The organism is Rhodococcus sp. ARP2, from assembly GCF_001029585.1.
Lineage (GTDB): Bacteria > Actinomycetota > Actinomycetes > Mycobacteriales > Mycobacteriaceae > Rhodococcus_F > Rhodococcus_F erythropolis.
In genome coordinates, this window is record NZ_LEKE01000003.1 from 1 (window position 1) to 57671 (window position 57671).

Annotated in this window: 52 protein-coding genes, 1 tRNA gene and 1 other RNA gene (1 of these 54 running past the window's edge); 35 read left to right on the forward strand and 19 right to left on the reverse strand. The window is 61.7% G+C overall.

What is annotated here, in order from left to right; all coding sequences use genetic code 11:
• Window positions 1-182 precede the first annotated feature (182 nt).
• Window positions 183-905, reverse strand: coding sequence for an RDD family protein (locus tag ABX74_RS30810; RefSeq protein WP_020968189.1), 723 nt, complete (start codon window positions 903-905; stop codon window positions 183-185).
• 130 nt (window positions 906-1035) lie between these two features.
• Between ABX74_RS30810 and ABX74_RS01285 the strand changes: the two genes are divergently transcribed.
• Complete coding sequence (locus ABX74_RS01285) at window positions 1036-1689, forward strand: DUF4190 domain-containing protein (protein ID WP_047888056.1); 654 nt, start codon at window positions 1036-1038, stop codon at window positions 1687-1689.
• Window positions 1690-1719: 30 nt separating this feature from the next.
• Here the strand turns inward: ABX74_RS01285 and ABX74_RS01290 are convergent, their stop codons facing one another.
• The 5 genes from ABX74_RS01290 to ABX74_RS01310 all read right to left on the reverse strand — a co-directional run bounded on the left by ABX74_RS01290 (window position 1720) and on the right by ABX74_RS01310 (window position 5953).
• Window positions 1720-2460, reverse strand: a complete 741-nt coding sequence (locus tag ABX74_RS01290; protein WP_019746513.1) for an EAL domain-containing protein — start codon at window positions 2458-2460, stop codon at window positions 1720-1722.
• A gap of 255 nt (window positions 2461-2715) precedes the next feature.
• Entirely contained in the window at window positions 2716-3612 is an 897-nt protein-coding gene (gene gluQRS, locus ABX74_RS01295; RefSeq protein WP_019746514.1) for a tRNA glutamyl-Q(34) synthetase GluQRS, read from the reverse strand.
• A gap of 1 nt (window position 3613) precedes the next feature.
• Window positions 3614-4222 (reverse strand): TetR/AcrR family transcriptional regulator, encoded by a 609-nt coding sequence (locus ABX74_RS01300; RefSeq protein WP_019746515.1) that lies wholly within the window; start codon window positions 4220-4222, stop codon window positions 3614-3616.
• A 51-nt stretch (window positions 4223-4273) separates the two neighbouring features.
• On the reverse strand, window positions 4274-4834 hold the full coding sequence (locus tag ABX74_RS01305; RefSeq protein ID WP_041815511.1) for a TIGR03086 family metal-binding protein: 561 nt from the start codon (window positions 4832-4834) through the stop codon (window positions 4274-4276).
• Between the two features lie 51 nt (window positions 4835-4885).
• Window positions 4886-5953 (reverse strand): Lrp/AsnC family transcriptional regulator, encoded by a 1068-nt coding sequence (locus ABX74_RS01310; protein ID WP_047888106.1) that lies wholly within the window; start codon window positions 5951-5953, stop codon window positions 4886-4888.
• A 111-nt stretch (window positions 5954-6064) separates the two neighbouring features.
• On the opposite strand from ABX74_RS01310, the gene argE reads away from it, so the two are divergent.
• Together argE and ABX74_RS01320 are read left to right on the forward strand one after the other, a co-directional pair.
• A complete protein-coding gene (gene argE, locus ABX74_RS01315) occupies window positions 6065-7252 on the forward strand; it encodes an acetylornithine deacetylase (protein WP_047888057.1) in 1188 nt (395 codons plus the stop codon).
• Between the two features lie 26 nt (window positions 7253-7278).
• On the forward strand, window positions 7279-8568 hold the full coding sequence (locus ABX74_RS01320) for an MFS transporter (protein WP_020905883.1): 1290 nt from the start codon (window positions 7279-7281) through the stop codon (window positions 8566-8568).
• Between the two features lie 22 nt (window positions 8569-8590).
• Here ABX74_RS01320 and ABX74_RS01325 read toward each other — a convergent pair whose 3' ends face one another.
• Window positions 8591-9370 (reverse strand): helix-turn-helix domain-containing protein, encoded by a 780-nt coding sequence (locus ABX74_RS01325; RefSeq protein WP_047888058.1) that lies wholly within the window; start codon window positions 9368-9370, stop codon window positions 8591-8593.
• A 39-nt stretch (window positions 9371-9409) separates the two neighbouring features.
• On the reverse strand, window positions 9410-10081 hold the full coding sequence (locus ABX74_RS01330) for a response regulator transcription factor (protein ID WP_019746521.1): 672 nt from the start codon (window positions 10079-10081) through the stop codon (window positions 9410-9412).
• A 133-nt stretch (window positions 10082-10214) separates the two neighbouring features.
• On the opposite strand from ABX74_RS01330, the gene ABX74_RS30275 reads away from it, so the two are divergent.
• Window positions 10215-10523: a DUF6191 domain-containing protein gene (locus ABX74_RS30275; RefSeq protein WP_007731580.1), complete on the forward strand. Its 309-nt coding sequence runs from the start codon at window positions 10215-10217 to the stop codon at window positions 10521-10523.
• 51 nt (window positions 10524-10574) lie between these two features.
• Here the strand turns inward: ABX74_RS30275 and ABX74_RS01340 are convergent, their stop codons facing one another.
• The gene (locus tag ABX74_RS01340; RefSeq protein WP_047888059.1) at window positions 10575-11393 is read right to left on the reverse strand and encodes a pentapeptide repeat-containing protein; all 819 of its coding nucleotides are present in this window, start codon (window positions 11391-11393) and stop codon (window positions 10575-10577) included.
• 101 nt (window positions 11394-11494) lie between these two features.
• Here ABX74_RS01340 and ABX74_RS30865 point away from each other — a divergent pair, with 101 nt between their 5' ends.
• From ABX74_RS30865 to ABX74_RS01355, 4 genes are read left to right on the forward strand one after another with little or no spacing between them, the layout of a single operon-like run.
• On the forward strand, window positions 11495-11752 hold the full coding sequence (locus ABX74_RS30865; protein WP_223257799.1) for an alpha/beta hydrolase: 258 nt from the start codon (window positions 11495-11497) through the stop codon (window positions 11750-11752).
• A 36-nt stretch (window positions 11753-11788) separates the two neighbouring features.
• Window positions 11789-12142 (forward strand): hypothetical protein, encoded by a 354-nt coding sequence (locus ABX74_RS01345; protein ID WP_047888060.1) that lies wholly within the window; start codon window positions 11789-11791, stop codon window positions 12140-12142.
• Window positions 12139-12729, forward strand: coding sequence for a hypothetical protein (locus ABX74_RS30280; RefSeq protein ID WP_020905887.1), 591 nt, complete (start codon window positions 12139-12141; stop codon window positions 12727-12729). Before ABX74_RS01345 ends, ABX74_RS30280 begins: the two co-directional genes overlap by 4 nt.
• On the forward strand, window positions 12726-13157 hold the full coding sequence (locus tag ABX74_RS01355; RefSeq protein ID WP_047888061.1) for a YbaB/EbfC family nucleoid-associated protein: 432 nt from the start codon (window positions 12726-12728) through the stop codon (window positions 13155-13157). Before ABX74_RS30280 ends, ABX74_RS01355 begins: the two co-directional genes overlap by 4 nt.
• A gap of 56 nt (window positions 13158-13213) precedes the next feature.
• On the opposite strand, the gene ABX74_RS01360 is transcribed toward ABX74_RS01355, so the two are convergent.
• A tRNA-Ser gene (locus ABX74_RS01360) sits at window positions 13214-13301 on the reverse strand.
• 136 nt (window positions 13302-13437) lie between these two features.
• Between ABX74_RS01360 and ffs the strand changes: the two genes are divergently transcribed.
• The 4 genes from ffs (at window position 13438) to ABX74_RS01375 (ending at window position 16925) form a co-directional block, all read left to right on the forward strand.
• Window positions 13438-13537, forward strand: an RNA gene (gene ffs / locus ABX74_RS29765) — signal recognition particle sRNA small type.
• 41 nt (window positions 13538-13578) lie between these two features.
• Window positions 13579-14871, forward strand: a complete 1293-nt coding sequence (locus ABX74_RS01365; protein WP_019746524.1) for an aminotransferase class I/II-fold pyridoxal phosphate-dependent enzyme — start codon at window positions 13579-13581, stop codon at window positions 14869-14871.
• Window positions 14872-14969: 98 nt separating this feature from the next.
• Window positions 14970-16325 carry a glycosyltransferase 87 family protein gene (locus tag ABX74_RS01370; protein ID WP_020968199.1) on the forward strand — a complete coding sequence of 452 codons (1356 nt, stop codon included), beginning with the start codon at window positions 14970-14972 and terminating at the stop codon, window positions 16323-16325.
• A gap of 18 nt (window positions 16326-16343) precedes the next feature.
• On the forward strand, window positions 16344-16925 hold the full coding sequence (locus tag ABX74_RS01375) for an HhH-GPD-type base excision DNA repair protein (RefSeq protein WP_019746526.1): 582 nt from the start codon (window positions 16344-16346) through the stop codon (window positions 16923-16925).
• 6 nt (window positions 16926-16931) lie between these two features.
• Here the strand turns inward: ABX74_RS01375 and ABX74_RS01380 are convergent, their stop codons facing one another.
• Complete coding sequence (locus ABX74_RS01380) at window positions 16932-17840, reverse strand: LysR family transcriptional regulator (RefSeq protein WP_020905889.1); 909 nt, start codon at window positions 17838-17840, stop codon at window positions 16932-16934.
• Window positions 17841-17941: 101 nt separating this feature from the next.
• On the opposite strand from ABX74_RS01380, the gene ABX74_RS01385 reads away from it, so the two are divergent.
• Window positions 17942-18988 (forward strand): YeiH family protein, encoded by a 1047-nt coding sequence (locus ABX74_RS01385; protein WP_024487913.1) that lies wholly within the window; start codon window positions 17942-17944, stop codon window positions 18986-18988.
• On the opposite strand, the gene ABX74_RS01390 is transcribed toward ABX74_RS01385, so the two are convergent.
• Complete coding sequence (locus tag ABX74_RS01390; protein WP_021342611.1) at window positions 18981-19985, reverse strand: AraC family transcriptional regulator; 1005 nt, start codon at window positions 19983-19985, stop codon at window positions 18981-18983. The two genes, ABX74_RS01385 and ABX74_RS01390, sit on opposite strands and share 8 nt — an antisense overlap.
• Before the next feature lie 200 nt (window positions 19986-20185).
• Here ABX74_RS01390 and ABX74_RS01395 point away from each other — a divergent pair, with 200 nt between their 5' ends.
• The 7 genes from ABX74_RS01395 (at window position 20186) to ABX74_RS01425 (ending at window position 27237) form a co-directional block, all read left to right on the forward strand.
• Window positions 20186-21160: a quinone oxidoreductase family protein gene (locus ABX74_RS01395; protein WP_003943928.1), complete on the forward strand. Its 975-nt coding sequence runs from the start codon at window positions 20186-20188 to the stop codon at window positions 21158-21160.
• 30 nt (window positions 21161-21190) lie between these two features.
• Window positions 21191-22090 carry a TauD/TfdA dioxygenase family protein gene (locus ABX74_RS01400; protein WP_021342614.1) on the forward strand — a complete coding sequence of 300 codons (900 nt, stop codon included), beginning with the start codon at window positions 21191-21193 and terminating at the stop codon, window positions 22088-22090.
• Window positions 22091-22141: 51 nt separating this feature from the next.
• A complete protein-coding gene (locus ABX74_RS01405) occupies window positions 22142-23194 on the forward strand; it encodes a 3-keto-5-aminohexanoate cleavage protein (protein WP_003943988.1) in 1053 nt (350 codons plus the stop codon).
• A 96-nt stretch (window positions 23195-23290) separates the two neighbouring features.
• A complete protein-coding gene (locus ABX74_RS01410) occupies window positions 23291-24652 on the forward strand; it encodes an MFS transporter (RefSeq protein WP_047888062.1) in 1362 nt (453 codons plus the stop codon).
• Window positions 24652-25275 (forward strand): RBBP9/YdeN family alpha/beta hydrolase, encoded by a 624-nt coding sequence (locus ABX74_RS01415; protein ID WP_047888063.1) that lies wholly within the window; start codon window positions 24652-24654, stop codon window positions 25273-25275. The genes ABX74_RS01410 and ABX74_RS01415 overlap by 1 nt, the downstream gene beginning before the upstream one ends.
• Window positions 25268-26857, forward strand: coding sequence for a long-chain-fatty-acid--CoA ligase (locus ABX74_RS01420; RefSeq protein WP_047888064.1), 1590 nt, complete (start codon window positions 25268-25270; stop codon window positions 26855-26857). Before ABX74_RS01415 ends, ABX74_RS01420 begins: the two co-directional genes overlap by 8 nt.
• An 8-nt stretch (window positions 26858-26865) precedes the next feature.
• Entirely contained in the window at window positions 26866-27237 is a 372-nt protein-coding gene (locus ABX74_RS01425) for a carboxymuconolactone decarboxylase family protein (protein WP_020905896.1), read from the forward strand.
• A 6-nt stretch (window positions 27238-27243) separates the two neighbouring features.
• Here ABX74_RS01425 and ABX74_RS01430 read toward each other — a convergent pair whose 3' ends face one another.
• On the reverse strand, window positions 27244-28557 hold the full coding sequence (locus ABX74_RS01430; protein ID WP_003943791.1) for an ammonium transporter: 1314 nt from the start codon (window positions 28555-28557) through the stop codon (window positions 27244-27246).
• A 162-nt stretch (window positions 28558-28719) separates the two neighbouring features.
• Here ABX74_RS01430 and ABX74_RS01435 point away from each other — a divergent pair, with 162 nt between their 5' ends.
• The 7 genes from ABX74_RS01435 to ABX74_RS01465 all read left to right on the forward strand — a co-directional run bounded on the left by ABX74_RS01435 (window position 28720) and on the right by ABX74_RS01465 (window position 46083).
• Window positions 28720-30981: a DNA polymerase III subunit gamma and tau gene (locus ABX74_RS01435; protein WP_029254288.1), complete on the forward strand. Its 2262-nt coding sequence runs from the start codon at window positions 28720-28722 to the stop codon at window positions 30979-30981.
• Between the two features lie 678 nt (window positions 30982-31659).
• Entirely contained in the window at window positions 31660-37779 is a 6120-nt protein-coding gene (locus ABX74_RS01440; RefSeq protein WP_047888065.1) for a type I polyketide synthase, read from the forward strand.
• Complete coding sequence (locus ABX74_RS01445; RefSeq protein WP_047888066.1) at window positions 37776-39362, forward strand: hypothetical protein; 1587 nt, start codon at window positions 37776-37778, stop codon at window positions 39360-39362. The genes ABX74_RS01440 and ABX74_RS01445 overlap by 4 nt, the downstream gene beginning before the upstream one ends.
• Window positions 39363-39450: 88 nt before the next feature.
• Window positions 39451-41298, forward strand: coding sequence for a multicopper oxidase domain-containing protein (locus tag ABX74_RS01450; protein ID WP_047888067.1), 1848 nt, complete (start codon window positions 39451-39453; stop codon window positions 41296-41298).
• 222 nt (window positions 41299-41520) lie between these two features.
• Window positions 41521-42735, forward strand: coding sequence for an acetyl-CoA C-acetyltransferase (locus tag ABX74_RS01455; protein WP_003943886.1), 1215 nt, complete (start codon window positions 41521-41523; stop codon window positions 42733-42735).
• A gap of 45 nt (window positions 42736-42780) precedes the next feature.
• A complete protein-coding gene (locus ABX74_RS01460; RefSeq protein ID WP_003943799.1) occupies window positions 42781-44922 on the forward strand; it encodes a 3-hydroxyacyl-CoA dehydrogenase NAD-binding domain-containing protein in 2142 nt (713 codons plus the stop codon).
• A 108-nt stretch (window positions 44923-45030) separates the two neighbouring features.
• Window positions 45031-46083: a hypothetical protein gene (locus tag ABX74_RS01465; protein WP_047888068.1), complete on the forward strand. Its 1053-nt coding sequence runs from the start codon at window positions 45031-45033 to the stop codon at window positions 46081-46083.
• Window positions 46084-46106: 23 nt separating this feature from the next.
• Here ABX74_RS01465 and ABX74_RS01470 read toward each other — a convergent pair whose 3' ends face one another.
• Window positions 46107-47408 (reverse strand): class I SAM-dependent methyltransferase, encoded by a 1302-nt coding sequence (locus tag ABX74_RS01470; protein WP_003943932.1) that lies wholly within the window; start codon window positions 47406-47408, stop codon window positions 46107-46109.
• Window positions 47405-48808, reverse strand: coding sequence for an FAD-binding oxidoreductase (locus ABX74_RS01475; protein ID WP_047888069.1), 1404 nt, complete (start codon window positions 48806-48808; stop codon window positions 47405-47407). The genes ABX74_RS01470 and ABX74_RS01475 overlap by 4 nt, the downstream gene beginning before the upstream one ends.
• Before the next feature lie 338 nt (window positions 48809-49146).
• Here ABX74_RS01475 and ABX74_RS01480 point away from each other — a divergent pair, with 338 nt between their 5' ends.
• On the forward strand, window positions 49147-49581 hold the full coding sequence (locus tag ABX74_RS01480) for an SRPBCC family protein (protein WP_047888070.1): 435 nt from the start codon (window positions 49147-49149) through the stop codon (window positions 49579-49581).
• A 54-nt stretch (window positions 49582-49635) separates the two neighbouring features.
• Here ABX74_RS01480 and ABX74_RS01485 read toward each other — a convergent pair whose 3' ends face one another.
• From ABX74_RS01485 to ABX74_RS01495, 3 genes are all read right to left on the reverse strand, one after another.
• The gene (locus tag ABX74_RS01485; RefSeq protein WP_047888071.1) at window positions 49636-51147 is read right to left on the reverse strand and encodes an alpha/beta hydrolase; all 1512 of its coding nucleotides are present in this window, start codon (window positions 51145-51147) and stop codon (window positions 49636-49638) included.
• Window positions 51147-51443 (reverse strand): hypothetical protein, encoded by a 297-nt coding sequence (locus ABX74_RS01490; RefSeq protein WP_047888072.1) that lies wholly within the window; start codon window positions 51441-51443, stop codon window positions 51147-51149. The genes ABX74_RS01485 and ABX74_RS01490 overlap by 1 nt, the downstream gene beginning before the upstream one ends.
• A gap of 84 nt (window positions 51444-51527) precedes the next feature.
• Window positions 51528-52328, reverse strand: a complete 801-nt coding sequence (locus ABX74_RS01495) for an Rv3717 family N-acetylmuramoyl-L-alanine amidase (RefSeq protein WP_047888073.1) — start codon at window positions 52326-52328, stop codon at window positions 51528-51530.
• Between the two features lie 109 nt (window positions 52329-52437).
• Between ABX74_RS01495 and ABX74_RS01500 the strand changes: the two genes are divergently transcribed.
• The 4 genes from ABX74_RS01500 (at window position 52438) to ABX74_RS01515 (ending at window position 55537) form a co-directional block, all read left to right on the forward strand.
• Window positions 52438-52776, forward strand: a complete 339-nt coding sequence (locus ABX74_RS01500; RefSeq protein ID WP_003943929.1) for a YbaB/EbfC family nucleoid-associated protein — start codon at window positions 52438-52440, stop codon at window positions 52774-52776.
• 12 nt (window positions 52777-52788) lie between these two features.
• Window positions 52789-53409: a recombination mediator RecR gene (gene recR / locus ABX74_RS01505; protein ID WP_003943917.1), complete on the forward strand. Its 621-nt coding sequence runs from the start codon at window positions 52789-52791 to the stop codon at window positions 53407-53409.
• A complete protein-coding gene (locus ABX74_RS01510) occupies window positions 53409-53978 on the forward strand; it encodes a TetR/AcrR family transcriptional regulator (protein WP_007731538.1) in 570 nt (189 codons plus the stop codon). The genes recR and ABX74_RS01510 overlap by 1 nt, the downstream gene beginning before the upstream one ends.
• A gap of 86 nt (window positions 53979-54064) precedes the next feature.
• Window positions 54065-55537, forward strand: coding sequence for an MFS transporter (locus ABX74_RS01515; protein WP_047888074.1), 1473 nt, complete (start codon window positions 54065-54067; stop codon window positions 55535-55537).
• On the opposite strand, the gene ABX74_RS01520 is transcribed toward ABX74_RS01515, so the two are convergent.
• Window positions 55524-56237 carry a TetR/AcrR family transcriptional regulator gene (locus tag ABX74_RS01520; protein WP_020968216.1) on the reverse strand — a complete coding sequence of 238 codons (714 nt, stop codon included), beginning with the start codon at window positions 56235-56237 and terminating at the stop codon, window positions 55524-55526. The genes ABX74_RS01515 and ABX74_RS01520 overlap by 14 nt on opposite strands.
• A 65-nt stretch (window positions 56238-56302) precedes the next feature.
• Here ABX74_RS01520 and ABX74_RS01525 point away from each other — a divergent pair, with 65 nt between their 5' ends.
• The 3 genes in view from ABX74_RS01525 to ABX74_RS01535 are tightly spaced (each overlapping or abutting the next) and all read left to right on the forward strand, a layout consistent with a single transcriptional unit that may run on beyond the window.
• Window positions 56303-56881: a MaoC family dehydratase N-terminal domain-containing protein gene (locus tag ABX74_RS01525; RefSeq protein WP_041814552.1), complete on the forward strand. Its 579-nt coding sequence runs from the start codon at window positions 56303-56305 to the stop codon at window positions 56879-56881.
• Window positions 56878-57306, forward strand: coding sequence for a Zn-ribbon domain-containing OB-fold protein (locus ABX74_RS01530; protein WP_047888075.1), 429 nt, complete (start codon window positions 56878-56880; stop codon window positions 57304-57306). Before ABX74_RS01525 ends, ABX74_RS01530 begins: the two co-directional genes overlap by 4 nt.
• Window positions 57303-57671: the 5' portion of a hypothetical protein gene (locus ABX74_RS01535; RefSeq protein WP_020968218.1), read on the forward strand. 45 nt of this gene lie beyond the right edge of the window; only the first 369 of its 414 coding nucleotides appear in the window; it begins with the start codon at window positions 57303-57305; its stop codon lies off the right edge, out of view. Before ABX74_RS01530 ends, ABX74_RS01535 begins: the two co-directional genes overlap by 4 nt.

Consider the following 57671-nt stretch of genomic DNA (forward strand, 5'->3'; position numbering starts at 1 on the left):
GTGGGGGCGGCGGGTAGCCGCCGGGCGGGGGATAACTTCCACCCTGCGGAGGACCGGCCGGTGGAGGATAACTCCCCGGAGGGGGTGTTCCCTGCTGGCCGTACGGATCCTGGGGTGGGAATTGCTTCCCGTCTTCTGGGTTCTGGTTGGGGTCTTGCCCACCGGTTGTCATATATGTCTACCTAACCCTTGACTACCTGAGTCCCACCAGCGAGCTCGTCATGCTTGCCCTGCTTGGTGGGGCTGTTGTTGATGGTGACCGCGATGACGATGTAGGCGACCAGCGCGAGGATTCCGCCGATGATCGGAATGATCGAGAGCAACGTGAAGGCGTTGCGAATCGCAGACTGCTGGACGGAGGGGCGAGGTGCGCCGCCCGGACCGTGCACTGAAAGGCCCAGAATCATCTTTCCCAAAGTCCGACCCTGCGTTACTTCCATTGCGATGAAGTAAGCGAAGGTCAGAATTCCCGAGAACAGTCCCGAGATCAGAATCAAGCTGTCGGAGTCACTGACCAAGAGAGCCAGAATCGCGGCGATGATGCCGACGATGATTCCGTCGATGATGCGGGCGCCGAGTCGAATCCACAGATCACCCGGCTGAGCACCCGAGGGCAGTCGATTTCCTCCGCCGTACGCACCTTGGTCGTTGAACTGCGGAGGCGGCGGGAAGTTGCCGCCCTGCGGAGGCGGCGGGTATCCACCGGGCGGCGGGTAGTTGCCACCCTGAGGGGGCGGGAAGTTCCCGCCCTGTGGAGGAGGCGGGTAGCTACCGCCCTGCGGGGGGCCTGCGGGAGGTGGGTAACTTCCGGGAGGAGGTGTTCCCTGCTGGCCATATGGATCCTGGGGTGGGAATTGCTTCCCTCCTTCTGGATTCTGGTTGGGGTCGTACCCGCCGGTTGTCATGTGTTCCCCTCAGTCGTAAATATCGCGCTCGAGTGTGACAGTGGATATGACCCTACTGGGATCAAAGAGCGATGTGGATGACATCTGCTCACTTGGATTCGGAGGTCACCTGTGGTTTAGGCTGCGTTGTATGACGAGTTCTGGGGGCAACAACGACGATTCTTCGAGCGATTACCAGGCAAAACCTGGATACGGAGAATTTCCGAGCCTGCCGCCCGAGGGGTACGGCGTGTCCCCGTCCGAAACGCAGTCTTCACCTGAAGTTCCCGGATATACCACTCCCAACGAGCAGTACCCGGGTTATCCGCCGCCGTCGTACAACCCAACCGGTAATACGCCTCAGCCGGGTGGAATTGGTGAACCCAATCCATACCTGCCGCCGCAGAATTTCGGACCGCCGAATCAATATCATCCGAATCAATATCAGCAACCCGGACAATACGGACAAGCTCAATACGGACAGCCCCAATACGGTCAACCGCCGAATGCGTACGGTCAACCGAACCAATTCGCTGGTGGATACATCCCGCCGATGCAGCCAGTCGGCACCAATGGTCTCGCAATTGCGTCGTTGGTGGTATCGCTTGCAGGCGGTTGCTTCTACAGTCTCGGCGGAATCATCGGAATCATTTTGGGAATTGTCGCGCTCAATCAGATCAAGCAGACAGGTCAAGAGGGACGCGGGCTTGCGATAGCCGGAATTGCGGTCGGAGCAACTTTCCTGGCCATTTTTGCCGTGATTCTCGTGGTCGCACTCATCGCGAGCGCATCGTCGTCGTACTGAAGTTTGGCGTCGTACTGAAGTGGCTGGCGCTCACACGGGAGTGACTATGGACGACGCAGGAAGCGGCTTCCCGAAGTAATAGCCCTGGCCCATATCGCAGCCGGCCTGCAAGACGTTGGCTGCGTGTTCCGCGGTTTCGACGCCCTCGGCGATCGAATCAAGCCCGAGTTTCCGAGCGATGTCGGCGATTGACTCCATGACCATGAAGGCGCGGTCTCCAGCACGACCCGCTGCGCTGACGGCCCAGGTCAAGGATTGGTCGATCTTGAGAATGTCGAGCGGCAATTCCGACAACGCGGAGAAAGACGCGAAGCCCGCCCCGAAATCATCCAGCGCGATTCGAATTCCCTCGTTATGCAAGACGTGAAGAGTCTCGGCGGCATGCCGACCCACGACGCCGAGTTCGGTGACTTCCACGATGATTCTGCTCAGTGGGGTTTCTGAACTGTCCAGCGCTCCGAGGATCTCGTGAGCGGCGTGCGGGGTAGCGAGTTGGCGAGGTGAAAAGTTGACCGCGACCATCATGTGCTCAGGCCACGACGCTGTTTGGGCACAGATCATGTCCAGAGCCTGCAGCCCGATGGGAATGATGAGCCCAGAGGATTCGGCGGAGCGCATGAAATCTTGGGGTTCGATCAACCCTCGAAGCGGATGGCGCCACCGCAGAAGTGCTTCATAGCTGATAATTGCTGACGAGTTCAGATTGACCTGGGGTTGATACAACACCTCGAATTGATGGTCGTCGAGTGCCTCGCGAAGCTCGCGGACCATGCGTATTCCTTTTCGTCCTGAGTCGCCCGTGCCGCACGTGCGTGTCAGCGTGGATGCTGCAAGTGGGTACTGCGGTCGGATCCCAGGTTCAGATCCCGGGCGTAGTTTTGCAGGGACTACTCGCCCTGAATTTCCTTCGCCAGTCTTGACCGTACTTCACTAATCGAGAATTGCCAACGAATAGCTATTGCGGACGGCTTTGTCATATCGGACAATCGAGCTTTTGTCCCGACGAGGTGTCGATTGAAACTTCACTTACTTCGCCGGGAAAATCCACGGGGTTCGGGGGATCTTGCGAGAGTCGAATCGATCCGCCAATTGGGGTGGTGTGACAACTTCGCCGGGTTCAGCGAGACCGATGCTCGACGCGATCATTGTCAGGACCTGTTCGGCACTGCGTCCGGCCTCGAGTTGATCGGCCAGAGTCACTGCGCCGTCGCGCTTCGCGAGTCGTTTGCCTTCACTGTTCAACGCGAGAGGAACGTGGGCGTACGACGGCGGTTCGATGTCGAGCAGTTGAGCAAGGTGCGCCTGACGCGGCGCCGAGGTCAGGAGGTCGTCGCCGCGGACCACCTGATCGATGTTCTGCGCACCGTCGTCGACGACAACGGCGAGGTTGTAGGCGGGTACGCCGTCTCCGCGGAGCAGGACGACGTCGTCGACTTGCCCCGTCACCTCGCCGAACAGTTCGTCGTGCACGGTGAACGAATCGATGTCGGCCCGTAGCCTCAGCGCGGGGGATCGGCCGCTTGCCGATTTCTCGGCGCGTTCGGCCGCCGACAGGTTCCGGCAAGTGCCGGGATAGGCGCCATCGGGAGCATGGGGAGCGGACGGTGCCTGCAGGATCTCCTTGCGTGTGCAGAAGCAGGGATAGGTCAGGTGGCGCTCGCGTAGTAGCTCGATAGCGTTGTGGTACAAGGGAAGACGGTGCGATTGTAAGACGACTGGGCCGTCCCATGTGAGGCCGAGCCTGCGCAGATCGTCGAGTTGTCGTTCCATCGAGCCGGGTCGGACACGGTCGAGATCCTCGACGCGAATGAGGAAGTCGCGCCCGCTGGTGCGGGCGAACAGCCAGGCCAAGAGGGCGGTACGGAGGTTTCCCAGATGGAGATCGCCGGACGGGCTCGGCGCGAAGCGTCCTGCTCCGGCCACGTCAGCTGGCGAGCCCGACGGAGGCGAGCGGGTTCTCGGCGTCGTGCAGGGTGAGGCGGATCTGGGTTTCCAAAGCGTGATCGAGGTACTGCGGCGGATACATGGCGGGGCTTCCGAGTGCGTCGAGGGCCAATCCATTGACGGTTGAAAGTAGAAGTGCCGCTCTGGTTTCCGCTTCCGGAGTTCCGATCCCGATCAGAACTGTCGAGATGCCGGTGCGGATTGTGAACAGGGTTGTCCGGCGGATTTCGGAGAGTGACTCACTGGTTGCGGCGCGCACGGCAAACGCGGCGAGCACATGCGCCTCACGCGTGCGTTGCTCGTCGAGGGGCAGGAGTTGCGAGAGCGCCTGGAACAGGGCGGTATGCGGGTCCGCGTCGGCGGACGATTCGGCCAGTCTGGTCAACAATCGATCGACGAGTGTTCGCAGTGCGAATGCGAACATCTCGTCCTTGGTCGAGAAATGATGTTGCACTGCGCCGATCGAGACACCCGCCCGTTTTGCGACCTCGCGAACGCTGGCATTTTCCAGTCCGGATTCCGCGGCGACATCGAACAATGCCGCCGCAAGCAGGTCTGGACTCGTGGAGGATTTTCGGCGTTCCGGCATACCGTGACATTACATGTGTATGGAAGTAATGCCCACGTCAGGGGTACTTTTTCACGCCTTCCGGCCGAGGAAGGCAAGGAGTTTCGTCGCTTTGTCAGCGTTGTCCGGAACCTGTATTTCCGGGCCGCACACACCGCTCATGCGGATCGACTCGCCGAGGCCCGCGGCGATCTCCGACACCCACTCCACGTCCGTGTTACGCATCGTCGTATCGGTGCCGGTCGCGGCTGCGAGATCCCAACCGTGGATGACCAGATCGAAACACAAGAACCCCTCGACCGTGGCCCCGAGGTTGGTCCGGCCGAAGTGCCCGTCGTATTCGAGGGTGGACTTTGCCGGATCGTCCAGAATGGCCTGCATCGAATCTCGGACGGCCGCCCAGGCTGCCGACGGGTCGTCGTCGACCGACGGACCGGGTGCCAATTCCAGGCCGACTACCTTGACCATGTCTCGTTCGCTGTCGAGCACGTGTCTCACCACGTCGCGGGCGGTCCAGCCCTCGCAGGGGGAATCGTTGTCCCAGCGGTCGGCGGGTACGGCGTCGATCCGCGCCGTGAATCCGGCGGCCAGATCCCGATAACGGTGGGCGGGGGAGATCTCTGTTGAAGTCATGACAGCAATCCTTCTCCACCGCGGCGCGTCATGATTGATTATTTCGGACATTCACTCGATCTCCGGGGCTTCCGCCCAGATGTCCATCGGTACGACCCCGGCGCTCTTGCCTTCGTCATCGAGAAGTCGGCCCACCCTCTTCATCGATCGCAGCACCACTGACCTGTTCAGCACCACCAGGCCCGGTGCCTCTTGTGCGAGTTGTACTTCGGTAATGGGAGTTTCGCGAAGGGAGTGTGCGGCGATCGCGAGCAGTGTGTTGGCGCGTCCACCGGATATCCGCATGCACACTCGTGTTCCAGGCACTCGCTCCACCAGAGCACGAATCGTCGACCGGTCCGTGGGATCGACATATCCCCACACCCAGGTCACGAGGGGCCAGCCGGACAGCGGTAGAGACACGTCGCAGCGGAACACGATTTGGTTGCGCGACGTCAGTTCGGCAAGTCGCCGCCTGACCGTACTTTCGCTCAGGCCGGTACCGACCGTGAGCTCGGCAATCGAGGATCGACCGTCCTCGCCCAGCTTCAATATCAATTGGCGGTCGACCGCGTCGAAAGTCTTCCCGTGATGGCGCTGATCCGTCGGAGCATATTTGTAGCGCACAGGCCGGTCTGTCATCACCGCCCGCTGCGTGGCATCGAGTACCTGCAATTTCCAGTCGTCTCCGATCGCAAAGACCTCGGTGACGAGGTGCGCACGCGAACTGACGATCCCGGGCACCGACGCGAGTGAGCGAAGCAGGAAACGCGACAGGAAAGCCATGTCTCTGACCTCGACGAGAAGAGTCAAGTCGCCTGGGCCGCTTGTGTGTTCGACGCTCAGAACCTGCGGCCAGCGGGCAAGACGTTCCGCAATCGCCAAGGCGTTCGAAGTCGTACAGTCGACTTCCACGAAAGCCAGACACGATTCCGGGCGGCCGTGGCCGGTTGCCCTCGCGGAGACCCAGGCGGTGCCGGAGTCCTGTAGCCGCTGCCAGCGGCGCGCGACGGTAACCGGATCGACTTTGAGCGCGTCACCAATCGTGCGCCACGACGCTCGCGGGTCGAGTTGCAGGCAATTGATCAGGGCGAGGTCGACGTCGTCGAGCACGGCGGAATCCTGCGTTTCTTCGATCATGATGCAAGTATCGTGCATCTTCTTTGTGTCTGGGATCACTTCATTCATGCTCGAAGGGCAGAACGCGGTGGCAAGTGCCCACTGTGTTCGTGCTGTGAAAGGAGAACCCAGATGTCGTCCACCACGTTGTCCGCTGTTCCAACCGAGAGAAGTCTCGACTGGGTGCAGCGCCTCATCGGAATCGATACGACGAGTGCCGTGAGCAATCGACCGTTGATCGATCTCATCGCCGCGGAACTACGTCGCCACGGGGTCGAGCCGATACTCGTTTCCGACGACGAGGGTTCCAAGCTGAACCTGTTGGCAACATTCACGCCTCCTGACGGAAGCACTGCCGGTGGAGTGATGTTTTCCGGCCATACAGATGTAGTGCCGGTCGACGATCAAGACTGGAGCAGCCACCCTTTCACTCCCGAAATTCGCGACGGAAGTCTGTACGGACGCGGCACGTGCGACATGAAGTCGTTCATCGGGATCGTTGTCGCGGCGATCCCCGACATCGTTGCTCGGCCGCTGGCGAAGCCGATTCACTTTGCATTCTCCTACGACGAGGAAGTCGGCTGCATCGGTGCGGCCGGGTTGGTCGAGGAGGTTGTTTCCCGGAACCTGCGCCCTGATGTGTGCGTCGTCGGAGAGCCGTCGGAGATGCGGGTCATTCGCGCACACAAGTCGATGAATGTCATACGTGTTGATCTGCATGGTGTTTCGGCGCACTCGTCGCTTACTCCGCAAGGAGTCAACGCGATCGAATACGGCGCGGAGTTGATTCGATTCGTCAGAAGCGCGGCCGACGAGCTCCGTGCGTCCGGCCCGTACGACGACGCATTCGACGTGGCCTGGACGACGTGTTCGGTCAATCTCGTATCCGGCGGGATCGCAGTGAACACTGTCCCCGAGGATTGCTCCATCACTTTCGAATTCAGGAGCATCAGCTCAGCTGGCGCCGCAGATTTGCTCGAACGCTTTGCCGCCGAGGCGAATCGGATCGAAAACCTGATGCAGGAAGAAGACCCGTCAGCCTCCGTGACGATGCACGTGTCGGCCTCGGTTCCTCCCCTGGAGACGGATGCGAATGCTTCGGCGGCCGCACTGGTCGAACAATGGGGTGGTCGGTCCTCGGACGAAAAGGTCGCGTACGCCACCGAGGCCGGGATGTTCGCGAGTATCGGTGTCCCCACTGTTGTGTGTGGGCCGGGAAGCATCACTCAGGCGCATGCACCTGACGAGTACGTGACACTTGACCAATTGGCACAGTGCGAGCAGTTCGTTCGGAACGTCATCGCTCACGCCCGCGCCTGACCCACCCTCACCCCCTAAGGAAAACCATGTCCACGGCAACTACGCCAACCTCCGGAGCAGTCACCCCGGAACGCCTGGCCGCTGCTCGCAAGGCGGTGATCAGCAGTTCGCTCGGTGCTGCGCTCGAATGGTTCGACGTCATCGTCTACGCATCATTTGCAGTGGTCATCGCCCATAACTTCTTTCCCGGCGGCGACAACACTCTCGGCTTGATACTGACGTTCGCGACGTTCGCGATCTCATACGTCATCCGGCCGCTTGGCGGGATGGTTCTCGGAAGCTATGCCGACCGTCGCGGGCGCAAGAACGCCTTGACGTTGACGATGATGCTGATGATGATCGGCACGCTCATCATGGCCGTGGCGCCGACGACCTCGATGATCGGGCCGTGGGCCGGCGTCGTCATCCTGGTTTCGCGACTCATTCAAGGATTCTCCGCAGGCGGTGAATTCGGTACTGCTACAACCTTCCTCGTGGAAACTGCACCGCACAAGAAGGCGTTCTACTCTTCCTGGCAGGTTGCCAGCCAGGGTGCTTCGGTTTTCCTGGCATCGTTGTTCGGATACGTGCTCAATACCCATCTCTCGCATGAAGCGCTCTACTCGTGGGGCTGGCGCGTTCCGTTCTTCTTCGGCATCATCGTCGGGCCGGTCGGTCTCTACATCCGCGCCAAGCTCGATGAAACGGACGATTTCAAGACGAGCGTTCCGGAAAAAGCCCCACTGAAGACGACGCTGACCAGGCATCTCGGCCGGGTGCTTACCGGCGCCGCAGTAGTCGGCGTCGCGACGATCTCGATCTACCTCATCTTGTACATGCCGACGTTTGCCGTGAAGAACCTCGGAGTATCCGCCTCTGCCGGCTACCTCGGCGGAATCGTCGCCGGACTGGTCACCTTGATCACCGTGCCGTTGATCGGTCATCTTGCCGATCGGGTCGGACCTGCGAGAGTTATGACCTGGGCCGCCGTTGCGGCAATCGTCCTGGCCTGGCCGCTCTTCAAACTGATGGTCGATCACCCCTCGACTCTGACGCTCGTCCTGGTTGTTTCGGCCCTGGGCGTCATCATGGCGTTTGCCTTCGGCCCCTTGCCTGCCTTGATGAGTTCGCTGTTCCCGGCGGAGATCCGGGCTACCGGGATGTCTTTGTCGTACAACCTCGGCGTGACTTTGCTCGGCGGAATCGCGCCGTTGGTCTTGACCTGGTTGATCAGTACAACAGGCTCGCTCGACGCTCCGAGCTACTACTACATGACGGTCGCAGTGCTCTCCCTCGGCGGGCTGTGGTCTGCCAGGACGCTTTTCAGTCAGAAGTGACGGCGGGGGAGCGCGGTAGCGATCATGCGACCGCGTCTCCCTCTGCCAGCGCGACAACGGTATCCGACCCGTGCCAGTCAGGGGCTTGGGATCGCAGCAGAGCTGCCGGGGTCAGCGAAGAGATTCGGCGGCATTCACGCGTCAAGTGGGCCTGATCGCTGAATCCGCAGTGGGCTGCGGATTCAGCGAGGCCCAGCGCGGGTCGACTGCGAGCGAGCGCCATGAAGCGCTGGAGGCGCAGGATCGAGCGCAGCGTTGCAGGGCCGTATCCGAAGGCGTCGTTGCATCGACGCTGGAGTTGGCGCGAAGTCAGTGCCGCCGCGTCGGCGAGAGTGCTGACATTCCACGAATGTTCGGACAGTGCGGTGCGGACGTGGTTGATCACCGGATCGTGACGGAAACTCGAACTTGCCCAACTCCGGACAGCGCTTTCGAGGATCGAGACTTGTTCGTGGTCTTCGGAATTTTCTAAGCGGTTCAACAGTATTCGTTCCGTGCGTGCGTCGGTTACAGCGCTGAGGTCAGCGCGAGAATCTCGAAGCTCGGACGCCGAGGTTCGCAACATCGGCGATGCCGATCCAGGGCGGAATCGAACACCCACGGAGCGTGTTCCGGGCGGAAGAGTGAATGACCATGCAGCGGTTTCGGGGCCACAGACGCGTATGCCGACGCCACGTATCCACAGCACGTCCATGCAAGCATCGGGCACGAGCAGGTGTTCACCTTCTGCGCACGCCGTCCAGCCACACACCAGGATGTCGGAGAGATCCGGGGCGACCGATTGTGGTGTGTACCAACCCATGACAAGAGCCTATCGAGCGCCCCCGACACGAAGGCGAGTTCATTCGACCGGGCCGAAGCGATATCCGAACCCCCGGATGGTTTTGATGTACTTCGGTTTCGCGGGATTGGATTCGAGTTTGGACCGCAAGCTGAGAATGGTCGCGTCGACCACACGTGTCTTTTCGTGGTCGGAACCCCAGACGTTTCGGATCAGATGATCACGCGAGTACACGCGCCCAGGCTCGGTCGACAGTTCCAGGAGTACCCGCCATTCGGTCCGGCTGAGGACGAGCAGCTTTCCGCCCATCGTCGCCGTCATCGCACGTCGATCGAGGAGCAGGTCACCGTGACGTTGGTGTTTTCCGGCGGCGGGATGCGCGGTTTCACGAAGGATCGCGGTGACCCGAAGATCGAGCGCGTGAGAATCGATCGGGTTCAGTACGAAGTCCGAGACAGCGCCATGTGGTGCTTCGTCGATGTCCTCGTGGGTATCCACCAACATCATGATCGGCATCGAACTGCGCAAGCGGATCTGTCGTGCAATCTCGTAGCCGTCGATGTCCGGCAACAAGAGATCGATCACGGCGATATCGAAACTGTCGGTGTCCAGGTCGTCGAGTAGGCGGCGCCCGGTGCGGACGAGCTGTGTTTGATGACCAAAATGTACTAATTCGGCCCCGAGTGTCTGGGCAAGCTCCGAACGGTCGGTAGCTGCAAGTATCAAGCTCACGTGAAATCCTCCCCCCGAAGGTGTTACTAGTCGTAACAGCTTGCATTCTGGCAGATCATCCACCGCATGGCCACAACAAGGTGGCTGATCAAAAGTTGAGGGAACCTGGGGCGTTCGTCGCTAGACTTCTTTCATGGGCACTCTGTTCGCGTTGACGCTGCCAGGCTTGCTCGTGCTGCTGGTCCTGTTCGCGTTCGCCGAGACTCTCTGGAACCGGCTCACCGGTGGCCGGGCCCTGCCGTGGACCAGGGGGCGCACGACTCGTCCGGTCTCGGCTGCGGGCTTCGAAGAGGTTGCTGCCCTGTTTCAGGGGTCCAAGCATCATGAATTCGAACAGCGGCAGAGTGCGTTGATGCATCGTGAGGACGGAACCGACGGTGACCCGCCGTGGGTGTCCGTCGATCCGGAAGCTAACAAGGTCGTTCTCCGTCGACGGAGTTGACAGTCGCCGACAGTCGACGGAGTTGACAGTCGACGGAGTTGACAGTCGGGCTCAGGCCCAGTGGCTGGGGCGGGTCAGTGAATCGGGGAGTGTGGTAGCCGAATCGCCAACCGCCGCGTTGATCTGGAACTGAGTGAGAAAGATACTGCCGCGGAGTTTTGCGCCGCGAATGTCGGTGCCGCGCAAGTCTGCACCGATCAGATCGGCGCGATCGAGTTCGCAGCCGCGGAGGTCTGCACCGATCAGATAACTCCCGCGAAAGTTGGCCCCACGTAGGTCGGAACCACGAAGTTTGGCGCCGATGAGGTCTGCGCCGCGGTGGTCGAGTTTGCGACCCTTCTTGCCCGAGACAGGTGAGCGCACAAGGTCACTCGTCTGCAAGAGCAGTGTGTTGACAGTCGCTCGGTGTGCTGAGACGTCGACGGCTTGAATCTGCGAAGGCGTGCCGTTGGTCAGGCTTTCCGTCTCTGCGAGTGCAGCGTCGAGTTCCTTTCGTATCGAGTGGGTTTGCTTCAGCGAGCGGGCTTCGGCGAGATACCAGAGCAGTTCGTGCAACTGGCGTACGACAGGGAACGTTTCGAACATGTCTGACGCGGTCTCCGGGGCATCATGCCAGCTGATGCCGTCGTAGGTCTGCTGTGAAACCTTCTGTCCCGCACCGAAACAGTCGTACACGGTGCAACCGGTGAAGCCCTTCTTTCGCAATCCGGTGTGAATGCCGCAACGGAAATCCTGCTGCAGGTTCTCGCAGGGGTCGCCGGCATTCTTGTTGGTCGCGAAGTCGGAGGACTTGGAAAAGGGGAGTGCGACGCAGCACAGGCCGAAGCAACTGCTGCAATCCGCGAGCAGATTGGTCTGGCCGGCAAGCACGCGTACTCCCGATTGTTGGGTTGGACGGAAAGTCTGGCTTCGAGTTCGTGAGTCTGTCAAACGAATTTTCGTGGTTCTGAAGCAGTCGATGCGCTGCTACGCTGCTTTTCGCATGTCGATTCGAAGCCGGGGGGCTTGGGTGGGGAACGAAATACTGCAAGCGGGCGGCGGTTGGATTCGAGGCAAAAGGCGTTGGAAAGGCCGGAACTTTCGGGTCGACTTCGATGATGGCCTGGTGTGGATATGAAGCGCCGCAAACGATTCCACAAGCAGGGCTCGACGGGTACGCCGACGGCGGCGCGGGATCGCTGGATCGATTCCAAGACGGACTGCGTGCATCCCACGACGGCACGCATTAATGCAACACGGTCATCGGACACATTTACGGATCGACCGTGATCGGCGCTGCGGCGCCTCGGACGGACGATCAATGGACGCGAATGATCTGTTCTTCGTGGGAAGCCCCGGAACATGTCGGTGGCCACGTGTACGCCGCCGCCGCGGCAAATGATCCGGTTCCGATGATCGGGGACGTGTTCGGCGGTCTCTCGCACGGAGCGATCCCCGCGAATGATCTTCCGCTGATCGGATTCGGTGCCACCGTCGTCGAGTCAGCACCCGGAACCGGGATCGACGCGGGTCTGTTGGGCGAGCTCCCCAGCCCAGTCGCACACAGCGAGTATTGGGAACGCACCAACCCGGCTCTTGCCGGGATGGGCCACGTGATCGCCGGACTAGGAGCGCCATGACCAACGCAACGCGACGCCGTAAAGCACTCGGCATGAGCAGTATCGCGGTGGCAATCCTGCTGTCGGCGTGTACGACCCTGCTGTCGGCGTGTACGACGACGGAGAACGGGAAAGTGATGGAAGCCAACTTGAATCTGACCCTCATGCAGGCACAGGCCAAGGTGATCGAATACATGACGGACACGATCACGGTACTGCCGCCGGGCGCCTACTTGACGCGGTATTCCGAACTGAACCAGAAGGTCACCCTCGATCCGGGTGGCACCGTCCCGTGCAATGACAGCAATCTGTCGAAGGACACATCCGTGGACTACGGCGTGACGTACTTCCTCACCTCAACTGAAACCGCCGACATCCCAGGTTTCGGTGATCCGATTCGCAATCTGTGGACTGAGCGCGGCTGGAAGTTTCGAACGTACGACTCCGCTGGGGACTCGACGAGCACCGAGACAATCTTGCCGGATGGATATCGAATGGTTCTGGAGGAGTACGCGCGGGGAGCAAGTTTGACCGGGTCGTCGCCGTGTTTCCCCCGACCCGATGCATCGGATCGTCCGAACGCGCCCGTGCAGATCGATCAACCTTGACCGGGCCCGCGTCCTCGTTTCCCGAGTTGACTGTCCTCGCTCGCCAAGTCGACGCCGAGGTCGGGAACGTTCGCGCCCGCGCAGATGCTGGAGGTGGTGCAGTCAGCGTCGAGGTTGACGCGTACGGCGCGATCACTGACTTGCAACTCACCGAGAGCGGTCTCCGGGCCGGCGCGGCTGCGCTCTCCGCCTCGATCGCAGCGGCCCACCGAACCGCTTCTGCGTCAGCAGCGTCTGCCGCGCAAGAACTACGCGCCCCACTCCTCCGTGACCCTCGCGTCGCCAGGGCAATGAATGCTTTCAATGCAGTGGACGCGTTCGATCAGGCGCCGGCCGCACCTGAACCTCACGTGGTGAAACGAGCCGACCGCGCGTCGGTCGACGACGACCCACCCTTCGACGGCGGTTCGTTCATGCGACGTGCCTGAGCCCGGGCAAAAAGAACCCCTGCGAACCGCTTCTCAGCAGTTCACAGGGGTTCCTTTGGCGGAGGATAGGGGATTTGAACCCCTGAGGGCGTTAACCCAACCCGCGTTCCAGGCGAGCGCCATAGGCCACTAGGCGAATCCTCCGTGGAGCAGCATACCCAATTGCGAGCGTGAAGCGTTAAACGGGTACCTGACCTGCGAAGAACCGGTGGATCTCAGGGTTTGGATGTCCGCCCCGGTAGGTGGTGTGCAGCGGCCGACGAAAGCCGTCTACACTGTTCATTGGATCCCGCGCGGCGCGCATCCTGTGAACTCCCCCAGGGCCGGAAGGCAGCAAGGGTCAACGGGCTCTGCCGGGTGCGCGGGGTCCTCTATTTTTTCACATACCCGACCCCGCCTCGTCGGTGAAAGGCCGCTCCGGATGCCTATCCAAACCCAGATCGGGTTGATGAGCCATGAAGAACTCACCTCCGAGCATGAGAGCCAGAGCGCGAAGTACACGCAGCTCCAGGCGCAGAAGCTCGCACTCGATCTGACCCGCGGTAAGCCTTCCCCGGAACAACTCGACCTTTCCGCAGAGCTGCTGACGCTGCCCGGCGACGGTGACTTCCGAGACGGCAGCGGCACCGACTGCCGTAACTACGGCGGACTCACCGGTCTGCCGGAACTGCGCGCCATCTTCGGTGAGCTGCTGGGTATCCCCGTTGCGAACCTTCTCGCCGGCAACAACGCGAGCCTCGAGATCATGCACGACAACGTCGTGTTCTCACTGCTGCACGGCACTCCGGATTCGGCCCGGCCATGGGCACAGGAAGAGAAGATCAAGTTTCTCTGCCCCGCACCGGGCTACGACCGCCACTTCGCGATCACCGAGTCCCTCGGCATCGAGATGATTGCGGTGCCGATGAACCACGACGGCCCGGATGTCGTCAAGATCGCCGAACTTGTTGCGTCAGATCCGCAGATCAAGGGCATGTGGGCGGTTCCGGTTTACGCGAACCCCACCGGTGCCGTGTACTCCGAAGAAATTGTCCGGACGCTCGCGTCGATGCCGACGGCCGCGCCGGACTTCCGCCTGTACTGGGACAACGCGTATGCCGTGCATCCACTTGTCGGCGAGACCGCACCTTCCTACGACATTCTCTCGATGGCAGCGGAGGCCGGACACCCCAACCGTCCGCTCGTGTTCGCGTCGACGTCCAAGATCACTTTCGCCGGCGCTGGTGTGAGCTTCTTCGGTAGCTCGGCGGAAAACCTTGCCTGGTACCAGAAGTTCCTGGGTAAGAAGAGCATCGGACCTGACAAGGTCAATCAGCTTCGCCACCTGCGTTTCTTCGGCAATGCCGACGGCGTTCGTGCGCACATGGAGAAGCATCGCGCGTTCCTCGCACCCAAGTTCGAGCTCGTACTGCGGATCCTCGAGGATCGTCTAGGTGCCTCGAAGGTCGCGTCCTGGACGGAGCCGAAGGGCGGATACTTCATCAGCCTCGACGTGGTCGACGGCACGGCCAAGCGGGTCATCGAACTGGCGAAGAACGCGGGTATCGCGCTCACCGCTGCCGGATCGGCTTTCCCGTACAGCACGGATCCGGACGACCGGAACATCCGGTTGGCCCCGAGCTTCCCGTCCACGGCTGAACTCGAAGTTGCCATGGACGGCGTGGCGACGTGTGTCCTGCTCGCAGCCACCGAATCGCGTCTCTCCGAGATCTGAGTTCTCTAAGCGGCGTGCCCGGTCGGTACTTTTCGGTCTCGTCTTGTACCGTTCGGAGCATCAATTCCCGACATAGGGTGTAAATCCCGGAGGTTGTAGTGACGGGCGCGATCAACGCTTCGGATGGACCCTCTTTCGAGGCGCACACCGCGAAATCAGAGTCGGTCATCGAAGCTGACATACCGCGACGCAGTCTCCGTGTCGGTGTTCTCGGATTCTCTGTGCTCGGTGTTCTGGCAGTCGCGTCCGTGCTGATGGTTCTTTTCGCCGTGCCGATGAATACGCGGTACTGGGGGATCTTCGAAAATTTCCTCGATCTCGACGTCTACCGCCACGGCGGCAGCGTTGTGGTTCAGGGCCTTCCGTTGTACGACGGGCCAGTCCTGGAAGGGATGATGTTCACGTACACCCCGTTTGCGGCTTTGCTGTTCACGGTGTGGGCGGTGCTCTCGTTCAAACAGGCGATTGTCGTGTGGACGGGTTTGAACATCGCTGCGTTGTTCGCAGTGATCGTGTTGTGCTGGAAGTACCTCGGTTATCGGCTCGACGTGAAGGCGTACGCCGTCAGTGCGTTGGCCACCACGATCTTTCTGTTCATGGAACCGATACGTACGACGCTCTGGCTCGGGCAGATCAACATCTTCCTGCTGCTCTTGATCGTGTGGGACCTCGGTCGGGACGAGAAGAGTCGGCTCCGAGGAATCGGGGCAGGCATCGCCGCCGGCGTGAAGCTCACCCCGGCCTTCTTCTGGGCGTACCTCTTCATCACTCGTCAATGGCGTGCGTTGGTGACGGCCGTCGTGACGTTCGCGGCGACCGTCGCGATTGGTTTCGTCGTGATCTACAACGATGCGTACAAGTACTGGACCGGCACTCTTGTCGACAGCGAACGCGTCGGACCGACGGATGCTCCGAGCAACCAGTCCGTGTCCGGTCTGATCGCTCAGCTCACTCACACTCCGACGCCGTCGCGGGTCCTGGTCCTCGTCTTCAGTGCGCTGGCGGTATGCCTCGGACTCGGTGCCGCGTGGATTGCTCACCGGCACGGCCAGAAATTGCTCGGCCTCACCATGACGGGGTTGACTGCGACCACTGTCTCGCCGTTCTCGTGGGGTCATCACTGGGTGTGGTTCGTCCCGCTGGTCGTCCTCGCCGCGCACTACGCGATGGTGTCGAAGAAGCGCTGGGCGTGGGTGGCGCCGTTCGTTTTCCTGCTCCCAGTCTTGAACTGGTCTCACACTTGGTGGGACCCGTCGGTCATTCCGGGTACGGATCGCTTTGTCGGAATGGGCCTGTTCATGTTCGTGCCGCCCGAGTATCTGCGGATTCCGACCGTCGGCGTCTACCTCTGGGTCTTCACGCTTGCCGCGGTCTCGACGTTGGTTCTGTTCGGCTGGAAGAAGTGGAAGATTCCGGCTCCGGATGCGTCGGCGCCGGTCACAACTGCCGCCTGACGTGGCAGTATCGGACTCATGGCACTTCAACTGAACCTTGTCGGTGACCCCGAAGCTGATGCCCTCCTCGCCGAGGACCCGTTGGCGTTGTTGATCGGAATGCTTCTCGATCAACAGGTTCCGATGGAAACGGCCTTCCTCGGTCCGAAGAAGCTGGCGGATCGGCTCAGCGGTATCGACGTCAGGCGTATCGCCGACATGGACACCGACGAGTTCATCGCCATCTGTGCCGAGCCTCCGGCTGTGCACCGATTCCCCAAGTCGATGGGCGAGCGTATCCAGCTCATGTGCCAGTTCATCGTCGAGAACTACGACGGCGACACCGCGGCGATCTGGACTTCGGGAAATCCCGACGGCAAGGAAGTGCTGAAGCGGCTCAAAGCCCTACCCGGTTACGGGGATCAGAAAGCCCGGATCTTCCTGGCGTTGCTCGGAAAACAGATCGGCGTCGAGCCGAAAGGTTGGCGCCAAGCGGCCGGCGACTACGGGCTCGAGGGGTCGAGGCGCTCGATTGCAGACGTGGTCGACGAACAGTCTTTGCTCGAGGTCCGCGAGTTCAAGAAGGCCGCAAAGGCGGCAGCGAAGGCCGACAAGAAGTAGCCGCTTTCAGGATTTCCGGGACCCGCTGGCACGCACTACTTTCATCAGGTCGCCTGCGGGGCCCTCGAGCTGACGCGGCGGGCGCCACACTGCACGCAGGGATCGGTCGAGTTCCAAGCCTTCGACGGCTACGACCCGAAGTTCTCCCTGCTTCACCTGGTCCTCGACGGCCAGCGTGCTCAGTACCGCCGGGCCGACGCCACCGAGCACGCTGGTTCGAATCGCGGCCGAACTACCCAGTTCCAACAACGGTGCACCGCGCTCGTATTCGTGTAACGCCAGGTCGAGAGTCGTTCTGGTTCCCGATCCGGGCTCACGCACCAGCAGAGGTGTCGCTGCCAGTTCGGCGACGGTCAGCGGCTTTCGTCGACGCGCCCATGGATGATCCGGATGAACGACCACGACCAGCGAGTCACGCGCGACGGTGACGCTGGGCAGGCTCTTCGGAACGGTCGGTGACTCGACGAATCCGAGGTCACACATTCCTACTTCGACGGCTTCGAGTACGCGTGTCGAGTTGTAGACCTGAAGGTGGACGGTGACACCAGGATGCAGTGATCGAAAGACGCCGAGCCAGGCCGGGATCAGATGTTCGGCGACGGTCATGCTGGCACACACGGTCAATTCCGCGGATCGTTCGGTCCGCATCCCTTCGGCGACGTCGAGAAGCTGCCTCGAGTTGGCGAGGACGCGGCGCGCCCAGTGGACGATGACGGTCCCCTGCGGAGTCAAAGTCGCCCCCGTCGACCTTCGGTGTATGAGTGGCATCCCGAGCTGCCGCTCGAGGGCTTTGACGGCGCGGCTGGCATTCGGTTGTGCGATGTGAGCCAGACGGCTTGCAGCACTGAGGCTTCCGTGATCATCGATGCCGACGAGTAGCTCGAGTGTGGTGAGGTCGGGCCACCTTCTGGTCATGCAGACAGGCTATACCCAGCATCTATTCCATATCGATCTGATATGTCGTGATGGTAGAAATCGCCCTACCGGAGCGATGGTGGCTCAAGGACGCTGGATGAGTGAACCGTGATGTGAAGTCCGTGGCCGAGAAACCCGCAGTCGCCCCTTCGTCAGAAGTACGACGGTGGTCGAGCGTCGCTGCATTGATGCCCGGAGTTGCGTTGTGCGCCTTGGGGGCCACGGTCGCGCTGGTTGCCGGTCAGTTCACCTCCGCCGTGAGTCCGTTGCTGATTGCGATAGTGGCGGGTGCGGTGTTGGCGAATACCGTCTCTTTGCCGGCGAAATTCCAACCTGGCCTGGCATTCTCGGCGAAACGGCTACTTCGGGTGGGTATCGCTCTGCTCGGGCTGCAATTGATGTTCTCCGACATCGTCGGTTTGGGTTGGGGAGTGATCGCCGTTGTGGTGGCGATAGTGTTCCTCGGTATCGCCGGGACCATGTATGCCGGAAAGCTTCTGGGATTGAGTTGGTCGCAGAGGATTCTGATTGCCTGCGGCTTCTCGATCTGTGGCGCCGCCGCTGTGGCTGCTGCGGACGGTGTGGTGAATGCGCGAGAGGAAGAGTTGCTGACCGCTGTTGCGCTGGTGGTGATCTTCGGAACTCTGATGATTCCGACGATCCCCTTGCTGGCCGATGCTTTCGGTATGAACGAGATCGAGGCGGGCATGTGGGCCGGTGGGTCGATCCACGAAGTGGCACAAGTAGTGGCTGCCGGCAGCGCTCTCGGCGCCACCGCGTTGGGTGTCGCGACCGTGGTGAAACTTGCGCGCGTATTGATGTTGGCGCCGGTCATGGCGTTTCTGAGCATTCGGCAACGCACGATGGTCGACAACACCGCAACGAAGCGGCCCCCGCTGATTCCGTTGTTCGTCGTGGCATTCATCGGCTGCATGGGTTTGCGCTCCACCGGAATGTTGCCAAATGAGCTTCTCGGATTGGCGAAGACTGTGCAGACGGCGCTGTTGGCTGCTGCGATGTTCGCTCTCGGGCTGGGGGTGCGGCTGAGCGTCATTCGTGGAGTGGGCGCACGACCATTCGTTCTGGCCGCGATTTCCACCGTGTGGGTGGCGACGATCGCCTACGTCGGAGTCGTGCTGGTCAGCTGATCGAGCGTTGAGTCCGCCATGCGCTCGGGCTCGTCGAGAACTGAGTGCGAAACCAGCGCGAGAAACTACCCTGCGTCGAAAACCCCAGGTGGACCGCCACTTCGGTCAATGAATAGCGAGGGTTGGCGACAAATCGTTCCGCGAGGGTGCTTCGGACCGAATTGAGAACGGCCGTGAACGTATCTCCGGATTCGGCGAGATGACGGTGCAGTGTCCGCCGGTCGAACCCGAGGCTTCGTGCCACCTGCTCGACAGAGCAGCGGCCGGTCGGAAGCAGAACTTCGATCAATTCCTTGGTGCGGCTGAGGGTGTCGGAGGTTTCCGATGCGGGAAGTGAGTCGAGGAACTGGCGAGCGTACGGCCGGAGCAACTCGTCGGAGAGTTGGTTTGCCGCATCCAGGTCGGCGGCGAAGAAAACGATTCCGGTGAATTCGTGATCGAATTCCACGGTGTCGCCGAGGATTCGTCGATGCGTGCTCGTATCTTTCGGGGCATTGTGCGTGAATCCCACGCTGACCGGATGCCATCGAGAACCCAGGAAACTTCGCAGGATCTGCAGCGTCGCGCCGACTGCGAGTTCGACGCTCTGTCTGGTGTCGACCGGTTCGCCGACCTCGAGCGAGATTCGCAGGGTGGCGAGTCCGTTGACCTCGTTCAATCGGATGCGCAATGACTCGTTGTACGTGTGCTCGTATCGCATCAATACGTCGAGCGCGCTCCTGACGTCTGGTTCTTCCCTGATGACCAAGCTGAGGGGACCGAGATTGGACAGTCGACGCAGGCCGGCGAGTAGAAGCCCGAAGTCTTCGTGTCCGGACTCCGCTGCCGATCGCTCCAGGAGCGATGCGATGGAGGCGGCCGGTACCCATTGGTCGGGGTTCGCCAGGCTTGCCGGGCTCAGGCCGACACTTCTCATGAGGGCCACAGCGTCCACGTCCACTGTTCGGCACAGGTCGACGTATCGGTTCAGTGACGCGTAGCGGGCGAGTGGCTTCATAGGGCCCCCTTTACTCGATGTCCCGAAATGTTGTGTTGTGTGTCTCGTCAAGTTAAGCATGTGAGCCGGATCTCACATAGTTTTGTTCACATCAGTTCGGTACGACCGCGAAGTCGAGCACCGACTTCTGGAAGTTGTTGCGTACGAATACAGCTCGACCGTAATCGAGTCGAGCCCGCCCACAGAATTGGAGAGCATTGATGGCAAACGCCATTCGGTTCCATGAGATCGGCACACCGTCCGTCATGCGTTGGGAAGAGATCGAGGTAGGACGACCGGGTGCCGGAGAGGTTCGGGTTCGTCATGAAGCGGTGGGGTTGAACTTCGCCGACACCTACTTTCGAAGTGGCCTCTATCCTGCGCAATTGCCTGCCGGGATGGGCGTTGAGGGCGCCGGTGTGGTCGAAGAGATCGGCGAGGGAGTAGTCGATTTTGCAGTGGGGGACCGTGTGACCTACACCGGCAGTCCGCTGGGTGCGTACGCCACCGAGCGGATCATGGCGTCGTCCGACCTGATCGCGCTACCCGACGGCATCGCCTTCGACACCGCGGCCGCCATGACCATGCGAGGACTGACTGCCGCCTACCTTCTGCGTCGCATCTACCCGTTGAAAGCGGGAGACACCGTGTTGCTGCATGCTGCGGCGGGCGGGGTTGGACTGATCTTCACCCAGTGGGCAAAACTGTTGGGAATCAAAGTGATCGGAACGGTGTCGAGCGACGAGAAGGCGAGCGTTGCCCGAGCTCACGGGTGCGATGAAGTCGTCATCTACACCCGCGAGGACGTCGTAGCGCGTGTCAAGGAGATCACCGGGGGCGTCGGCGTGCCGGTTGTCTACGACAGTATCGGGCAATCCACGTTCGACATCTCTCTCGATTGCCTTGCCAGGCGCGGGCTGCTGGTGTGCTTCGGAACGGCGTCCGGGCCGACTCCGCCGATTCAGGCAATGCAGTTGGCCGTCAAGGGATCTCTCTTCCTCACACGTCCGGCACTTGCCGATTACATCGCGGATCCCGAGGAACGTGCCGAATTGGCGGGCGAACTGTTCTCACACGTCGAATCCGGGCGAATCAAGATCGAGATCAACCAGCGATACCCCCTCGAAGATGCGGTGCGTGCGCACCACGACATGGAGTCCGGTCGCAGTATCGGTTCCTCCGTCTTCTCCGTCTGAACCGAAACAGCACTTCCCAGAGGAATTGTCATGACCAACACCGCAACGTTGACAGAAAACCTTCCCTCGTCGACCAGCACGATCCACGTCGAGAAATTGACCTGTTCGATCGGGGCAGAGTTGTCCGGGGTGGATCTCGGCGAGGTCGCGCGAGATGCTGCACTCTTTGCCCAGATCAAGGGATTGCTGCTCGAACACAAGGTTCTGTTCTTTCGCGACCAGAACTTCTCCAAAGCCGAGCACGTAGAGCTTGCCCAGCGATTCGGTGAGCTCGAGGATCATCCGGCCCTGGGCAGCGACCCCGACCACCCGGGCCTGGTCCGCATCTACAAAGACCTGGACAGCCCGCCGGAGCATTTCGAGAATGCGTATCACTGCGACGCCACCTGGCGCGTGAACCCGCCCATGGGATGTGTATTGCGTTGTGTGGAAACACCTCCGGTCGGCGGCGACACGATTTGGGTGAACATGGCACTCGCCTACGAGAATCTGCCGGCGCGGGTCAAGGAGCAGATCAAGGATCTGCGTGCCAGGCACAGTATCGAGTCGACCTTCGGCGCTCGGATGCCGATCGATCAGCGGCACCAGCTGAAGGAACGCTTTCCCGACGCCGAACATCCCGTGGTACGAACACATCCGGAGACCGGCGAGAAGATTCTCTTCGTCAATTCGTTCGCCACACACCTCGTGAACTATCACACGCCCGAGAACGTCCGCTACGGAATCGATTACGCCCCCGGTGCCGGAAACCTGCTCACCTACCTGGCCAGTCAGGCCCAGATTCCCGAGTACCAGGTTCGGTGGCGCTGGACCGAGAACAGCGTCGCGATCTGGGACAACCGGTCGACACAGCATTACGCGGTGCAGGACTACTGGCCCGCGGTTCGAAAGATGGAGCGCGCCGGAATCATCGGCGACGCACCGTTCTGATCTCTCTTCCCAGCCCCGAAGATAATTCATTCACTCGATCGGAGTCACGCTATGCATTTCCACGACGATTCACTGTTCCCCGAAACCCAGGACAAGCTTGTCATCACCGTTGCTCCCTACGGACCGGAGTGGGAGCCGGACGATTTTGCAGAAGACCTCCCGTTGTCGATGGACGAGCATGTCCAGCAAGCCGTCGACTGCTTCAACGCCGGTGCCACCGTTCTTCACATCCACGTGCGTGAACTCGACGGCAAGGGCTCGAAGCGACTGTCGAAGTTCAACGAGCTTCTCGGCCGCTTGCGTGAGGCCGTTCCCGAGATGATTCTGCAGGTCGGCGGCTCGATTTCGTTTGCCCCGGAGGGCGAAGGCGCCGATGCGAAGTGGTTGTCCGACGACGTGCGTCACATGCTGGCGGAATTGGAGCCGGCTCCCGATCAGGTGACGATCGCGATCAACACCAGCCAGATGAACATCATGGAACTGATGACCGACGACGACATCGCGGGTACGTCGATGCAGCGTCCGGAATTGGCGGACACGTATCGGGAAATGACCGTGCCCGCCGGTCCGGAGTGGGTGGCAGAGCACCTGCGCCGGTTGCAGGCCGCCGGAATCCAGCCGCATTTCCAGTTGTCCAGTATCCCGCAGCTCGAAACGGTGGAGCGGTTGATCCGACGCGGCATCTACACCGGCCCGGTCAACCTCACATGGGTGGCAATCGGCGGCGGCTTCGACGGCCCCAACCCGTACAACATGATGAACTTCGTCCAGCGTGTTCCCGACGGTGCGTGCCTGACGCTGGAAACGCTGATGCGTAGCGTCCTGCCGGTGAACACGATGGCCATCGCGATGGGCTTGCACGCTCGTTGCGGCAACGAGGACACCATCTGGGGCCGCAAGGGCGAGAAGATGACGTCGGTGCAGCAGATCGAGCAGTTGGTGCGCATTGCAGGCGAATTGGGCCGCGAGGTGGCTACCGCGAAGGAAGCTCGGGACATCTACCGGATCGGTGAGACGTATGCCGACACCGACGAGACGTTGGCGAAGCTGGGTTACGCGCCCAACCGCCGGATCGGCCAGCTGGGATTCACGCAGCACGCCTGAGTTCGCACCCTCTCGTACAACAGTTCCGGGGGTACGAACCGCGACGGTTCGTACCCCCGAATCCCCCCGTCTACCTCGAGTACTTCTAGGAGAGTCATGGGACTGCAAGCTCCCGCCACGCCACGTGTGGACACCGCGCTCGGAATCGGCGGACGACGAAAGTTATACCCGTGGATCGTTTTCGCCCTGGCTTTCGGTCTTCTGCTCTCGGACTACATGTCGAGGCAGGTGCTCAGTGCAGTCTTCCCGATCCTGAAAGCGGACTGGGATCTCTCCGATTCGCACCTCGCCTCCCTGAGCAGCGTGGTGGCATTGATGGTCGGGCTGTTGACGTTCCCGTTGTCGCTGCTCGCGGACCGCTGGGGCCGCGTCAAGAGCTTGATCTTGATGGCGGTGTTGTGGAGTGTCGCGACGTTGCTGTGCGCAATCGCTCAGACCTACGAACAGATGTTGGGCGCCCGATTCTTGGTAGGTGTCGGTGAAGCGGCGTACGGCAGCGTGGGTATCGCCGTGGTCCTAAGTGTGTTTGCGCCCCGCGTGCACGCAGCTCTTGCCGGTGCCTTCATGGCCGGTGGATCGTTCGGTTCGGTCATCGGTGTGGCAATCGGTGGGTTCATCGCAGTCCAGTTCAGTTGGCGGTGGTCTTTTGCCGCCATGGCGATCTTCGGTCTGATTCTGGTTGCGCTGTTCCGTGCCCTCGTCACCGAGAAGAAGCTCACCGCTTACGCCGTCGAGGCCGCGCCGGATGCCGCCGGGGAAGCGTTGAGACACGACGGTTTTCGTGCGCCGGTGTCCTCGCTGTTCACCAATCCCGCCGTGTTGTTCGCCTACATCGGTGGTGGTCTCCAGATGTTCACCGCCGCTGTACTTCTGGCGTGGTTGCCGAGCTTCTTCAATCGCTACTACGATTTGGCCCCGGACAAGGCCGGCGTCACAGCTTCCGTATTCGTCCTCTTGGTCGGAAGTGGGATGGTGGTGTGCGGGTTCATCACAGATCGATTCAGCCGCGACGATTCGGCGCGGAAATGGACCACCGCAATCGTCTACTGCGCCATCTCGTTGGTGACGCTGAGTATCGGGCTCCGGTTGGATACGGGGACAGCGCAACTCGTATTGCTCGGTATCGGTGCATTCTTCTCTGCCGGTTCGTCGGGGCCGACGGCAGCTATGGTCGCGAACCTTACCCATCACTCGATTCGAGCGTCGGCCATGGGAACGCTCACCGTTGCCAACAACCTTCTTGGGCTGGCGCTCGGTCCCTTCGTGGTCGGCATCCTCGCCGATCACCTGGGTCTTCTCGGTGCTCTACAGCTTTCGCCCTTCGTCTATGTCGTCGCGGCCCTCGCGTTGGTAGCCGGCAAGCGTGCCTATCCCGCCGGGATGAGGCGGTTGGCTACGTTGCAGAATCGGCCCGAGATCCCCGGCGCCACTGAAGTAGCAGAAGTTCGGAGTTCCTGATGGATGAATCACCCACGGTAGTAATAGTTCCCGGTCTGCGCGATCATGTCGAGGATCATTGGCAGACTCACCTCGCGCGCAGGCTCGACAACGTTCTGACGGTTCCTCCCCTCGAGACCGACAAGCTCAGTCGCGATGCCAGGGTTGCGGCATTGGACGAGGTGTTGACAAGTGTTTCCAGCCCGGTGGTCCTGGTCGCGCACAGCGCCGGAGTTATGACAGTTGCCCACTGGGCGAGGGCGCATCATCGAGATGTTGCCGGCGCACTTCTGGTCACGCCGGCGGATCTCGAACTTCCTCTACCCGAGTCCTATCCGTCTCTCGAGGAGCTCGATCGGAACGGGTGGCTACCGATACCGCGTCAGCGTCTGCCTTTTCCGAGCACGGTCGCGGCGAGTCGGAACGATCCGCTCGCCGGGTATCGCCGAGTTGTGGGTTTGGCTGAAGGATGGGGGAGTCGGTTGCTGGATCTGGGTGAGGTCGGACATCTCAATCCGGCGTCCGGATACGGGTATTGGCCGCGGGCGGAATCATTGGTGTGGGAACTGCTCGAGTCGGTGTCGCACGCCGCCTCGTCTCGTACCACGGATTCCGAGTCGCAGGAGGAACACAGTCATGCTTGATCTTGCTGCTCTGCTGGAAGATTCGGCCCGGCGATACCCGGAACGGGATGCGCTGGTTCTCGGAGAAGCGAGGCTGACGTATGCGCAGTTCGACGCCTACGCGAATCGCATCGCCCATCTGCTCGTCTCGCGGGGTGTCGAGCCAGGTGACAAGGTGGCGTTGTCCTGCCCGAACGTTCTCGAGTTCCCGATCGTCTACTACGGCATTCTCAAGGCCGGTGGCGTCGTCGTTCCTCTGAACATCCTGCTCAAGGGGCGCGAAATTGCCTATCACCTGGCTGATTCGGAAGCGAAGCTGTACTTCTGTTTCGAGGGAAGTCCCGAATTACCGATCGCCGAGTACGCCATCGCCGGGTTCGAGCAGAGCGAGACCTGTTCGGCCCTGATCGTGATCAGCACCGAGCCGGGTGCACCGTCGTCAACCCTCGGAGTCGAGACTCTAGGCGAAGCACTGGCATCCGTGTCCGGCACGGAAACGCCTGCAGCCGCGGTTGTTCGTGAACCGACGGACACCGCGGTCATTCTCTACACCAGCGGCACGACCGGAAAGCCCAAGGGCGCCGAACTCACTCACTGCAACATGGTCTTGAATGCACTGTCGACCAACCGGTTGTTCGAGAGCGTTCCGTCCATGCATGAGCGTTATCTCCTGACTTTGCCGTTGTTCCACTCGTTCGGCCAGACAGTGACCATGAATGCGGGAATCTGCGTCGGTGCCACTTTGGTGTTGATGCCGCGCTTCGATGCGACCGCGGCACTCGAGATCATGGAACGCGAAAAGATCTCGGTCTTCGGGGGCGTCCCGACCATGTATTGGGGACTGCTCGGCGTGCTGGAGGAGGTAGTGAAATCCGGGGTGGATATCGAGACCGTTTCACAGAACATGCGGTGCGCGATCTCCGGTGGTGCAGCGCTTCCCGTCGAAATCTTGACACAGTTCAGGGAACGCTTCGGTGTTCAGATCCTCGAAGGGTACGGGTTGTCCGAGACCTCTCCGTTGGCCTTGTTCAGTGACCCGGAGAGCGACCCCCGGCCCGGTTCGATCGGCGTGCCGATCTGGGGCGTCGAAGCGCGGCTTGTCGATGACTCTTGGCGTACGATCACCGGCCCCGATGAAGTGGGTGAGTTGGCCATTCGCGGGCACAACGTCATGAAGGGCTATTTCAACCGACCCGAGGCGACGGCGGAAGTAATGTGCGACGGATGGTTTCGCACCGGGGATCTGGCACGGGTCGATACCGACGGAAATTACTACATCGTCGACCGCGCGAAGGACATGATCGTGCGGGGCGGATTCAACGTCTACCCACGCGAAATCGAAGAGGTTCTGCTCACCCACCCAGCCGTCTCACTCGTCGCCGTCGTCGGGGTGCCGGACACGAGCCTCGGCGAAGAAGTTGTCGCCTACGCGATCCGAGAGCCGAGTGAAGAGATCTCCGAATCGGATCTCGTGGAATGGTCGCGGGAACAGATGGCCGCCTACAAATATCCGCGCCGCATCGAGTTCGTGCCGTCGCTGCCGATGACGGCAACCGGAAAGATTCTCAAACGTGAACTGAATCAAGCATTTTCGATTGTCTGAGGAGATCGATGACTGACGTTCGAGCAAGTGAAGCTTTTCCCGTGACCCAGGCTATGAAGGATTCGGGTGGCTGGAATCCGTTGTGGGACGGACTTTCGGAGCTGGATCCCGAGTGGACCGAGCTGTACATGAAGACAGCAATGCAGCCCTGGAACAGTGGGGTGCTGTCACCTCAGGTGATCCAGTTGCTGTGCATAGCCGTCGATGCGGCGAGCACGCACATGTACGCGCCCGGCGTACGACGCCATATTCGCGCCGCGCTCGACATGGGAGTGACCCCGAAGGAGATTCTCGAGGTGCTGAAACTGACCACCGTCGTCGGGATTCACTCCTGCAATGTCGGCGTTCCGATCCTGATGGAGGAAATCGCAAACCGGTGACGGCGGTCAGTCCCGCTCGCGGTTCTCCCGTTCCTCACGCTGACGCTGGAGGAACGGGCTCGGGTTCTGTCCGCCGATCGGACCGTGGCCGAGGACTCCGTGCTCGTAGGCGGACTCCGCGTGCAGGGCAACGTCGATTCCGCGGGCCTCGTCTTCACGCGAAATACGGAAGCCGAAGGTCTTGTCGATGAGCTTTCCGAGACCGTAGGTCACACCGAAGGCATAGAGCGCGACCACGACGACACCGACGAACTGCTTGCCCAGCTGCGCGAATCCGCCGCCGAAGAACAAACCTTCCGGACCGCCCGTCATCACGGCCGTCGCGAGGAGTCCGATCAGCAACGAGCCGACGATTCCGCCGACGAGGTGCACGCCGACGACGTCGAGGGAGTCGTCGTAGCCGAGCTTGTGCTTCCATCCCACGGCGTACGAGCAGACGATGCCCGCGATCAGACCGATGACGAGCGCACCGAACATGTTCACCGTTCCGCACGACGGGGTGATCGCGACCAGACCGGCGACGACGCCCGAAGCTGCGCCGAACGTCGTGGGGTGTCCGTCACGGTTCTGCTCGACGAACAGCCAGCCGAGTAGTCCCGTACAGCCGGCGACGAGTGTGTTGAGGAAGATCTGCGAGGCCATACCGTCGGCCGCAAGGGCCGACCCGGCGTTGAATCCGAACCAACCGAACCAGAGCAGACCGACGCCGAGCAGGACGAACGGCAGATTGTGCGGACGCATCGACTCGGCCTTGAAACCCATCCGCTGGCCGAGGACCAGTGCCAATGCCAGGCCTGACGCTCCGGACACGATTTCGACCACGAGGCCACCGGCGTAGTCGAGTGCGCCCATCTGGGCGAGCCATCCCTGCGGATTCCACACCCAGTGAGCGACGGGGACATAGACGAGCAAGGACCAGATGGGGACGAAGATCATCCAGGCGGAGAACTTCGCGCGGTCGGCGATCGCACCACTGATGAGTGCTGCAGTAAGGATTGCGAACGTCAATTGGAAGGTTGCGAACAACACTTCCGGGACATTCCCGTGCACGGTCGACGGGTCGATGCCCGCCATGCCGATGTGTTCGAGTCCGCCGATGATGCCACCGTGATCGTCGCCGAACACGAGGCTGTAGCCCACGAACAACCACGCGACCGTGACGAGTGCGATGGAGACGAAGCTCATCATGATCATGTTGAGTACGCCGGTCGAGCGGACCATGCCGCCGTAGAAGAGCGCGAGTCCTGGCGTCATCAGAAGTACGAGTGCAGTACTGACGAGCAACCAGGCAGTTGCTCCGGCATCGATGGTGGCGGGCACAGTTTTCTCCTCACGCATGCGGACCAGCCCGCGTGCACGGAACCCACGATGGGTGCGTGCGGTTTCCTCCGCACTGCGATTGTGTTGCGAACATGTTTCGGGAGAAGTCGGCGTTGCACCCGCACCGGATCACCTGTCGTGGGTCGCCGGTAGTCTTTGCGCGTGGCCCTGTACCGGAAGTATCGACCCGCGTCCTTCGCCGAGGTGGTGGGGCAGGAGCATGTCACCGCACCGCTCAGCACGGCCCTCGACACCGGACGCATCAACCATGCCTATCTGTTTTCCGGCCCGCGCGGCTGTGGAAAGACGTCGTCGGCGCGAATCCTGGCGCGTTCGCTGAACTGTGAGCAGGGACCGACGTCGACGCCGTGCGATGTATGCGACTCGTGCGTTTCGCTTGGCCCGGGCGGCACAGGCAACCTGGACGTGACGGAACTCGACGCCGCAAGTCACGGTGGCGTCGACGACACCCGAGAACTCCGAGACAAGGCGTTCCACGCCCCCGCCGCTTCTCGCTACCGCGTCTTCATCATCGACGAGGCACACATGGTGACGGCGGCGGGCTTCAACGCGCTGCTCAAGATCGTCGAAGAGCCGCCGGAGCACCTCATCTTCATCTTTGCGACGACGGAACCGGAAAAGGTTCTCCCGACCATCCGTTCGCGTACACACCACTACCCGTTCCGCCTGTTGGCGCCGTCGACCATGCGCGGACTCCTGGAAAAGATCTGCGCCCAGGAAGGCGTACCGGTCGAGCCTGCTGTTTATCCCCTGGTCATCAAGGCTGGCGGCGGTTCGCCTCGCGACTCGTTGAGTGTCCTCGATCAGTTGCTCGCGGGAGCCGGCGAAGAAGGTGTCACGTATCCGCGGGCGCTCTCTCTTCTCGGAGTCACCGACGTCGCGCTCATCGACGAAGCAGTAGACGCCCTGTCTGCCAGTGACGGAGCCGCCTTGTTCGGCACTGTCGATCGGGTGATGGACGCCGGTCACGATCCACGCCGATTCGCGCTCGATCTCCTCGAACGTCTACGCGATCTCATTTTGATGCAGGCAGTCTCCGATGCCAGCGAACGAGGGTTGGTCGATGCGCCGGAGGCCGAGCTGGTCACGATGCGTGAACAGATTCAGCGAGTCGGCCCGGCCACGCTCACCCGTTTCGCCGAAACCGTCCACGCTGGTCTCAGTGAAATGCGTGGGGCGACGGCGCCGCGGCTGCTGCTCGAAGTGATGTGCGCGAGAATGCTGCTTCCTTCGGCCTCCGACACCGAGTCGGCTGTGTTGCAGCGGCTCGAGCGCCTGGAACAAGGTCTTCCGGCTGCCGGAGTCGCGGCTGCCGCTGCCCCTCGCGCGGCAGCAACGCCGGCACCGACTGTGCCGCCGCTCGAACCGGAGATTGCTTCCAAGTTCCAACGGCCCTCCCAACGCAAGGCCGAGCCTGAGGCACGGCCGGAACCAGCCGCCCCGGCTCCGGCGGCGCCGCCGGTCGTCGAGGCTCCGGTCGTCGAGGCTCCTGTCGTCGAACCTCCGGTAGCGGCAGCTCCCGTGGTCGAGCCTCCCACCGTCGAGATCGTGGAACCGCCGGTTGCGGAAGCTCCAGTGGTTGAAGCTCCGGTGGTTGAAGCACCAGTGGTTGAAGCTCCGGTTGCCGAAGCTCCAATAGTTGAAGCTCCTGTGGTTGAACCACCGGCTCCTGCTCCGGTCGAAGCGGAAGAGCTGATCGGGCTTGCCGAGCCGGAACCCGACTACGAGCCCGAGCCCGAGTACGAGGAGCCGGCGGCTGCAGAAGCTGCGCCGGTCTCGGCGGGCCCCACAGTCGAGACCCTCCGTGAATCGTGGAACACCTTGCGCAACAAGGTCGGTGAACGAAACAAGGTTCTTCCGGCCATGCTGTCCGCTGCGACGGTTCACGACGTGCGTGGACATGTTGTGGTCATCGCTCACGGCTCGCCGGTCCTGGGTGCTCGTGTGACGCAACCGCACAACGCGGCGGTCATCTGCGAGGTCCTTGCCGAGATGTTCGGTGGCACTTGGCAAGTCGAGTACCAAGAAGGTGCGCCCACAGCGCCGGCAGCATCGAGCGCACCCAAGGCGACAGAAGCTGCGAGCCGCCCGGCCGCTGCGCCCCGCTTCTCGCGCCCCAGTCAGGAGCGTGCAGCGCAGCAGCCCAAGGCCCCGCAGCCCCAGCGCGGAGATTCGGACGACATTCCGCCGCCTGAGGCCCCCGACTATCCGGAAGACCCTGGACCGGCCCCTGCTCCTGAGGTCGACTACGAGGCAACTCCTCCGCCTGCAACGCCGGAGGACGAGGACGAGATGTTCGCGGAGGCGGCTGAGCCCGCTGATCCGACTGCCAGACGTGATCCCGAGGACGTTGCAAAGGAACTCCTCAAGGACGTCCTCGGGGCACGCCGCCTCGAAAGCTGAGTTGCCGACTCGGTCCGTGCGCGTGAAACGGCTGTCGGAATGCCGCGGCACCACTGTGTGATCGAATTGTTATAAGTGCCGTTCCTTTTGTGTGCGCACGTGTCGAAAGGGCACCGGCTCGGCCCGGCAAAGCTGAATTGTGTGTGGCCGGTTTGCTGGCACATTCGTTCGCTCAATTCCGGTGTAACGAAACATCGATTCGGACGATGGTCGCCGAAGAATATCTGGAATTTCTCGTTGTCTGATCGATATTCGCGTGCTGTTGCTAATTCTCGGTGTGCCACGAATGTTCAGATTGATAGTTGTCGGATGTTTGTTTTGCGGTGATCGACCAATTTGGGACATTCGGCGAATTGGCCACATATTCGGCATTGCGGCATTTCGGTGCGCACTCAACTGAGCATTTTGCCGATCTCGAGAAAACGGTGGCCTTGAAACCGGTGTCCGGTACGGATGTTCAAACCACTGCTTGACCGGCGACGAAGCAAATAAGTAACTCCGAGTTACAGCTAACTATCGATTGCTGTCAAATTGCTGACACATGTTCACGGAGCTGAACGACCTTTGTTATTTGTTTATGCCTTGAGGTGAATCTGCGTTTTACACACGGCTGAACGCGTGGTTAGTCTTCGGTCGATTGAGTCTCCCGTGGATGCGCGCGAAAATAGGAAGTGTAAGATGACTGAAGATTCAACTAATCCCGCGATCGCGATAGTCGGGATGAGCATGTGGTCTCCCGGTGCCCATGATCTGCAAGGATTTTGGGAGAACGTCCTCGCGCGACGGATGCAATTCCGAAAGTTTCCCGAGTCGCGGATGTCGCTCGACGACTACTGGAGCGCGAGCCCTGACGACGTCGACAAGACATACGCCGACCGCGGCGCGTTCATGGACGGTTTCGAATTCGACTGGGTCGGTCGCCGGATACCGGAGCGAACCTTCAAGTCGACAGATCTCACACACTGGTTGGCGCTGGAAACAGCACTCGGGGCTTTGACGGACGCGGGCTACAGCCGAGGATCGGTGCCAACTGGACGCAGCGCCGCAATCGTCGGCAACTCCCTCACCGGTGAAGAATCCCGGATGTGGTCGATGCGTTTGCGTTGGCCTTACGTCAAGCGCGCACTCGCTGTGGCAGCCGAAGCGCGCCAGTTGGACAGTTCCGTCGCCGATGCTCTCGCCGAGACGATGGAAGAGGTCTACAAAGGCCCGTTGGTGGAGCCGAGTGAAGACACTCTGGCCGGCATGTTGTCGAATACGATCGCCGGCCGTATCTGCAATTACCTCGACTTCAACGGCGGCGGGTACGTCGTGGACGGTGCGTGCGCGTCCGGAATGCTCGCGGTGGCGACTGCAGCCGAAAAGCTGGCGTCCGGCGCGGCCGACTTCGTATTGGCAGGTGGAGTCGACGTCAGCCTGGATCCTTTGGAACTGGTGGGATTCGCCCGTTTGGGTGCACTGACACGCGGCGACATGAACGTGTACGACGCAAGCCGAAGCGGATTCATCCCGGGTGAAGGTTGCGGATTCGTGGCCTTGAAACGACTCGAGGACGCCAGGGCGGACGGCGACTACGTGTACGCGACGATTCGCGGCTGGGGCATCTCTACCGATGGCAAGGGTGGAATTACCAAGCCCCGCGCCGAAACTCAGGCCGAAATGATCCGTCGCGCATACTCGGGAGCGGGATTCGCGGCCAGCGAGGTTGCCTTTGTCGAAGGACACGGAACTGGTACTCCCGTCGGGGACCCTGTCGAATTGGCCGGCGTCCAGCAGGCCGCGCAGACGGACGGACCAGTCGAGGCTCGTAGCATCGGCATGACCTCACTGAAGTCGCTGATCGGGCACACGAAGGCGGCGTCGGGCATCCTTGCGCTGATCAAGGCGACCATGGCCGTCAATCAACGAATCCTTCCGCCGCTCGCCGGTTGCACCGACCCGAACCCGGCGTTCGGAACCGAAGCACCGGCACTCTTTCCGCTTGTCAACGGCGAGATCAGAGATCCGTCGGAGAAGATGCGTGCCGGTGCGCAAGCCATGGGTTTCGGCGGTATCAACTGCCACGTCGCGATCGAATCGGCTGATGCACCGTCCAGCAAGCTGACACCCTCGCAAGACGTCCGCACGATGATGGCGTCGTATCAGGACACCGAGGTATTTGTACTCTCTGCAGATTCCGCGGTGGACTTGGCGACCCGAGCGCGGGATGTTGCAGATCTGGCGGTTCCGTTGAGTGTTGCGGAGCTGCTGGACTTTTCGGCGAAACTCTCGCGAGTGATCTCGCCGACCGCGCCCTTCCGTGCCGCAGTGGTGGCCGGACGTCCCGCGCAGTTGGCCGAACGCATGCGTCAGCTTGCCGTGATCTGCGAGAACTCCGCTCCAGCTTCCGGCCAGGTCAAGGTGGTGAGCAACGAGATCTCGATTTCGAACAGCGTCCGCCACGACATCGGATTCCTGTTCCCTGGACAGGGATCCCAACAACTCGAGATGGCTCGCGTGCTGATCGAGCGCTTCGAGTGGGCGCGCGAACTGGCGACCAAGGCGGACGGCTGGTTGGAGGGAGTTGGAGCGGAGGCGATCACGCCGCGGATTCTGCGGAACCCGGTCAAGAGCGCAGACGCTGCGGAATTGGCGAAGTGGAAGCGGGACCTCGCCCAAACACAGTTCACCCAGCCCGCCGTCGCCTTGGCGTCGCTGCTCTGGTTCGAGTACCTCCGCCGATTGGGTGTCACACCCAGTGCTGTCGCCGGCCACAGTCTCGGGGAGTTGACTGCGCTCTACGCGGCCGGAGCTTACGACCAGAAGACGCTGATCACCTTGGCTGCGGCGAAGGGTGCGGCCATGGCTGTCAGTGGTGGTGGAAACGGCGCAATGGCGAGCCTGACCTGCGACCGATCGACGGCTGAGGCGATCATCGCGGAGGCAAAGGGTTACGCGACCGTCGCGAATCTGAATACGCCCACGCAGAGTGTGGTTTCGGGTACCAAAGACGCGGTCGACGATGTGGTTGCCATCGCGAAGACCCGCGGAGTGTCGGCTCAGGCGCTTGCCGTGTCGAATGCTTTCCACTCCGAGATGATGAACGAGGCCGAACGGGAGCTGAAGTCCACTGCGCCCGTTGACGAGCAAGTCGATTCGTTGACTTGCCCCGTGTATTCCTGCGTCGAAGGGGAACGCGTACAGACGCCACTGGCACTTCGCGAACTGGTCACCAAACAGGTTGTCTCACCGGTTGACTGGGTCAAGACGGTAAGTGGGATCTCGCAGGAAGTGGACCTGCTCGTCGAGGTCGGACCCGGCCGTGTGCTGACCGGGCTCACCAAGGCGATCAATGGGACCGACGGCGTGCGCTGCTTCCCCGTTGCGTCCAAGTCCGGACGCGACGAGGACTTCAACGTCGCACTGGCCGCGATGTACGTACACGGCGCTCAGGTCCGCTGGAACGAACTTTTCGACGGCCGGTTCGTGCGCGAATTCGTTCCTGCCGATCAGAAGGTGTTCATCGAGAACCTGGCCGAGGCGAAGCTGACGGTTACCTCTGCTCCCGAACCGCTCGCACTTGGTACGTCCGGCGGGGATCCGGCTGCGGCGCTGGCCGATTACCTGAGCCGACGCGGGACCTTCCTCGTCGACGTCATTCGCGCGGATGTAGGCAGTGGAGCGACTTCTCCGTCTTCTCCATCTGCTCCATCTGCTCCGACTTCGCGGGCAGTCACCAACGGCCACGAATCTGTAGCAGCGAAAGCTCCTTCGCCGGTTTCGGCTCCGGTAGTCGAAGAGCCGGCTGTTGCGGGCGCCGGGTCCGTGGAAAGTGAGCTGATCAGGATCCTCGCCGATACGACGGGATTCCCCGCCGAGTCGATCACGACGGATCTGCGTCTGCTCGATGATCTGAATCTCGACTCGATCAGTGCGGCAGAGGCTATTTCGAAGGTTGCACATCAGTTCGAGGTTGTCGACCTCGACCCTGCCGAGTTGGCCAACGCCACTATCGGAGAAGCAGCATCGCTGATCCTTGCGGCATCACCGCATCCCGGTTCTGACGTTCCAGCAGCGAGTTCGGCGCAGTCGGACGTGTCGCGAATACTGCTCGAGGTAATCGCGGAGGACACCGGATTTCCGGTGGAGTCTCTCGACGTCGACCTCCACCTTCTGGACGACCTGAACATGGACTCGATCAAGGCCGCCGATGCAATCGCCACGGTGGCAACACGGTTGGGTGTTCAGGGTGACCTGGATCCGGCCGAACTCGTCAACGTCAGCCTGGGTGAACTGATCGAAGTGCTCGATCGGTCCGCGAAGGAGAAGTCGGGGCAGCAGCAGCCGGCTGCGCGGGCGCTGCCGGCGAAGGCAAAGGGTATATCAGCCGACAGCTTCACCTGGGTTCGTGATTACACCCTGGAAAAGGTTCGGAGCGAGACAGCGTTGCACGGAGTCCGAGACCTCACGGACACGACGTTTGTCGTCATCGGTGACGACGCCGGTTTGGTCGGAAAGTTGGAATCCGAACTTCGAGGTCGTGGCGCTCAGGTCGACATTCGCACATTCTCCGACAGCACTACTGCGAATGCACACCACGTGGTTGCCGTCATGCCGCGCGTGACCGATGATTCCGTCACCGAAATCGGCTTGCGCCGTGGGATCGAACACATGTACAAAATAGTTCCGGCGCAGCAAAGTGGAGGCGCGCGAACCACATTGGCAGTGGTTCAGTTCACCGATGTCGAGTTGAGCAATCCAGCGCCGGTGCCGAGTGTGGCGGCTTTCGCCGCTTCGGTGCATCACGAGCGCCCCGAACTGGATGTGCGCGTCATAGGATTCGACGGCTCGACTGCGGACGCGGAGGTGGCAGCCACTGTCGTCTCCGAGTTGGATTCGGTTGCACCCTATGTGTTCGCGACTTACGACGCCGAGATGGGACGCACGGCACTGCAACCGCGGGTTCTCGCCTCCAACGACTACACCGTCCGCGAAAGCGGATTGGGAAGTTCGGATGTCGTGGTCGTGACCGGTGGCGCGAAAGGCATCATGGCCCAATGTGCTCTGGCCCTCGGTCGAAAGACCGGCGCCGAACTGGTGCTGATCGGAAGCTCTCAGCGACAAGCGGGCGACGAAATCGCCTCCACTCTTGCGGACTTCACGTCTGCCGGTTTGAGCGCTCACTACTATCGCTGCAACGTCACGGATGCCGCGGCGGTGGCCGGCGTCGTCGCCCAGATCGAGGTCGAGGTGGGGCCGATCACCGGGTTTGTACACGGTGCGGGGGCAAATGTTCCGCGGCGGTTCGAGAGAGTCGACAGCGCTGCGGCTTTCAAGGAGGTTGCACCTAAGGTCCTGGGCGCAGCCAACTTCGTCGAAGCGCTCGCTGATCGTGACTTGAAGCTGTTCGTGGGCTTCTCTTCCATCATCGGATTCACAGGTATGCCCGGAAACAGCTGGTATGCATACGGAAACGAGCTTCTCGACGAAATGGTGGTGCGGTATGCCGCCGGGCACCCGAAGACTCGGACGTTCTCGCTCGCGTACAGCGTGTGGGGAGAGACCGGGATGGGCGCCCGCATGGGCAGTGTCAACCACCTCGCGAAGATGGGTGTCATGCCGATTTCGACGGCTGCGGGAGTGGATCATTTCCTTCGCCTGGTCGACAGCGGACCCGAGGCGAGTCGTATCGTCGTGACCAGTCGACTCGGCGGTCTCGACACCTGGGCGCCGGCAGCACCGGCTCTGCCGGCGGTGTCGCGCTACATCGACCAAGTGGTGACATTCGAGCCGCAGGTAGAACTGGTGACCCGGACGACGTTGTCCACCTCGGCGGATCCCTTTGTCCTCGATCATGTCTGGAAGGGATCGGCGCTGCTTCCGACGGTGTTCGGGCTCGAGGCGATGTCGCAGGCGGCGGCGTATGTCACCGGACGCGTGACCCTGGGTCGCGTCCGCATCGACGACATCAAACTGGATCGACCGATCGTCGTCGACACCGTCGAGGGCACCAGAGTCGAGATCAAGGCAAGCGTCGTGGAGCAGGATCGTGATGCCGCAGGAACGCGGGTGCATGTCACGATCGGCACCGAACGGACCGGGTACGGGCGGCCCCATTTCTCGGCCGACTTCATCTTCGGGCTGGACGAATCACTGCCGGAGTTCGAGAAGGAGTTGCCGCGACCTGTGCTCGACATCGATCCGTTGGACGACCTCTACTCGTGGTTGCTGTTCCAGGAGGGCGATTTCCGCCGACTCGAAGAGATCTCGAGCCTCGATTCCGAGCACATTCTCTTCAGCGCTATTTCGCGAGCCGACCGTAAGCAGCACCTCCTCGGTGATCCGTATTTCCTCGATTCCCTGCTCCAATCGGGCCAGATCATGGTTCCGCGGGAGATCTGCCTTCCGGTCAACATTGCGCGAATCGACATGTACGACGGACGATTCGAGGCTCGTTCGTTCACCGCGTACGCCTACGACAAGGTGCAGACAGAGACCCACATGCAAGCCGACGTGGCGGTGGTGAAGGACGGACGAGTGGTGATGCAGCTCGAGGGATATCGCTCCCAGATTCTCTCCCACGACGAAAGCCGTCCTACGGCTGAGGAAATCGCGGATCCGACTGCGCGCGACGCACAGATCATTCTCGACAAGCTCGCGCAACACAGCCGGGCGTTGGGAGTGAAGAGCCCGCGGGTTGTGGTCGCGCACACCCCGGGGATTCACGAGTTGACCAAGTCGGAACGCCACGAGCAGGAGAAACCGATCGCCGAGGCGGCCGTGAACATTCATCTCGATGAGGATGTGGTGATCAAATGAGTAATGCCTTTGCCATCGAATGGCAGGAAACCGGAAAGCCCGTCGTTGTCGGTGATATTCCACCCTCTGTGGATGTCTCGCTCTCGCACGACGGCAGCAAGTCACTCAGTTCGGCCGGCGACTGGCCTCAGGGGTGTGACATCGAACCGATTCGCTCCCGAACCGTCGTGCAGTGGAAGGCGCTTCTGGGTTCGGCGCGGATTCCGCTGCTCGACGAGTTGATCGCAGGCGGCGAATCACTCGATCGTGCGGGCACCAGGCTGTGGGCGGCGGCCGAGGCGATCCGAAAGGCCACGGGGCAGATGTCGGTTTCTCTGGCGATGGGCGCCAGGGAGGACGACGCAGTGACCTTCCGCGGCGGCGCAGAGGGAAGCGTGGTGGTTCTGACCTTTCCGGCTCTGTTGACGGACAACGAGGAGCGGATTCTCGCTTTCGTGACCGATGAGGCGGATGCCGAAGAGCGTGTTTCGGACGAGGCGGATGCGGAAGAACCGGCGCAGGACCCGGCACCACAGTTCGACACCGGCCCGTTGTCGGCGAAGTCTCTCGCGCAGTTCGACCCGATGGCCTACGGCTCCGACGTGCATGTGGTGGCCCGAAGCGGCTATCCGGCGGTGTCGATCCGGTTCCCCGTCGGGTTCCGGGACGCGTGCAACGTCGGTGGATCAGTGGGGTTCGCGAGCTTCGCGCTGTGGTTGGGCGCTTTGCGAGAGAGGGGAACCGGACCGATCTCGAAGCAGATCGTGGAGGACATGGCGACGGGCCGTTGGGGCATGGTGACCAACAACTCCGAGGTGTTCATCGATGCGAACCTGTACACCGACGACATTGTCGAGGGGACGATCTGGATCACCGAGCTCACCGGTCCGGATCGGGCAACCACCAATCTGCATGTCGAATGGTGCCGGGTCGACGGCGAGACGCGCACTCACATCGGGTGGAGTGCGATGCAGACGACGTGGGTGGAAATCCTCTCCCACGGTGTGGTGGCGGCACGGCCGATGCCGCAGTACTTCCACGATTTCATCGAGCCGATGACGATTCCGACGGGGGCGAAGAACATCGCTGTCCCCACACAACCGAAGGACGTCGATCGTGGTTCCTTGATCCGCTCGGCTCCGATGGTGCCGCGCAATCCGTACCTGCTCGAATCCGAGGTGTTCTCTACGACGATGCAGGACGGAAACGTCGTGGGCAACATCTACTTCGGAAACTATTACATCTGGCAGTCGAGGGTTCGGGACAAGTTCCTCGCCCGTTCTCAGCGTGAGGCCATGGCGGCCAGAGGCGCTCTCGGGGAACTGCGTTGTGTGCACACCAGGGTTGAGCATCTGCGCGAGGTCATGCCGTTCGACGACGTCCTGGTCACGATGTCCTTGGCTGCCCTCTACGAGAGGGGGATCGACCTCGAGTTCGAGTACTTCAAGGTCAATGAGGACGGATCACGGGAGAAGCTCGCGATCGCTCGGCACAGAACTGTCTGGACGATGCCGGGCGCTCCGGGGGAACTGGAAATCTCTCCGCCGTCGAAACTTCCGCAGTCACTGATCGATTCGGTGCTGGAGGCGATCGACGGAAAGTAGACGGGGGATTTTCCGAGATCGAAGTGGAGAGACGGGTTGCGTTTTCCTTGCCGGAGAACGCAACCCGTTTCGATGGGGAGGGGAATGTATGGGTATCGGGGTTTCGAGAAGGTCGGTTCTGAAGGGGTCGGCAGTCGGCACGGTGGCGGTTGCATTGGGTGCAAAGGCAAGTGCTGTTCCAACCGGGAGCGCGGACATCGAGTCGCCGTTGATTTTTCATTCGCCGGAGTTCGAGCCGTTTTGTGACGAACTACCCTCGTTGTCGACGCTTTCCGGAAACGAGATCACGCTGACAGCGCAAGTGGGGCAACATGCCTTTCATCGGGACTTTCCATCGTCCCCGGCACTGTCGTACCGCAGCGGAGAGATCGGTGGCGGTTATCTGGGCCCGACCGTCGAGGCGCATTCCGGCGAGTCGATCATGTTGACGTTCGAGAACGATCTGACCGGACATCCGTTGGCAGCGGACATGGATATGACGCTGCACGGAATGCAGGCCGACTTTCGTGCGAACCCGCCGACGTCGTTGCACTTGCACGGTGGAGTCACTTCACCTGAGAGCGACGGCCACCCGGAACTGCTGGTGATGCCGGGACAGGCTGCGATGCATCACTTTTCGCACGGTCAGGAAGCCGCCCACCTCTGGTATCACGATCATGCGATGGGCATTACCCGGCTCAACGTCTACGCCGGTCTGATCGGCAACTATCTGATCAGGGATGAATTCGACACCGGCAAACTGGGAAATCCGTTGGGGTTGCCGGCCGAGGAATTCGAGATCCCGTTGATCCTGCAGGAGAAGATCTTCACGCCGACCGGCGCCCAGAACGGCCGATCCACCATCTTGATCCCGGAAGGATCGTGGGAAGGCGGCGCGGTGGGCGACGTCGGCTTGGTCAACGGCAAGGTGTGGCCGGAACTGTCTGTGGCTCGGGGCCTTTACCGCTTCCGCATCGTCAATGCGTCGTCGGCAAGTGTGTGGAATCTTCACTTCTCGAACATGATGACGTTCTGGGTCATCGGCAACGACGCCGGAATGCTCGACGCACCCGTCGCGGTCAATGCCTTCCGCTGCGCACCGGGGGAGCGGTACGACCTCCTCGTCGATTTCACCGGACTGTCGGAGGGTTCGACGGTGGAGCTTCGCAACGACGAGGCGCCCCCGCTGCCCGCTGCTGTCATCGGTGAAGTGACTATGCCGCTGTTCTGCCGGTTCCGCGGCGACTCCAGGCGCGGATTCACCGGTGGTGTTCCGTCGCAACTGCGCGGTGGGCGCCGACAACGTGACGTTCTCGCCCCGTTGGAGCAGCCGACGGTAATTCGTACGGTGACAGTGAGCCAGCAACTGGAACTGCGGAATCCACCGGCTCAGATGACGCTGAACAACCTGACGTTCAGCACCACGGACGTCGAGAGGCCGCGGCAAGGCACCGTCGAGCAGTGGAACATCGTCAACACCACGCCGGACCCGCATCCGATACACCTGCACCTGGTGAATTTCCGGATTCTCGGCAGGACACCGATGCGGACGCTGGAGTACTTGATCCGCCATCCGCAGCCGGTGATCGGCAACAAGTGGACTCCGTCGCCCGACGGGTTCGAGGCGGGGCCGATGATCGCGCCGGCGCCGTGGGAAGCGGGGATGAAGGACACCGTCAGGGTGGACGGCGGCACTGTCACCCGGATCATCGTGCGATTCCCCACCGAGGATGAGCTGGGTTTCGATCCCGACGCGATGTTCGATCGTCTTCCGAGCGCTGTGATGACGGGCGGTGGGATGACGGGCGGTGATCAGGCGCATCAGGGAAACGGGCATCACGGCATGAGCAACCACGACGCGAGTAACACCGGTCGGCTCCAGGGATACGTGTGGCATTGCCATCTACTCGATCACGAAGATCACGACATGATGTTGCCGTATCGCATCGTGCCGTGAGTGCTTCCGGGGGCGCTCTCGAAATGAACCGAAGCGGGCAGGCGTTCGCGCGTCGGATCACCTCGGTCACCTAGCAGGATCGCTTCGGTCCTTCCCATGAATTTGGAACACGTTCTACAGTGAAAGGGCTGAGGTCTGTACCTCGGCCATGCGCCACCACCGAAGGCGGCGCGGACGATCTGCAGACCGGTTCGACGAATTACACGGAAGGAACACCTCACAGTGACCACAGAGGCATTCATTTATGAAGCCATCCGTACCCCGCGAGGCCGCGGCAAGAAGACCGGGTCGTTGCACTCGGTCAAGCCGATCTCGCTGGTCACGGGTCTGATCCAGGAACTGCGCGTGCGCTTTCCCGACCTCGACGAGGATCGGATCTCCGACCTCATCCTGGGCGTCGTCACCCCCGTTGGCGATCAGGGAATGGACATCGCCCGCGTTGCAGTCAACGATGCGGGACTGCCGGACACCGTCGGCGGCGTTCAGCTCAACCGTTTCTGCGCTTCCGGCCTCGAAGCCGTCAACATGGCAGCTCAGAAGGTTCGGTCCGGCTGGGACGAACTGGTGATCGCCGGTGGCGTCGAGTCGATGTCCCGCGTTCCGATGGGATCCGACGGTGGACCGTGGGCGCTCGACCCCGCCACCAACTACGACAACTACTTCGTGCCGCAGGGCGTCGGCGCAGACCTCATCGCCACCATCGAGGGCTTCTCGCGTGACGACGTCGATGCATACGCCGTGCGCTCGCAGGACCTCGCCGCCAAGGCGTGGACCGGCGGATACTTCGCCAAGTCGGTAGTGCCGGTCAAGGACATCAACGGCATCACCATCCTCGACAACGACGAGCACATGCGTCCGGGCACCACGGCCGAAAACCTTGCCGGCCTGGCTTCCGCGTTCGGTGTGATCGGTGAAATCGGCGGATTCGACGCCGTATCGCTGCAGAAGTACCACTGGGTCGAGAAGATCAACCACGTTCACCACGGCGGCAACAGCTCGGGAATCGTCGACGGCGCTGCCCTCGTGCTCGTCGGTAGCGAGCAGGCCGGCAAGGACATGGGTCTGACGCCGCGCGCTCGCGTCGTCGCCACCGCCACCAGCGGCGCCGACTCCACCATCATGCTCACCGGCCCGACGCCGGCGTCGAAGAAGGTTCTGGCAGCTGCCGGCCTGACGGTCGACGACATCGACCTCTTCGAGATCAACGAGGCATTCGCTTCCGTCGTCCTGAAGTTCCAGAAGGACCTGAACATCCCGGACGAGAAGCTCAACGTCAACGGTGGCGCGATCGCCATGGGTCACCCGCTCGGTGCAACCGGCGCGATGATCACCGGAACGATGGTCGACGAGCTCGAGCGTCGTGGCGGCAAGCGCGCCCTCATCACCCTGTGCATCGGCGGCGGTATGGGCGTTGCCACCATCATCGAGCGCGTCTGACGCGGCGTCCGTCCTTCCAACGAGGCTTACCAGGAGTCAAGCAAAGTGACTGATCAGAACATCATCAACTGGGACCAGGACGCCGACGGCATCGTCGTGCTCACCATCAACGATCCCAACCAGGGCGCAAACACCATGAACGACGCGTACATCGCGTCGATGAAGGCCACCGTCGACCGTCTGGTCGCCGAGAAGGATTCCATCACCGGTGCCGTCATCACCTCAGGCAAGAAGACCTTCTTCGCCGGTGGCGACCTCAAGAACATGATCAAGGTCGGCCCCGAGCAGGCCGAGGAGATCTACAACCACAGCGTCGAGATCAAGGCAGACCTGCGTCGCCTCGAAACTCTCGGCAAGCCGGTAGTCGCCGCCATCAACGGCGCGGCGCTCGGCGGCGGCCTCGAGATCGCTCTCGCGACCCACCACCGCATCGCGGCAGACGTCAAGGGCGTCAAGATCGGCCTGCCCGAGGTCACCCTCGGCCTGCTGCCCGGCGGCGGCGGCGTCGTGCGCACCGTGCGGATGCTCGGTCTGCAGAACGCGCTCATGGGCGTCCTGCTCCAGGGGCAGCAGCGTGGACCCGTTCAGGCCAAGGAAGTCGGCCTCATCGACGAGGTCGTCGGCTCGGTAGAAGAACTGGTTCCGGCTGCGAAGGCATGGATCAAGGCCAACCCCGAAGGCGGCGTTCAGCCGTGGGATGTCAAGGGCTACAAGATCCCTGGCGGAACCCCGTCCACCCCGGCATTCGCTGCCAACCTTCCGGCGTTCCCCGCGAACCTGCGTAAGCAGCTCAAGGGCGCTCCGATGCCGGCTCCGCGCGCCATCATGGCCGCAGCCGTCGAAGGCTCGCAGGTCGACATCGACAACGCGCTCCTCATCGAGGCTCGCTACTTCACCTCGCTGGTGACCGGCCGCGTCGCGAAGAACATGATTCAGGCGTTCTTCTTCGACCTGCAGTCGATCAACGGCGGCGGTTCACGTCCGGCAGGCATCGAGAAGTCCACCATCAAGAAGGTCGGCGTCCTCGGCGCGGGCATGATGGGCGCGGGCATCGCGTACGTCTCCGCGAAGGCCGGCTTCGACGTCGTCCTCAAGGACGTCAGCATCGAGGCTGCCAACAAGGGCAAGGCGTACGCCGAAGGCATTGAGGCCAAGGCACTCTCGCGCGGCAAGACCACGCAGGAGAAGTCCGACGCACTCCTCGCCAAGATCACCCCGACGGCTGACCCGGCAGATTTCGCCGGCGTCGACTTCGTCATCGAAGCGGTCTTCGAGAGCCAGGAACTCAAGCACAAGGTGTTCCAGGAGATCGAGGACATCGTCGATCCCAAGGCACTGCTGGGCTCGAACACCTCGACGCTGCCCATCACGGGTCTCGCCACCGGCGTGAAGCGTCAGGAAGACTTCATCGGCATCCACTTCTTCTCGCCCGTCGACAAGATGCCGCTGGTGGAGATCATCCGCGGTGAGAAGACTTCCGACGAGACTCTGGCTCGCGTGTTCGACTACGTCCAGGCGATCCGCAAGACGCCGATCGTGGTCAACGACTCGCGCGGCTTCTTCACCTCGCGTGTCATCGGCACCTTCATCAACGAGGCCATCGGCATGCTCGCCGAGGGCGTCGAGCCTGCCACCATCGAGCAGGCCGGTATGCAGGCCGGTTACCCGGCTGCGCCGCTTCAGCTTTCGGATGAGCTCAACCTCACCCTCATGCAGAAGATCCGCAAGGAATCTGCCGACGCCGCCAAGGCCGAGGGCAAGGAACTGCCGGCAGATCCGGCCGGCGAGGTCATCAACACCCTCGTCGAGAAGTTCGATCGTAAGGGCAAGCTCGGTGGAGCGGGCTTCTACGATTACGCCGAGGGCAAGCGCACCGGCCTGTGGTCCGGACTCCGCGAGAACTTCAACTCCGGAACCTCCGATGCTCCGATCCAGGACCTCATCGACCGCATGCTGTTCATCGAGGCGATCGAGACGCAGAAGTGCTTCGACGAGAACGTCCTGATCACCACGGCGGACGCCAACATCGGCTCCATCATGGGCATCGGATTCCCGGCCTGGACCGGTGGCGTTCACCAGTTCATCGTCGGATACGAGGGCGGCACGGCCGGCTTCGTCGCTCGCGCAAAGGAACTCGCTGCGCAGTACGGCCCGCGGTTCACCCCGCCGGCTTCGCTAGGGGCATAGCCCCCGTGCGCGGTTAGGGAGTCTCAACACTTCCTAACCGCGCACAGCTTTATCCACAGATTGGTTTTCTCGGCGAAATCCTTCTGTATGTATTTGCAGGCTCGTCGTATGCCTTCACATACAGAAATCGATGCATTGCAGACCGTCGTCGATGCTCAGCACGGACTGGTCACTCACACCCAACTTCACACCATCGGATTTCCTCGCTCTCGCGTGAAACAACGAGTTGAGGTCGGACGCTGGCAAACTGTTCTTCGCGGCGTCTACTCCGTCACCACGGGCCCATTGACCAGGTATGCCGTACTCGAGGCCGCGCTCTTGTACGGCGGCGGGTCGTCGATGCTCAGCCATCACACCGCCGCTGAGGAATGGTCGATGCGTCGGCCGGATGGCACTGCACCCGTGCATATCACCGTTCCGTACGGGAAGTCTGCGATCTCTCAGGCCGCCACTTTCGTTCGTGGCCTCGGCGCCGACCGACATCCGTCACCCCTGATCGGCGCTGTCCTCCATCCCGGCGTTGTGGTCCACCGTTCGAGGGCTCATCGTCACATCGGCGTCGACGCGCAGATGCCGCGCACCGGCAAGGCTGATACAGCACTCGATCTGGCCGTCGCAGAACCGACTCCGCGCGAGGCCTATGTCAGCCTCATCACCACAGTCACCAACGGCCGCATCCGCTTGACGGACATCCGCCGACGCATGGAGGAGCGCTCACCCCGTAGATACCGGAAGGCCCTCGAAAGTGCGGTGAAGCTTTTGGCAGACGGGGTGCAATCGACTCTCGAATATCACTATGCGGTCGACGTGGAGCAGGCGCACGGGTTGCCGTCGGCCAGACGCCAGTCACCGGTCCGCGTCGACGGCCGCACGCTGTACGAGGACTGCGATTACAGCGAAGTGGGTGTGCCGCTGATCGTGCGTCTCGACGGTCGGTGGGCGCATTCCATGGCCGAGGTGGCATTCCGTGATCGCCGTCGTGACAACGCGGCAGAGCTGGCAGGTCGTCCGCGGTTGGTCTACGGATTCGACGAGGTGATGAAGACCCCGTGCCAGGTTGCGCACGAGGTGGAGACGGTCTTGCGGCGGGGAGGTTGGGAGAGAAGAGGGGAGAACCCCTGCGGGGCCTGTGAGTGGTTAAGGAGTGCAGAGACTCCTTAACCACTCACAGGGAGCGGAGCTCCCTAGGCCTTCCACCACGGGCGAAGCGGCACATGCGCCTCACCCTTGGGGCCTAGCTTGACGGCCAGAACCTGGTGCAGCTGAACGACATTGCGCTCGAACCCGAGTCGTGAGCCGGCCATGTACAGGCCCCAGACGCGTGCGGTTCCCTCGCCGACCTCGGCGACGCAGGCGTCCCAGTTGTCGACGAGGTTCTGGCACCATCCGGCGAGCGTCAGTGCGTAGTGCTCGCGCAGGTTCTCCTCGTGGCGCACCTCGAGACCGACGTTCTGGATCTCGGAGATGATGCGACCCGAACCGGTGAGCTCCCCGTCGGGGAAGACGTACCGGTCGATGAATCCGCCTGCCTTGGCACTGCTTCGGTTGTCCGGACGGGTGATGCAGTGGTTGAGCAGACGCCCACCTTCACGCAGCTTGCCCTTGAGGAACTCGAAGTACGCCGGGTAGTTTCCGACGCCGATGTGCTCGGTCAGGCCGATGGAGGACACTGCGTCGAATCCGGTTTCGGCCACGTCGCGGTAGTCGGAGAAACGGACCTGGGCGAGATCGGCGAGGCCCTCGTCCTCGATGGCCTTCTGTGCCCAATCCGCTTGCTCGCGTGAGAGAGTCACGCCGATCACCTTGACGCCGCGTCGGGCCGCGTAGCGAACCATCGAGCCCCAGCCGCAACCGATGTCGAGAAGTCGATCGCCCTTCTGGAGTCCGAGCTTCTCGAACACCAGGCGGTACTTGTTCTCCTGGGCTTCTTCGAGCGTCTGTTCCGCATTGTCGTAGGCGGCACAGGTGTACGTCATGGACGGGCCGAGGACGTACTCGTAGAAGGTGTTGGAGACGTCGTAATGGTGATGGATGACTTCGGCGTCACGAGTCTTGGAGTGACGCAGTCCTTCTGCGACGCGACGCCAGCGAGGAAGGTGTTCCTGGGGCGGCGGGGCGATGGGCCGCAACAGATCCCAGCCAAGTGAGCGGGTGATGCTGGCGAGTGTCAGTGCCGACGGGCGCTTGAGGTGGAGTTCGTCACCCATGATGCGCAGGATCTCGTACGGATCACCAGGGTGAACACCCTCGGCTTCGAGATCGCCGGAGACGTACGCGCGGGCCATGCCGAGATCGCCGGGCGCCGTTGCGAGATAAGTGGTTCCGCGAGTCGACTTGAGGTGCAGTCCGTAGTCGGCATCTTCGGGGCCGGCGGTGCTGCCGTCGTACGCGGTGAATCGAAGCGGCAGCATGCCGTCGGAAAGCGTCTCGAGAATCTCGGCAATAGAGAGCTTGTCCTGGCTTTTGGAGTCTTTGAACGTGGTCATTTACGTTGCACCGCCTTAGAGAATAGATCCAATAAACGGGATTTCGGGTCGTAGCGTTCCTTGAGTCCGATGTACCGGTCGCCGCCGTAGTACAGCTCCTCGAAGTCTTCCTTCGAGTAGTAGGAGTCGGAGTAGAGCGATTTGTGTCCGTCGAAATCGCTGACCTTTTCTTCGATCAGTCGATTTGCTGCCCCCTCGCGCTCGCCGGGAACGATCGGCACCGAAGACCAGAAGCCGATGTTGACGTAGGTGCGCTTGGGTTCGAGGGGGTAGAGGGGCCACGGCCGAGAAGCTGAGGCAGCGGCCGGGCTGGGCTCACGAAGACGCAACGGGCACAACCACAATGGTTCGATCGGAATTTCCTCGAGGAACCAAGAGACGAAGTCCGCGGTTCGTTCGATGGGTACCTCGACGTCCTGGACGACGCGTTCGCGCGGGGGCTTGCCCTTGCGCTTTTCGAGGCGATCTCCGATGTCGTACTTGTGGTCGAGGGCGATCAGCTTCCAGTAGAAGCTGCTGCGCAGGTACTGCTTGGGCCAGAAGCGTCGAATCTTCGGGTTCTGTGCACCGAAAGCCCGTGAGCACCAGAACCAGTCGGTGTCCCAGCGCCACAGGTAGTCCCGAATGGTCAAGCGATCCGTCTTGGGCTGTGTGAGTGACGGATGCTGGATCGACCGGTAGAAGATGTCCTGGTCGGTGTAATCGCTGACCGGGCCTTCCTCGTCGGTTTGTACGCCGAGTGTGAGGTAGCTCTCGGAATCGGTGAAGACCACCCCGTCGAGATAGTCGACGGCGATCCCGTCGTACTCGCGGTCGGTGACGATGCGATCCATTGTTTCTTCGAGCTTCTTCAACGAATCGAAGCGCACGTGACGCAGGGCGACGTACTTCTTGACGGGTTCGAGTGCGATCTTCAATCGCGTCGAATAGCCAAGTGTGCCGTAGGAATTGGGGAAACCGAAGAACAGTTCGGCGTGTTCGCCGTCCGGCGTAGCGGTGATGATCTCGCCGCTCCCGGTCAAAACGTCGATTTCGAGCACCGACTCGTGTGGCAGGCCGTTGCGGAACGAGGTGGACTCGATGCCCAGGCCCGTCACCGCACCGCCCAGGGTGATGGTCTTGAGTTGAGGTACGACCAGTGGCGCCAGACCGTAGGGCAGTGTCGCGTCGACGAGGTCTTCGTAGGTGCACATGCCGGCGACGTCGGCTGTGCGCGCCTGCGCATCGACGGCGATGACACCTGCCAGACCGCTGACGTCGAGGCCGGGGGCCGACGTCTTGGCGCGAGCGCGGAACAGATTGGATGTCTTCTTTGCCAGGCGTACAGAAGCATCGGCGGGAATGGCGCGGTATGACGCGAGTAGGCGTTCGACGCCTTCTCTGTGCTGCTCGAACCCCATTTCACGCGCAGCATCGGAACCCGGGCCTTGCTTTGTCCGGATTCGATCTAACTTCTGAACTACCCCATTGAACGAGAGAGTCACACCCTGACGCTATCGGTAGTTGCGTGTGCAAGCTATCCGGAGGGGTATTAATGCCCGAATTTGATCGAGTTGTTGCAATCGAACTCGGTAAATGCTCCGAGTGGTGAACCAGCTCACACGGAATGGGTAGATGGTCGAGATACCCGGGCGCAGCAGGCAGTATGGAAAGGAATATCTGCGCAGTTCGAGGTGCGGATTCGGGTAGTCATTCGCGGTATCGAGCCGCGTTGGTCGAGCAAGGAGACGTAGGGCATATGGGTCAGGTCAATGCAATGAGTTCGATAGTCGTCACAGCAGCACCCGACAAGGTGCTCGCGGCGCTCGCGGACTACGAGACGGTTCGCCCGCGGATCCTGTCCGAGCAGTACCTCGACTACAAGGTCGTCGAAGGCGGCCAGGGTGACGGCACCGTCGCGCAGTGGACGCTGAAGGCGACGGAAAAGCGCTCGCGCAACGTCAAGGCCACCGTTACGATCGACGGCAACGTCATCACCGAGAAGGACGCGAACTCCAGTCTCGTCACCACCTGGACCGTTGCCCCCAACGGCACCGGAACGACGGTGACGACGCTCACCCAGTGGCAGGGTGCCACCGGTATCGGCGGTTTCTTCGAGCGCACGTTCGCCCCGAAGGGTCTGCAGCGCATCCAGGCCCAGGTCCTGGACAACCTCAAGCGCGAACTCGTCTAACTGATCCTGCATCACCGAGATGGCGTCGTACCTTCACCGGTACGGCGCCTTCTTTCATGGGCCGGTAATGATCCGCGCCAATTCGGTGAGTGCGGGGTTTCCGCTTTCCCAGTAGTCGCTGTGAACTCCGAACCCAGGCTGCCCGGGTGATCCGGCGAATATCTGCGCGCCGAATTCCGGATCCGACGGGTCGAACCCGTGGAGTCCGAGGATCTTGGGGATCAATTGGACCGGATCCCAGAAGGCCGTCGTCGAATGAACATGGCGCGCCACCTCGTCCGAGTCGACGCCGTCCAGGCTCAGTTCGTTCACGCGCTCGACATCGACGCCCGGGCTTGCGACAAAAACCAGTTCGTCGACGTCGAGAGAAGCGCCACGGGTAGTCGCAGCACCGACGACGGTGCTGCCGTAGGAATGACCGATCACCACGTTGTGCGACGGCTGACCGTCATGCGAGGTTCGTAACCCGTCCTGGAAGCTGTCCAGCCTCGGCGCCGCGGAGTTGGCGTACCGATCCGAGGCTGCATCGGGAATGCCTGGGGGAGCGTCGTATCCGGACCACAGGATCACTGATGTGGCTTCCGTTGGCGCCGCCGCGACCGCCGCGTCGTACATGGCCTTGGTTCGTTGCAGATCTCCGCCGACGCCCGACAGCCCGGAGCCGGTTCCGGGAACCAGTGTTGCGACGTTGTCGGCGGCATCGGGATCACCGACTGCCACTACGGCGTGCCCATCCGTGACCGAGAGAAGGAACGTGTCCGGTCGCAGTTCGCCGCGCACGGCCGTGTATCCGGCAGCTACCGTTCGATCCGGCAACTGCTCGAGCGCAGAGAGGTACCGCCGGTTGTAGTAGTCCCGGTCTAGAGCGGGAAGGCCGTCGCGGCTACCGATGGACGGATCCCACCTCGCCAACGCGTCTTTCTCGTTGGGAGTGAGCGATTCCCACAGTCGGTGTAACTCCGTTGGTGTCCCGGGGAGTGTCGACCTCCCATCGATGATGTCGACGACAGTGCGGTTGAGGCGATCAGTCTGATTGCCAAGGAGTGATCCGATCTCCCGGAATGCCTCACCCAGAGCAGTCGCGGCCCGGTTGTCTTCATCGTCGAGTGCCGTCAATGCAGTGGAGATCCTCTGCTGAAAAATCTCTGCAGCCGTGGCGTTTTCGGATTCTTGCATGACGTCGGCCAGATTCCACGGCTGCTTCGTCTCAGGCGCCGATACAGCTCCACCGTCTGACACCGTCAAGCCGTGTTCGAGAGTCGCCTCCTCGACCAGGTCCAGAACTGATTTTCGCGCCGCCCCGATCGTATTGGCCGCTCCGCCATACAGATCCGCAACTACGCGAACCGCAATCGACAGCCGCGACGAGGAAAGCGAGATGCCAGACCACTGCACTGCCGCCGCGCTCGACGCTTGTCCCTGCCAGAATTCGCGGACGCCGTCGATGCTGCGTCCGGCGTCATTGCCGAGAGCTTCGATCTGCCGGTCGATGTCGATCAGTTCCGAAGCGCTCGTGCGCAATTTCTCCGGTGACCACGTTCGAAGCTGAGAGATGGTGGACTGCATCAGTAGGTTCCGCGCAGTTCGGACACCACTTCGCCCTCGGCAGCGTCGTACAGACGTGCTGCGGCAGCGGTTCCCGACGCCATGAGTCCCAATTGCGTAGCCAGGTGCCGGTACGCGTCGGCGATGACGCCGGCATTCCCAGTCGACACCGCCGCGACAGCGGACGAATTCAGGGCCGCCGCGGCTTCGAAAATCGGGCCGGCGGAATCGATCCCCGAGATCTGATCCGCAATTCGAGACAGATCAGCTGAAAGTTGCTGCAGAGCAGCGAAATCTACCTGAAGTATCGGCCCCATGGCAGAACCGTATCCAGGTGAGCTGGCTAGCGGGGCGGTGCCGACTTTCCTGTGGACAAGCGGAATTTCTCCACAGAAGCCAGGTCAGGGGGTTGTCAGGAAGGCGGTGACTCCGCTGGTGACGGCGGTTGCATACTCCTGCTGACCGTCCGGGCTGGTCATGCGCGCTGCCTCGTCGGCATTTCGCATGTTGCCGAGTTCGACCAGAATCGACGGCCGCTGCGAAAGATTGAGTCCTGTCAGATCGGCGCGTGGCGCCAACCCGTCGTCACCGATGTAGGTCGACGGGGTGAGCCCGGCGGTGACGAGTGAGTCGCGCATGGTTTCGGCAAAGGCGACGGACGGGCCGGCCTGCACCGTATTCAGCGGGGGCGCGGAGTAGCAGACGTGGAAGCCCTCGGCCCCGGCCGCTGCGCCGTCCGCGTGAATGCTCACCACTACGTCGGCGCCGGAGGAATTGGCAGCTTCGGCACGTGCGTCGACGCATGATCCGACGCTGACGTCATCGGGTCGACTCAGGACGACAGTCGCGCCTTGTCCTTCGAGCTCGCTCTTGACCAGGCTCGCGACTTCCCAGTTGAAGGTGTGCTCGGGGAACCCGGCATCGGTGTTGGTGCCGGTGGTCTGGCAGTTCTTGGTGCCGCCGCGGCCCGTGGGGACCTGGGTGTTGATGCTGTCGTCGTTCGCCCCGCTGTGCCCGGGATCGAGGAAGACGACCTTGCCGGTGAGCGCAGCGGGGACGTCAGCGGCGACAGTGCTCAGCGGAGACACCTCGACCGAAGTCGTGGCCTCGGCAGTCTCGGTCGGAATCGTGCACGCAGCGCTCAGAAGCCCAGCCCCGACCACGGCGATCAGGGCAGTGGAGCGGAACACACGTGATGCCATGTTTGACCTACCTGACGGTTTTACGGTGTCTGACTGGTTCCGGCGCACCCGCTCACGGTAGCGCGCACCGACTACGCTGGTGGGGATAACTCTGTAGAAAGGACCGCTCGTGCAACCAGGTGGAGCACCCGACATGTCTGCTCTGTTGGCTCAGGCTCAGCAGATGCAGCAGCAATTGATGGCGGCGCAGCAGGAAATGGCTCAGGCCGAAGTGACCGGTCAGGCCGGTGGCGGACTGGTTGTCGCCACGGTCAAGGGCACCGGCGAGGTTGTTGGTCTGCAGATCGATCCCAAGGTCGTCGACCCTGAAGACGTCGAGACGCTACAGGATCTGGTGATCGGCGCGATCGAGGACGCTTCGCGCAAAGCACAGGAAGTCGCTGCTGAGAAGCTCGGCCCGTTGGCCGGCGGACTCGGCGGAGGCCTTCCCGGTCTCCCCGGCTTCTAGAAACGAGAACGCGTGTACGAAGGTCCGGTTCAGGATCTGATCGACGAACTCGGGAAGCTTCCCGGAGTCGGGCCGAAGAGCGCTCAACGCATCGCTTTTCACCTGCTCTCCGTGGAGCCTCCCGAGATCGACCGTTTGAAAAATGCATTGCAGCGCATCCGTGACGGCGTTCAGTTCTGCACGGTGTGCGGAACTGTGTCCGATCAGGAGAAGTGCCGCATCTGCGCCGACGCACGTCGCGATCGCACGGTGATCTGCGTCGTGGAGGAACCGAAGGACGTCCAGGCTGTCGAGCGCACCCGTGAGTTCAAGGGTCGCTACCACGTGCTCGGCGGTGCGCTCAATCCGCTCTCGGGGATCGGGCCTGACCAGTTGCGTATCCGGGAGTTGTTGGCTCGCATCGCAAATCAGGAGGACGGCGTCGACGTGTCCGAGGTCATCATCGCCACCGACCCCAACACGGAGGGTGAGGCGACAGCCACCTATCTCGTTCGCATGATGCGAGACATTCCGGGGCTGACGGTGTCTCGGTTGGCCTCGGGTCTTCCGATGGGTGGCGATCTCGAATTCGCAGACGAGTTGACGCTGGGTCGGGCATTGTCCGGCCGTCGTGAATTGTCGCGGAACGCTTGATGAGCGGCACGGAGCAAGGTCAGCAGGTGCGTCGTACGTCGGAGCAGACGCGTGCGCAGATCATCGCGTCGGCCGGGAAAGCATTCGCGACTCGGCCGTACCGCGAAATCACGCTCAAGGACATCGCCGAAGACGCAGGCGTCAGCGCTCCTCTGATCATCAAGTACTTCGGTTCCAAAGAGCAGTTGTACGACGAGTTGGTCGACTTCCGGGCAGCGGCGGTCACGGTCTTCGACGCCCCGAATGACTCGCTCGGCGAGCGCATGGTCTCGCTGTTCACCAAGCCGTTGGAGTCGTACAAGCCGCTGTCCATGAGCTTGTTGTTCATGAGCGGCGTCAGTGAAGAGAGCAACCGCAAGCTGCGCGAGAACTATTCGACGCAGATGATCGACACCCTCGCCGCTCGCCTGTCCGGCCCCGACGCGAGATTGCGCGCGGAACTGGCGATGTCGATGGTGGTTGGAGTGGCGATCATGCGCCGACGGATGATGGCCGGCCATGCCACCGGCACCCAGGACGAAGTGGTTGCGCTGTACGCACCACTTGTCCAAAAGCTGCTCGACGGGTGAGCGGCATCACAATTCTTGCTTGGTAAATATCCGTTCACCTAATGTAGGTGAACGGATATTTACCAAGTGGGGACAGGCGGTGTGGGGTGACGACGCTCGACCGTCCGCCGGGCACGCCTGCAGCCACCACCCCCGACGCGAGTCTCGCGCAGTCGCGCTCCCGCTTTCTCTTCCCCATCGTTGTCGCCGCCGCCGTGTTCCAGGCTGTTCTGCAGACGGTCATCGTTCCACTGCTGCCGGAGTTGCCGCACTTCACCGGCGCTGGACGCACGGCCGTGTCCTGGCTGGTGACCGTAACGCTGCTGGTCGGCGCCGTCGTCACTCCCATTTTTGGCCGGCTCGCCGACATGTTCGGCAAGAAGAAGATGCTTCTGGTTGCCTTCTCGATGATGACTCTCGGCTCGATGTTGTGTGCGCTGTCGTCGGACATCGCTGTCCTCATCTTCGCGAGAGCGTTGCAGGGAGCCGGGTCGGCGGTCATCCCCATCGGAATCTCCATGCTGCGTGACGAATTGCCACGCAGCAAGGTCAATGGCGCAGTGGCCATGATGAGTTCGACGCTCGGCGTCGGAACCGCTTTGGGCATACCGTTTTCTGCGATGATCGCGCAGTACTCGAACTGGCACGTCCTGTTCTGGGTAACCACCGCCATCGGACTGTCCGTGACTCTTGCTGCGGTGCTGTTCATTCGAGAGTCCGAGCCGAATCCGTCGGGAAGATTCGACGGCGTCGGGGCTGTCGGTCTGAGCGCCGCGATGATCGCTCTGCTCGTGCCGATCACTCAGGGATCGAGTTGGGGATGGACCAGCGGAGCGGTGATCTCCATGCTGGCCGCGTCGGCGGTGCTGTTCACGCTCTGGGTAATTCAACAGCGGCGCAACGTCAATCCGCTGGTCGACGTCCGTGCTCTCGTGAAGCGTGCGGTGTTGATCCCGCATCTGGCGGCTCTGCTGGTCGGGTTCGCATTTTTCGGGAACACACTGATCACTACACAACTCCTCCAGGGGATGAAGGGGCCGGGCGCCGGGTACGGCCTGTCGATCATCGCAGCAGCGCTCTGCCAGATTCCGGCGAGTATCGCGATGGTGCTGTTCTCACCGGTTGCGGTGCGGATCACCGACCGCTTCGGTTCACGGACCGCGATGTTGACCGGTGCCGTGTTCCTCGCCGGCGGGTACGGGATTCACGCCGTTGCCGGTAAGCCGCTGTGGGGAGTGGTTGCAGCACTGGGTATCACAGCAGTCGGGACCGCCATCGTCTACAGCACGCTCTCGCTGCTGATTCTGGTTGCCGTGCCTCGACAGCGACTGGCGGCAGCCAACGGGGTGAACTCACTTCTGCGGACGTCCGGAAGCACGATCTGCAGCGCGACGGTGGCAACGATCCTCGCCGCGTTCGTGATCAGCGGTTCGGAACATTCCACGTCGTGGACCGGATTCTCCGTCGCCTATCTGGTGTGCGCGGGCTGCGCCGTGGTCGTGTTCGTAGTGTCGATCCTGTTGCCGCAGGGGCGAACCCCGAAACATCTGGACCTGCCGGATCTCGTCAGGCGACCCTGAATCCCGAGAGGAAGAGTGTGATCATCAGATCCGCGAACTCTTCGGTGGTGTACTTCTGGCGGTCCGGCCAATGCGTGGTCGACCACAGGGTGTCTCGTACTGATCGATAGAAAATCTCCGGGGCCACGTCTTTGCGGAAGATTCCCTGATCGACGCCTTCGGCGATCGCTTTCATCCAGTGCTCGCGGACTTGGCGGGAAGGCCCGTCGACGGATTGCAGGAGATCGTTGTCGCGTAGATATGCCCGATCGTTCTGGTAGATCGCCGTCGGGTGCGGGTGCAGTTCGATGACGACCAGGGTCTCGCGGATCAGGCCGCGTAGGACGTCCTCGGGGTCGTTCGCCGTCTTCTCCACCTGATCGAAGCGGAGTTGAATGTCGGTGATGAAGCCGCGCATGAGCTCGGCGACTATCGCATTCTTCGACTTGAAGTAGTGGTAAAGGCTGCCCGAGAACACTCCAGCGGCGTCGCCGATCTCGCGAACGGTCGTGGTGGCGACACCCTTCCTGGCGAACAGCTCGGCTGAGCTCTCCAGGATCTTCTCCCGACGATCTGGTGATGCCACTGAAATCTCCACTGGTTGTCGGTCCTGCTCAGGGCAGGGTTTCGCGGGTGCCGGGCTGCCGGCGTCGAACGTAGCGCAATCCTGCCTGATGGCTCCGGCTCGAACCAATTCGTCGGTGAGATCGCGTGTTTCCACTTCCGGATTCCTATGCTAGCTTCAAAATCAAGCGCTTGCTCAACTTTCGTTCACGGAGGATTTCAGTGCAGAGCCTGCAGACGCAGTTTCCGAATTTCATCGGCGCAGAGGCCGAACCACCCCGCGTCGCCCGCTACGCCGTCAACGAGGCGATGATCCGCAACTGGGTCGAGGCACACGACGACCGCAACTCGATCTACGTCGACGCCGAAGCTGCTCGCAGCACCGGTCGTCGAGACGTCGTCTGCCCACCCGCCATGATCTCGACCTGGGTGATGGCGGGCTACCGCCGCTATCGGCAGGTCCAACAACTTCGCGCCGACGGAGCCTCCGAGGATTTCGCCTATTCACGACTACTCGGGCTGTTGGACGAGGCCGGCTACACGTCCGTAGTCGCGACCAACGTCGAGCAGGAGTATTTCGCGGAGTTGAGTCCCGGAGACCACGTCACCGCATATTTCACCATCGAAGCGATCTCACCGTTCAAACAGACGGCTCTCGGTCACGGGTGCTTCATCACTCTGTTCAAGAAGTACGTGGACCAGGACGGAAAGACGCTGGTCGAAGAGCGCTTTCGACTGCTCAGATTCAAACCAGATGCCCAGACAGATACCAAGCCAGAAGCCCAGGAGGTAATCGCATGAGCGAGACTGGCTCCCGCCACACCGCGGTGCCGAGACTCACCGTCACCGACGACAACGATTTCTTCTTCTCCGCGGCCAAAGAGGGTCGCCTCGAGATCCAACGGTGTGCGGATTGCAAGACTCTGCGCCACCCGCCAGCGCCCGCCTGCCCGGAATGCCGCTCGTTCAGTTGGGACACAGTCGAATCCACGCGGCGATGCACGTTGCACAGCTTCACGGTCATTCATCACCCGAAGGATCCTGCCTTCGAGTACCCGCTCGCCGTCGGACTCGTCGATCTCGAAGAAGGCACGCGTCTGGTTGCCGACATCGCGGGCATCGATCACGAGGAACTCGAATTCGGTATGGAACTCGAAGTGGCGTTCTCCGAGCACGCTCACAGCGAGATGCTGCCGCAACTGAGGCGACGGGGATCGGTGCAATGACGAATCTTTCTGATTACGAGGTAGGTTCGACCCTTCCCAGCCTCGAACTGCCGTTGGACCGAACGCTCATCGTCGCCACGGCGATCGCTTCTCAGGATTTCGAGGACGTGCATCACGATCCGGGCAAGGCGCAGGATCGCGGAACTCCCGACATCTTCATGAGCATCAACACCACCAACGGGCTCATCGACCGCTACATCACCGACTGGTCAGGCCCGGGATCGCGAATCGTCAAAACATCACTACGGCTTGGTGTTCCGAACTTTCCCGGAGACACCATGACGTTCACCGGCAAAGTGATCGACACCGACGGCCGGACGCTCACCGTGACGGTTCTCGGCAAGAACGCTCGCGGAACGCACGTG

Coding starts and splice junctions, on each gene's coding strand:
- ABX74_RS01410 (WP_047888062.1), top strand. CDS start 23,291: ATGGGACTGCAAGCTCCCGCCACGCCACGTGTGGACACCGCGCTCGGA.
- ABX74_RS01400 (WP_021342614.1), top strand. CDS start 21,191: ATGACCAACACCGCAACGTTGACAGAAAACCTTCCCTCGTCGACCAGC.
- ABX74_RS01395 (WP_003943928.1), top strand. CDS start 20,186: ATGGCAAACGCCATTCGGTTCCATGAGATCGGCACACCGTCCGTCATG.
- ABX74_RS30810 (WP_020968189.1), bottom strand. CDS start 905: ATGACAACCGGCGGGTACGACCCCAACCAGAATCCAGAAGGAGGGAAG.
- ABX74_RS01425 (WP_020905896.1), top strand. CDS start 26,866: ATGACTGACGTTCGAGCAAGTGAAGCTTTTCCCGTGACCCAGGCTATG.
- ABX74_RS01325 (WP_047888058.1), bottom strand. CDS start 9,370: ATGGGTTGGTACACACCACAATCGGTCGCCCCGGATCTCTCCGACATC.
- ABX74_RS01290 (WP_019746513.1), bottom strand. CDS start 2,460: ATGGTCCGCGAGCTTCGCGAGGCACTCGACGACCATCAATTCGAGGTG.
- ABX74_RS01415 (WP_047888063.1), top strand. CDS start 24,652: ATGGATGAATCACCCACGGTAGTAATAGTTCCCGGTCTGCGCGATCAT.
- ABX74_RS01375 (WP_019746526.1), top strand. CDS start 16,344: ATGGCACTTCAACTGAACCTTGTCGGTGACCCCGAAGCTGATGCCCTC.
- ABX74_RS01490 (WP_047888072.1), bottom strand. CDS start 51,443: ATGGGGCCGATACTTCAGGTAGATTTCGCTGCTCTGCAGCAACTTTCA.
- ABX74_RS01300 (WP_019746515.1), bottom strand. CDS start 4,222: ATGCCGGAACGCCGAAAATCCTCCACGAGTCCAGACCTGCTTGCGGCG.
- ABX74_RS01405 (WP_003943988.1), top strand. CDS start 22,142: ATGCATTTCCACGACGATTCACTGTTCCCCGAAACCCAGGACAAGCTT.
- ABX74_RS01380 (WP_020905889.1), bottom strand. CDS start 17,840: ATGACCAGAAGGTGGCCCGACCTCACCACACTCGAGCTACTCGTCGGC.
- ABX74_RS01305 (WP_041815511.1), bottom strand. CDS start 4,834: ATGACTTCAACAGAGATCTCCCCCGCCCACCGTTATCGGGATCTGGCC.
- ABX74_RS01470 (WP_003943932.1), bottom strand. CDS start 47,408: ATGACCACGTTCAAAGACTCCAAAAGCCAGGACAAGCTCTCTATTGCC.
- argE (WP_047888057.1), top strand. CDS start 6,065: ATGTCGTCCACCACGTTGTCCGCTGTTCCAACCGAGAGAAGTCTCGAC.
- ABX74_RS01530 (WP_047888075.1), top strand. CDS start 56,878: ATGAGCGAGACTGGCTCCCGCCACACCGCGGTGCCGAGACTCACCGTC.
- ABX74_RS01510 (WP_007731538.1), top strand. CDS start 53,409: ATGAGCGGCACGGAGCAAGGTCAGCAGGTGCGTCGTACGTCGGAGCAG.
- ABX74_RS01320 (WP_020905883.1), top strand. CDS start 7,279: ATGTCCACGGCAACTACGCCAACCTCCGGAGCAGTCACCCCGGAACGC.
- ABX74_RS01445 (WP_047888066.1), top strand. CDS start 37,776: ATGAGTAATGCCTTTGCCATCGAATGGCAGGAAACCGGAAAGCCCGTC.
- ABX74_RS01440 (WP_047888065.1), top strand. CDS start 31,660: ATGACTGAAGATTCAACTAATCCCGCGATCGCGATAGTCGGGATGAGC.
- ABX74_RS01485 (WP_047888071.1), bottom strand. CDS start 51,147: ATGCAGTCCACCATCTCTCAGCTTCGAACGTGGTCACCGGAGAAATTG.
- ABX74_RS01310 (WP_047888106.1), bottom strand. CDS start 5,953: ATGATCGAAGAAACGCAGGATTCCGCCGTGCTCGACGACGTCGACCTC.
- ABX74_RS01495 (WP_047888073.1), bottom strand. CDS start 52,328: ATGGCATCACGTGTGTTCCGCTCCACTGCCCTGATCGCCGTGGTCGGG.
- ABX74_RS01390 (WP_021342611.1), bottom strand. CDS start 19,985: ATGAAGCCACTCGCCCGCTACGCGTCACTGAACCGATACGTCGACCTG.
- ABX74_RS01420 (WP_047888064.1), top strand. CDS start 25,268: ATGCTTGATCTTGCTGCTCTGCTGGAAGATTCGGCCCGGCGATACCCG.
- ABX74_RS30275 (WP_007731580.1), top strand. CDS start 10,215: ATGGGCACTCTGTTCGCGTTGACGCTGCCAGGCTTGCTCGTGCTGCTG.
- ABX74_RS01475 (WP_047888069.1), bottom strand. CDS start 48,808: ATGGGGTTCGAGCAGCACAGAGAAGGCGTCGAACGCCTACTCGCGTCA.
- ABX74_RS30280 (WP_020905887.1), top strand. CDS start 12,139: ATGACCAACGCAACGCGACGCCGTAAAGCACTCGGCATGAGCAGTATC.
- ABX74_RS01480 (WP_047888070.1), top strand. CDS start 49,147: ATGGGTCAGGTCAATGCAATGAGTTCGATAGTCGTCACAGCAGCACCC.
- ABX74_RS01450 (WP_047888067.1), top strand. CDS start 39,451: ATGGGTATCGGGGTTTCGAGAAGGTCGGTTCTGAAGGGGTCGGCAGTC.
- ABX74_RS01465 (WP_047888068.1), top strand. CDS start 45,031: ATGCCTTCACATACAGAAATCGATGCATTGCAGACCGTCGTCGATGCT.
- ABX74_RS01365 (WP_019746524.1), top strand. CDS start 13,579: ATGCCTATCCAAACCCAGATCGGGTTGATGAGCCATGAAGAACTCACC.
- ABX74_RS01285 (WP_047888056.1), top strand. CDS start 1,036: ATGACGAGTTCTGGGGGCAACAACGACGATTCTTCGAGCGATTACCAG.